Origin of the sequence: Posidoniimonas corsicana, assembly GCF_007859765.1 — a bacterium.
Taxonomy (GTDB): domain Bacteria; phylum Planctomycetota; class Planctomycetia; order Pirellulales; family Lacipirellulaceae; genus Posidoniimonas; species Posidoniimonas corsicana.
The window spans coordinates 763,482-821,152 of the sequence record NZ_SIHJ01000001.1 but is presented as its reverse complement, the minus strand read 5'-3'; the positions used below and the strand labels follow the sequence as shown (position 1 = coordinate 821,152).

Below are 57,671 nucleotides of genomic sequence, written 5' to 3'. Positions count from 1 at the left end.
AGCGAGAAGAAGGCTAGGAGCGCGCAGGCGGCGCGGGTGTTCCGCTTGAGTGGTCGGATCATGACCATGCTTTGGGGGTGAGAAGGGGCGGGCCGCCCCCCGATTCTAATCGACGCCCCGGCGCGAGGCCAAATCCAGCCTGCGTGGTGCGGGTTAGCCCGCGTGGTGGCGCCGCCGCACCTTTTGCCGTGGCCGACGGCTCTGCCGGCCGCCGGTGGCCAGGTAGCCGTAGTGGATGGCGAACCACTCGGCGTACCGTTCCCGGTCCGTGTAAGACGAGTTCCGCTCGTCCAGCAGGTGTCCGAGCTCGTGGATCAGGATGTTGTTGAGGTAGTAGTCGCGGACGGTCTCCTCCGTCCAGGTCAGGGTCCACACGCCCGGCTCGGGCTGGGCCCAACGGCCGCCGTACATCTTCGACTCATTCACCGTGTCCGGCCCCGGCGGCGAGTAGAAGGTCTCGATTAGCGACTCTTCCAGCGGGTAGAGGTAGAGCGTGGCGCCCCACTGCATGCCGTAGCAGGGAAAACTCTGCTTCTTCCGGGTAACCCGCGACAGCTGCACAAGCTCCAGGCCTTCGAGAAACCGCTCGGGGAGCTCGGCCAGGCGGTCGCGGACCTGCTGAGGGGTCACCACGTGGCGGTAGCCCTTGCCGGGGTCCTGCACCTTCACGCGGTAGGGAGAGCCGTCGCCGACCGGCTCGTGCCAGTCCTCTGGCGGGCTGAATGGCTGGGCGATGTCTTGGCTGCCAACGCACCGCCGCGACTGCGGCCGCGCGCGTTGTTTGAAGCGCGCAGCGGGGGTCGCGTTGCGTCCTCGGGCGACTGCCTTCGGTGTTTTGGCACGAGCGTTGCTGTAATGCTTCATGGTAAGTAGCTTGAGCGTTAACGAAGGTCACACTCAGACGATGCAGAGGGGCCCTCGAGGCTTCCAGCCAAAAGGAGTGACCGACAAGGTCAGCGTCGCATCGTCGTGCCGCGCTCCGGCGGCCAAAAAGGGGGGCTGACGCCGCGTTCTGGCGTCACTTCTATGGTAGGCTGTGCCCCCGTCGACAAGCAAGGCGATTGCGCAAGTGTCTATTTTGCAATGGTTTGCGTCAGGTGGACACCGGCGTCGCCGGGCCTTCGGCGCCCCTGGGGCGGGTCGCCCGCCGGGCGCCCGCAACGCCTTCCGGGTGCCGCTGCGCGAGCTGTTTCGAGCATCGCTCTACTAACATTGAGCCTTCCAATTACCTTCGCGCGGCGCGCACTAGAGCGGTTCGTTCCACTTCGTTGGGACGCGCGCTAAGGACGCGCGCAGCGCCGTCGCGAAGCGTCGTTGTGACCTTCAATCGCGCGCGATTAGATGGTTGCTTGTGATGCTTGTTGCAAAAAAGTCAAAAAAACTTTCGGCGCACCTCAGTGAGCGTTGCGCGCGCACATCCGCGCGACGAGTTGGCAATGGTCAGTGAATGGGTGGTTGTTGCGGCACGCAGCGGTGGCCGGGGCGTTACATTGAACAACCATGACCTGGATCACGCTGACCACCGATTTTGGAGAGGGCAGCCACTACGTGGCGTCGATGAAGGGGGTCATCGCCACGATCCACCCGGATGCGCAGGTGGTAGACCTGTCGCACAGCGTCCCGGCGCAGTCGGTCTGGGATGGCGCCCAGGCGCTGGCCGCCGCGGCGCCATGGTTCCCGAAGGGCACGATCCACGTGGCCGTGGTGGACCCCGGCGTCGGCACCTCGCGGCGGATTGTGTATGCGGAACTGGGGGACTGGCGGTTTGTGCTGCCCGACAACGGCCTGCTGACAAGCTTGGCCGCGTCCTACCCGCCCCATAGGATAGTGGCCATCGAGAACCCGGAGCATTGGCTACCCGACGTTAGCTCGACTTTCCACGGGCGGGACATCATGGCGCCGGTGGCGGCCAAGTTGGGCTTGGGGCTCTGCCCTGATACACTGGGGCCACCGATAGACGAGCTAGTATTGCTTCCCGAACCAAGGGCGGAACGCGTGGGGGAACGGATCCAGGGAGAAGTGGTCGAGGTCGACTCGTTCGGCAACCTGATCACGAATATCACCAGCTCCATGCTCGAATCAGCCCCGCGGGACGAGTCCGTGCAGGTGCTCTGCGACGGGCACCAAACCATAGGCCTGTTCACGGCTTACGGCGACCAGCCCGAGATGACGCTGATCGCCCTGGTGGGGTCCACCGAGCGGCTCGAGCTCGCCATTGTGAACGACAGCGCCGCCGCCATGCTCGGCGTGACGGTGGGAACGCCCGTAGAGGTAGTTTGGGGATGAGCGACCACGACGCGGCCCAGCAGCTGGCCGCCTGGGACCGGGACCACTTCTGGCACTCGTTCACCCAGATGCAGGAGTACGAACCGCTGGTGATCGCCGCCGCCGAGGGCTGCGAGCTGATCGGCGCCGACGGACGCCGCTACCTGGATGGGGCCAGCAGCATGTGGTGCAACGTGCACGGGCACGCGCACCCGGCCATCAATCAGGCGGTCGTGGAGCAGTTGCAGCGGGCCGCGCACATCACCTCGCTGGGGATGGGCTGCGACACCACGGTGCGGCTCGCCAAGCGTCTGGTCGACCTCACGCCGGCCGGCCTGGACCGGGTGCTGTTCTCCAGCGATGGTTCGTCCGCGATCGAGGTCGCGTTGAAGGCGGCCTTCCAGTACTGGCAGCAGTGCCCCCAGCCGCGGCCCGGCAAGTCCCGCTTCCTGGCGTTCGGCGCCGCCTACCACGGCGACACCATCGGCGCCGCGAGCGTCGGCGGGATCGACAAGTTCCACGCGCTGTTCAAGCCGCTGCTGTTCGACGCGGTCTACGCCCCGGGCCCCGACCGCTGCAAACTGCCGGAAGGCGTTGCGCCTGAGGCGGCCTGCGACCACTACTTGGCGGAGACCGAAAAGCTCATTGCCCAGCACGCACACGAGCTGGCCGCGGTGGTGATCGAGCCGCTGGTGCAGTGCGCCGCCGGCATGGTGATGCACCCACCCGGCTTCCTGGGCGGGCTGCGGGAGCTCTGCACCAAGCATGACGTGCTGCTCATCCTGGACGAGGTGGCGGTCGGCTTTGGCAAGACGGGTCGGATGTTCGCCTGCGAGCACGACCAGGTGACCCCGGACTTCCTCTGTCTGGGCAAGGGGCTCACGGGCGGCTACCTGCCGATGGCCGCAACCCTCACAACCAACGCGGTGTACGACGCGTTCCTGGGGGACGCCGCGAGCGGCCGGGCGCTGTACCACGGCCACACCTTCTGCGGGAACCCTGCCTCAGCCGCGGCCGCGCTGGCCTGCCTCGACCTGTTCGAGTCCGAACGCACGCTCCAGATGCTCACGGCCAAGGTTGAACGGCTCGGCGAACGGTTCTGCCGCCTGGCCGAGCACCCAAACGTCACCAACGCCCGCCAGACAGGCATCATCGCGGCGGCGGACTACACGGCGGACGCTCAGGTGGGCCGTCAGGTGGCCGCGTACGCGCTTGAGCACGGGCTCTGGATACGGCCCCAGCCTGGCATGGTGTACGTGATGCCCCCGCTCGCGATCAGCCTGGCGGAGATCGACCGCATGATGGACGTCATCGAGGAGGGCATCGCGGAGGCGACGGGAATCCCGTTCGCCACAGGGGCCGCCGTGCCGTGACCGCGCCCGCCAACGCCCGCTTTCTATTGCTGCAGGTTCGCAACGACCAAGACCCGATTGCGCCGCAGGAGGTCGGCTGTTTCGCCGAGGCGCTTGGCTGTGAGCCGTCGCGGGTGACGCCGTTCAGCGTGCTCGGCTCTTTCCCAGAGCCCTCAGAAGTTGCGCGCCACGACGTGGTGCTGATCGGCGGCAGTGGTGACTACTCGGCCGCCACAGACGGTGAATGGCTCGACCGGATACTGGAGGGGCTCCGCGAGCTCCACGCGGCCAGCAAGCCGACGTTCGCGTCGTGTTGGGGCTTTCAGGCTTTCGCTCGGGCGCTGGGCGGCCGTTGTGAGCACGACCCGGCCAACGCCGAGCTCGGCAACGTCGAGCTTCACCTGACCAGTGCCGGCCAGCAGGATCCGGTCTTCTCCGCCCTGCCCGCCTGCTTCCTGGGCCTGGCCGGTCACGAGGACCACGTCACCCAACTCCCCGCGGGCGCCGTGCTGTTGGCGTCGAGCGAGCGGGTCGCGGAACAGGCCTACACGTTCCCCGGACTGCCGATCTACGCGACGCAGTTCCACCCGGAGCTGACGCGCGAGACCATCTTGCAGCGGCTGGTGGCGTACCCCAGGTACGTCGAGCAGTTCGCCGGCATGCCGCTTGACGACCTGCGGATCGCACTCAGGGACACACCCGAAGCCAACGGGCTGCTGCGGCGGTTTGTCGGCCACGTTCTCGGCTGAGCGGCTCGCTACCCGGCCGAGGCCCTTTGCTGCGTGCGGTGGAGTCCGTTTTGCAACTGTCGCGGTAACGTCGCCGGGAGAAACGCGGGCGGATTGTCTATGCTCATGAGGGCGCCGTGGGGGTTGCTCTCTGCGGTAGGCCTGCCGTGGCTCTGCTGAACGCCGCGCACCACTCTCCTCTTGCTCTTGAGACCAAGATGATTGCTCGAACTTCGCTCGCTGTATTGACGGTTGGGTTTGGTCTGGCGTTGGCCGGTGAGTCCCGCGTTGGCGCGGAGCCAGTCACGCAGCAGCGGGTGGCGGGGCTCGAATCGTCTGAGCAGCAAGCGTGGCTGGCGTACCTGAAGCGTTCGGAGTCCCTCGCCAAGCAGGACGCCGACGCGCTGGCAGCCGAGGTCACCGCCGCAGGAATTGCGCAGGCCAAGCGTGCGCCATCGGGCGGCGACTTCAAGCTCTCGGCCAAGCTGGGCGACCCATGGTTCGCCTCTCCGGAGGCGGCCGAGCTGGTCGGCGTTGTGCTTTCCTACCAAACCCCTTCGGGGGGCTGGTCGAAGCACACCGGTTACAGCCACGGCCCGCGTGAGCCGGGGATGCAATGGACATCGCAGAACGAGCCGGGAAGCTCCGCACACTACCTGGCAACCTTCGACAATCGGTCGACAACCGAGCAGCTTAACTTTTTGGCCGGCGTCTGGCAGGCGACCGGCCGCCAAGAGTGCGCCGACGCCTTTGTCAAAGGGCTCCACTACGTGCTGGCGGCCCAGTATCCCAATGGTGGCTGGCCGCAGGTCTACCCGCTTGAGGGCGACTACCACGATTCGATCACCTTCAACGACGACGCCATGACCCACGTGCTCGAGCTGCTGCACGGCGTGGCGAGCAGCGAGCCGAGCTACGCGTTTGTCACCGAGGCCGACCGACAAGCGGCCGCCGCGGCGCTGGAGCGAGGCTTCAACTGCGTGCGGGCGATGCAGATCAACGTGGAGGGCCAGCGGACCGCCTGGTGCGCCCAGCACGACGCCCTCACCCTCCAGCCGGTCGCCGCGCGGGCGATGGAGCCCGCCACGCTGGCCAGCGTCGAGAGCGCGCGGCTGCTGAAGTTCCTGATGGGCGTCCCCGCCCCGTCGCCGGAGCTGCAGGAAGTGATCGAGGGGGGCTTGGCGTGGCTCGACCGCGTCCAGGTGACCGATGTCGTGAAGACCAAACGCGATGGCAAGACGGTCTACGTGAAAGACCCCGCGTCGACGGATGTCTATTGGGCCAGGTTCTACCGGCTCGAGAACAGCGAGCCGGTGTTCCCGGGTCGCGACGGCGTGCTCTACGCAACCTTCGAGGAGATGGCCGCCAACAACCGCTTGGGGTACGACTTCTACTCCACCATCCCGGGGAGCATCGTGAAGAACGGCCAGAAGAAGTGGCGGAAGATGCTGGCTAAGCAGGCGCCACGCTGAGGCCGCTGCGTTACGTCACGTCGGGCCGGATGATCGAGTAGCTGACCGCGTCGTGCCACCTGCCGTGCAGCAGAAGCCGCCGCCGCAGCACGCCTTCCCGCACAGACATAACTCGTTCGGCGATCCTTTGGCTTGGCTTGTTCTCCACCGACGCGACGATCTCCAGCCGCACGAGATCGGTGTGCGAGAAAGCCCAGCTGGCGAGCTGCAGCACCGCCTGCGTGGCGTGGCCACGGCCGGTCTCCGAGCTGCGGACCCAGTAGCCAAGATTGCAGCGGCGGTTGTTCTGATCGAGCTCGTTGAGGCCACAGCCTCCTAGCAGCCGGCCGTCCTCCGACTCGATGGCGAACGAGTACTCTTCGCCTCGGTCGAACCGCTCGCGCTGCTGTCGGATATAGGACTCGGCCTCGTCGAGGGTGTGACCGCGATGGCACCACGGCAGCCAGGGCCCGACCTCTGCAACGGACTCGAGCGCGGCCTCATTCAGCGGTACGGAATGCTTGGGGGCGTAGCGGCGGATGCGGACGCTGGACATGGCGGTCTAGCGGAAGGCGCCCGTACGCGAGAGTTGTTAACCCGGTGAGTCAAGATACGGGTCTTGGCTCATCGCCCGCTGCACCTTCTGGCGTTCCTTGTCGTGGTAGAGCAGGATCTTGCGGTCGCGGAAGTGTCGGCGTTCGATCTTGGCCTGGGCCCGGTAGAACAGCGACTCGTAGCCCGACAGCGGGCCAAGCTTACCGGCGCCGATCGCCTTCATCCGCTCGGCCTTCTTGGGGCCGAAGCCCTGGCGGAGGATCTCGTCGTCCAGCGACAGGAACTGGCGGTAGGCGCCCGGGTCGCCCTGGCGGCCGCAGCGGCCGACCAGCTGGCGGTCGATCCGACGGCTCTCGTGCAGCTCGGTGCAGATGACGTACAGCCCGCCCAGCTCGTGCACGCCCTCACCCAGTCGGATGTCCGTTCCGCGGCCGGCCATGTTGGTGGCGACCGTCACCTTGCCCTGCTTGCCCGCCTCGGCGACGATCTCCGCCTCGCGCGCCACGTGCCGGGCGTTGAGCACGGTCGCTTCGACGCCGCGCTCCTCGAGCAGCGCGGCGAGCGTCTCGCTCTTGTCGATCGACCGCGTGCCGATCAGCACCGGGCGGCCGGAGGCGTGCTGCTCGACGACGTCGTCCGCGATCGCCAGCCACTTCTGCTCCGCCGAGCCGAACACCAGCGTGGGCATCTGCTTGCGGATCGGCGGCCGGTTGGTCGGGATCGGCGTGACGTGCACCTCGTAGATCTTCGACAGCTCGCGGGCCGAGGTGCTGGCCGTGCCGGTCATGCCCGACAGGCGGTGGTAGCGGAGGAACAGGTCCTGGATCGTGATGCGGGCCGCCTGGTTGGTCTCGAACGTGACCTCGACGCCCTCGCGGGCCTCGATCGCCTGGTGCAGGCCCGCCCGCCACTTGCGGCCCTCGGACAAACGGCCGGTGAACTCGTCGACGATCACGATCTCGCCGTCCCGCACGATGTAGTGCCGGTCGCGGATCATCTCACGCTCGACCTTCACCGCCCGCTCGACGTACTCGTAGATCTCGGCCAGCGGCAGGCGGTCCATGGCCGGCGGCTTCTGCAGCTCGCGGACCAGCCGCCGCCCGCCCAGGTTGAGGTCGACCCGCTTCTCTTTGTCTTCCCAGTCGTAGTGCGTGTCCTCCTCGAACCGCGGGGCCACCTCGGCCGCCCAGGTGTAGGCTTCGGCGGCGATCTCCTCATCCTCGCCGGGGGCGGCGCTGATGATCAGCGGCGTGCGGGCCTCGTCGATCAGGATGCTGTCGGCCTCGTCGACCAGCATGAAGTGCAGGTCGCCCTGCACGGGCTTCTCGCTGTCCGCGCCGCGGCTGCCGAGCATCTCGCCGAACAGGTCGCGCTCGCCCTCGCTGATGCGGCGTTTCAGCAGCCGGTCGCGCAGGAAGTCGAACCCCATCTCGTTGGCGGTGCCGTAGGTGACGTCGCACGCGTACGCCTTGCGGCGTTGGTCCGGAGCCTGCTGCTGCTGGATCACGCCGATCGACATCCCCAGCGCGTTGTAGACCGGCTCCATCAGCTCGGCGTCACGGGCGGCGAGGTAGTCGTTGACCGTCGAGAGGTGAGCGCCCTTGCCGTCGAGCGCGGCCAGGTACATCGGCAGCGTGGCGGTGAGTGTCTTTCCCTCGCCGGTCTGCATCTCGATGATCGAGCCGTGGTGCGCGGCGGCGCCGCCCAGCAGCTGCACGTCGAAGTGCCGCATGTTCTTGGTGCGGCGGCCGGCCTCGCGCACCAGCGCGAAGCCCTCCACCAGCAGCCGGTCGAGGGGCTCGCCGCTGCGGGCGCGGTACCGCAGCGAGAGGCTCTCCTTGCGGAGGTCGTAGTCGCTGAGCTTCTGCAGCTCCGGCTCCCGCGCGGCGATCGCGGGCAGGCAGGCCGCCCACTTGGCGAGCCGCCTGCGCAGCGGGCCGCCGACGAAACGCTGGATCTGACGCGATGAGCCGGTAGGGACTGTCGACACGGGGCAGCGTTCGCCGGACGAGATGCTGGGCCTGGGGAGTTTCCCTCAATCCTAGGTCATGCGGGCGGGCGTGGGAACTGCTCGCCCGCGGTCGAGCCCGGGGCGGTCTGGTGGGTGTGTGCGGCTTAGAACACGCTAGGGGTGTCCGGCGTGGGCGTGCTGCGCGGCGTCGCCCCGCGGGGCTGAAAGCCATCGCCGACGGACGCCGCCGCGGGGGCTGGGGCCAAGGGGTAAGCGCCAGCGGGCGGCAGCTCGGTAACCTGGACCTGCCCGGTCGGACCGGCGGGCGCGGTTGGCGTTGTGTAGCTCGCGGGGGTCGCGTAGCCGGGCAGACGCACGCGTGGCGCACTTGGGTAGGTGGAAACGTAACTTGCCTGCGAGACCTGCGACGCCGCCGGCTGTGCCGGCATCGCTGCGGCGGCGGGCGGCGCACCCGCGGCCCACGCGAGCGCCGGTTCGGGCTCGATCGGCGAGAACTCTGGGCTGGGGATCGCTGGCTCCTGCATTGGCGTTTGGGCCGCGAACGTGGGCGGTGGTGGTGGGGTCGCCCCGGCTGCGTTGGCCGCGGGAGCGGGGGCCGCGAATCGCAGTGGCTGGTTGTCCGCCGGCAGGCCAATGGCGCCCTGCGGCGTAGACGCGAGCGACGCGTAAGCCGGCGGCGGAGCGGCCGCTGCTGCGGCGGCGTACTGCGGCGCAGGAGCCGCGGCGAAAGTGGCCGGGGGCGGCGCATCAACGGCGCCCTGGTAGTAGGGCTGGGCTGCCGCGGGCGTTGCCAACCGTGTCGCCGGCGGCGGGACGGTCGCGGCCGGCGCCGCGGCCACGAACGGGTTCGTGGCGACGCCTTGCTGGTTCTGGCAGCCGGCAACGGCCAGCGTCAGCAGACCGACGCAGCCGGCGATGTATTTCTTGGGGGGCATGTCGCGGTTCCTTTTCGCCTGGAACCCGCGTTCCGGGTGCGCGGGGGGGCTTGAGGGGGAGCTAGCGAGCGGCAGAGGTTAGGGGCGCCAGCGGGCTGTGTAAAGGTCGATGGCGGTGCGGCGCGCCCTCACGCGGTGCTAGCGTGCTGCCGGGCGGGGCGGGCTGCAATTGGGTCGATCGCTATAGCGTGCTTGCGTCGACGTAAGTAGAATCCGGCACTTGTGTTGAATCGGTCCCAAGGATGGGGCCTCAGCCACGGGCCGACTGCCGGCCCAAGTGAGGACAAGGAAGTCCGATGCCGCACCGGTGTAGCGCTGAGTACCGGCGCCTAAACCGAACTGCGAGACGGCCTTTGGCGGCCGGCATCACCCTCTGCGCACTAACGCTCGCGCTCCTCGGCGCCGTCCCGGTTGCCTCCGCTCAAGAAGAGTCCACCGCCCAGCCCACGGCCGACCCGGGCGAGGCCGTCGAGCTCCGCCTGCGGGTCTATTGGGAAGCCGGGCAGTCGGGCGTTGGCTGGAGTGGCGTCGCGTCACTCGAAGGCGGCGTGCTCTCGGCCCCGCGTCCGTGGGGAGGGAGGGCCGACTCGCCGACGATCGCCCAACAGAACGGCGACACGGTGGTGATCTCCGCCGGCAGCCCACGGCCGAGCGGCGGCTTTGATGTGACAGCGAGGGGACCGTCGGACGCGGTCCTCAAGATCGAGCTCAACTCCCCTGGCCAGCCGCCAATAACCACGGAAGTTGCGCTGCAGGACGTGGCCGCGAAACCTTTTCAGGGCACGCTGTCCGACGCGGGGGGCACGCTGCGGGTTTATCGCGCCGCCGCCGATGTGCTGCGGGTGCGAAGCGACCGACCAGGGTTCATCTTCTCGCCGGGTGAGGCGTTCTCGTTCGACGTTGAGGCGGCGATGGCCGGGTTTCCGGCGCACTCGCCAATCGACCTGCAGGCCGAGCTCTCCGCCGGCCGCGGCGGCGACGCGATCGAGTCGGTTGTGCAGCGCGCGACGGCCGACGCCAGCGGCGGCTGCGGCGGCGCCCTATCGCTGACCATGCCGCAGGTCGAGGGCGTGTACACCGTTCGGCTCAGCGCCCGCCGGCCGTCTGGGTTTATGCGTGGCTGGGGCAAGGGCGCCAGCAAGCCGCTGGCCGAGCGGACGTTTCAGGTTGTGGTCTGGGACGAGAACCGCGTGACCCGCCTGACCGCCGAAGGTCCTACCGTGGTGGAGATCGACCCGACTAATTCGCGTTGGTGGCAACGGATGCCGGAGTGGAAGTGGACCCGCCGGGTGCCGTGGCTGCCGAAGGGGCCGCTCGGCAGCGAGCCGGCGGAAGTCGCCACGACCGAGTCCGGTAGGTGGGTGCGTCTGGCGGGCGCCGACGACCCCAATCAGGTCCGCTGGCAGGCCTACCCACTCCCAATCGACCGCCCGGGCGAGCCCCACCTGCTGGAGATCGAGGCGCCGGACTCCTCACCGCAGTCGCTGGACCTCGCGTTGTTCGACCGTGACGCGATTGGCCGCGCCGCCCCACTGGGCGACTCGCTGTCCGCCGCCACCGGTGGGGGCCGTGGAAAAAGCAGCGCGGAGGTCGTCGTCATCCGCCGGCTATTCTGGCCGAAGACGGACTCGCCGATGCTGGTGGTCAGCAACTCGGGCCAGACGGACGCGATGTTTGGCAAGGTGCGCGTCCGTTCGCTCGCCCACGAGGCGGGCGTCGCGACGAGTCGGAGCGAACGACCGCTGCCCGCCTGCTTCGCCGACGGCCAGCTCACGCGGCTGCTGGGCGCGACGCAGATGCCCTCGTCCGATGGCCGTTACGTGTACGAGGACTGGAGCTGCTTCTACGACACCGCGACCCGCCTGGCCGACTACGTCGAGCACGCCGGCTTCAACGGCGCAGTGGTGACGGTCGCTACCGCTGAAGGGACGCTCTACCCGACCGCCGTGCTGGGCAATCAGGCCGGGCTCGACTGGCAGGGAGTCGCGACCGGCGTGGTGGACGTCCCCAGGAAGGACCTGATCGAGTTGCTGCTGCGGGAGTTCGATCGTCGCGGGTTGAAGCTGACGCTGGCGATGGACCTGGCGTCGGCCATGCCCGCCGTCGAGGCCGCGCGGCGGGCCGGGGACGCGTCGGTCGAGCTCCTCGACACCGCCGGCCTTAGAGCGGGCGAAGGGCCCGTGCAGTACAACCCCCTTAACGCCAGCGTGCGGCAGGAGCTGGTCCGCGCGGTCGCCGAGCTCGCCGGCAAGTGCCGGGGGCACGAGTCGTTCGCGGGCGTCGCGGTGCGTCTCAGCCCCCGCTGCCATGCGGCGCTCCCGGGCGAACTCATGGGCGCGGACGAGGCGACCGTCGACGCGTTCCTCTCGGCGCGGCAGCTCAGCTGGCCGGCCGAAACGGCCCGCACCCCCGAGTACGTCCGCCGGGCATTGGGCGGCGCCCTCAGCGGGCCGTGGCGCGAGTGGCGGGCGGCGTCGATGGCTTCGCTCTACGGCGAGATGGCGCGAGAGGTCGCGGCCGCGGAACCCTCCGCCAACCTGCACCTGCTGATCGACGGTCTGCTGGACGACGACTCCGGGCGGGACGCGCTGCGGCCCCGGCTCGAGCAGCGGATCTCGCTCGACTCGCTGCTCCTGCGGCGCGGCGTCGACCGTCAGCTGCTGGCCACGCCACCCAATCTAGTGGTCGTTTCTCCACGCTACGCCGACCTGTCGTCCCAGCTCAACTACGCCGCCCTGGCGATGCAGCAGAACACGCTGTTGTGGACCGACTCCCCACGGGCCGAGCCGCTAGAGGCCTCGGCCCTGCTCCACTCAAAGCGTCTGGCAGGCCTGCCCGGGTTCAAGGCCCGCAGCCCGTTTGGGGCCGACCGGACGTTCACCGCCACCACACTGCAGCGGATCGCGTTCGGACGCCAGGCGACGGCCGCCGCCGTGTCGCTGCTGAGCAAAGCGCCGGTGGGAGAAGTCTGGGAGGACGCCACCGCCCTCACGTTGTCGGAAGAGCGGCGGACGCTGCGCCAGCTAGCACGCCAAACCCCCGCCGAGGGCGACGCCCGCGTCGCATCCGCCAGCCAGCCGCTCGCCGGCTGGACGCTGTCCGACGACAAGGGCGTCTGCCTGCTGGCGGCGAACCCGAGCGACTGGCCTCTGTCGGCGACCTTCACGCTCGACGCGCCGGGATCGAGTTCGGTGCAGAGGGTGGCGGCCGACGCCGAATCCTCCACGCCCATCGCGCGGATCGACGCCGGCAAGCACCTGCTGCCGCTGGACCTGCCGGCCCACGGGGTGGCCGTCTACCGCTTCGACAGCCGCGACGTCGCGGTGACCGGCGTGCGGCTCGAGGAGCAGACCGACGCGCTTGAAACGCTGGGGGATGAGGTCGAGCAACTAGGCCTGCGGGACCTCAACGCCAAGTCGACGTTCGACGGCTGCGCAAATCTCTCATTCGAGGAGGTCGCCGCCGACGGGTTGCCGGCGGGCTGGTCCCGGGTAAGCGAGGACGACCAGGGCGTCGTGTCCGCCACGACCGACGGGGCGGTGGACGGGGAGTCGAGCGTGTCGATCACGGCGGGTCCGACCGTGGTGCGGCTAGCCAGCACGCCGTTCACCCCGCCCGAGACACGGCAGCTCGTGATGACCTTCTTCGTGCGGGCAAAGCGCAAGTCGGGAGACAGCAGCCTGACCATCCGCTACCTCACCGGAAGCACCGAGGACGAGCTGTTCACGACCATCAGCGCCGAGACGCTGGCCAAGGAAGATAGCTGGCGGCAGTTTGTGTTCGCCGAGGACCTGCCGCTCGGCGCCGCGACGCCGATGAGGATCGTGTTCGACGCCAAGAACGTTGAGGTGTCGATTGACAAGCTGGAGCTGCACGCGTTGTCGTTCCCGTTAGATTACGAGCTCGGCCCCGAGGCCCGCCGTCAGCGCCTGGCGCTGGTCAACGTGCTGCAGTCCGCCAAGGCGGCGCTCGCGGATGGTCGCGTGACCGATTGTCAGGACACGCTCGACGGCTACTGGGCGCAGTTCCTGCAGCGGCACACGCCGCTTGTCGAGCGGCAGGCGCCGGTCCTGGCCGAGGACGAGAAGTCCAACGAGGAAGAGGCGCCCCGCACCACACGCGGGTGGAAGGCCTACCTGCCCGGATTCCTGCGCTAGGCCGGTTGGCCTATGCTGGCGTCGTGGACACGCAGCCGCCCCCGATCGACGACGCCCAGGCAACGCTCCGTCGCCAACGCCTGGTGTGGCTGTGGGCCTTGGCGACCCCGCTGCTGATCGGCGCAACCTGGCCGCTCTGGTGCGGCCGGACCGCGTTGCCCTCCATCCCAGCGCTGTCGCTGCTGACGCCGGCGCCCATGTTCGCCGAGTACGTCCTCTTGGGCGCGGTAGCCTGGGGGACACTGTGCGTTGTCAGGGGCAAGCAGGCGGCCGGGCTCGCGTACGGGTGCGTGGGCTTGGCGGGGCTGATGCTGTTCGATCAGCTCCGCTGGCAGCCGTGGGCCTACCATCTGCTAGTGATGGGCTCGGTCCTGCTGTTGTCGCCTCCTTGGCTGGCAGTGGCGCTGTTGCGTGTGCTGGCGGTGAGCGTGTACCTCTACTCGGCCATTGCGAAGCTCGACTTCGCGTTCGCGTCGACCCTCGGCCGGCAGATGCTCGAGGCGGCGGCCGGCTTGGTTGGGCTGGAGATTGCTGGCTGGCCGCGTTGGCTGTTGCTCTCGCTGGCGCTGGCGATGCCGGTCGCCGAGGCGGTTGCGGGCCTGCTGCTTGCCTGGCGGCGGACGCGGACCGCGGGCCTTTTGCTGGCGATTTTCATGCACCTGTCGGCATTCGTCGCGCTCGGCCCGCTCGGACTGAACCATCGTCCCGGCGTGCTGCTGTGGAATCTGGTGTTCCCGGCGCACCTGTGGTTGTTGTTCGGCCCGATCAAGTCAGCGGCCGGTGAGAGCCTGCCGGCTGAGCCGAGCACCGCGGTGGCGCCGAGGTGGTCTGCCAAGGTGGCGATTGCCATCGTCGGGTTCGCCGTGATGGGACCGCTGACTCGGCCGCTGGGCGTGTGGGATCGCTGGCCGTCGTGGGGGCTGTACGCCCCGGGCGGCGAACGGACCGAGGTGTTGGTGCGGGCCAGCGTGCTAGAGCGGCTCCCCGACACGCTGCGTGCCGACGAGGTCGATGAGTCTTCGGGCGATGCCGGCTGGCGTCGGTTGCGGCTGGATGAGTGGTCGCTCGATCAATCGTTGGCGCCTCTCTACCCGCAACGCCGCACCACGCTGGCGATCGTCCGCGAGCTCGACCGGGCCGCGCTGCTCGGCGGCGCGCTCCGGGTGGAGCTGTTGTCCGCCGCGGACCGCTTCTCGGGCGAACGCAGCAGCGAGAGCCTCCACGGCATCGCCGAGGTCGAGGAGTACGCCCGTCGATACTGGCTAAACACCAGGACGCGGACTTTGCCGTCGCCCGCTAGACGCTGAGCGCGGCCTCGCTCGCCAGCGGGTTCGGCTCTTCGACCTCCGGGTGAACGCCCGGCAGGTCGTCCGAGTACCACTTGTCGAGGATCTCCATCCACGCACCCGGCTGTTTGACGCGGCAGAAGTCGGCGCGGACCTCGGCGTGCAGCGGGTGGAGCTTGGAGTACTTGATGGCGAACTTGCGCATGTCGGGCACGCACCGCTCGGCGCCGTACAGCTCCTCGGCCAGTCGGTAGTGCTCGGCGATCACGTCGCGCTGCTCGTGCAGCGAGGGTGGGTCTGGCAGCGGCTGGCCCGCCGCCAACGCGCGCGCCTGCTGGAAGATCCACGGGTTGCCGATCGCCCCGCGGGCGACCGTCACGCCGTCGACGCCGGTGTACTCCATCATGTCTAGGCAAGATTGAGCGGTGAACAGGTCGCCGCTGCCCAGCACCACCCGGTCGCCGGCGTGCTGCTTCAGCTCGCGGAGGAATTCCCACCGGGAGGGGCCGTCGTACCGCTGCATGACGGTCCGACCGTGCACGGTGGTCGCCGCGACGCCAATCTCGTAGGCGCGGTCGAAGATGTGGAAGAAGTTGTCACGGCTCTCGGGCGTGTCGTCGATCCCCCGCCGCATCTTGACGGTCACGGGGATGTGGTCGGGCACGGTGTCGCGGACCGTCTGGATGATCTCCAAAGCCACGTCCGGCTGGCTGAGGTGGTAGCCGCCGCGGCAGCGGCCCAGCACCTTCTTTACCGGGCAGCCGAAGTTGATATCGATCACGTCGAACCCGGCCTCGACCATCCGCTCAGCCGCGGGGCCGAATATGGCGGGGTCGGCGCCCATAAGTTGGCCACCGACCGGGTGCTCTTCCTCGGCGATGTGCAGGAAGTGACGCGTCTTGCGGCGTGGCTTGAGCTCGGCCACGAACTTGTCGAGCATCACCTCGCACAGGGTGTACGGGGCGCCGTGGCGGCGGGCGATGCGCCGCATAGGGCCATCGCTGTAGCCGCTGAGGGCGGCTTGAACCACAGGGAAGTCGAGCGCGATCGGACCGATGTTGAGGGGCGGGAGCTGCATCTGACCCATTCTGACGACAGGCGCCGCGGGGCGTCAACACGACACCGCTCAGCGTGCTCTCTCAGCAAGACTCGGCGAGGACGGCCCGGATCTCTTCCTGCACACCCGGATCGGCCTCCTGGTCGGCAAGCGACCGCACCAGCTCCAGCGACCGCACGCACCCGTACTGCCCTAGCGCCCACACGCTGGCGCCGCGCACCAGCGGCTCCTCGTCCCGCAGGCCGGTCGCCAGAATGTCGATGCCGCCCGAAGGCCTTGTATTGCCCAGCACCACCGCGGCGCTCCGCAGCAGCCCCCGGCGGTGGGCCCGCCACAACGGGGTCTTGCGGAAGCGGCGGCGGAACGCGGCGTCGTCGAGCTCGAACAGCGGCGCCAGGTCCATTGGGTTGGAGTCGGGGCGGGGCGTGAAGCTGGGCAGCGGCGATTCGGGCGAGCGCCGGTTCCAGGGGCAGACGTCTTGGCACACGTCGCAGCCGAAGAGCCAGTCGCCCATGCCGGGACGGAGCTCGGCCGGCGCCTGGTCTCGGAGCTCAATGGTCAGGTAGCTGATGCAGCGCGACGCGTCCAATACGCCCGGCCGCGGGAAGGCGTCGGTAGGGCACGCGTCCAGGCACGCCGTGCACGTGCCGCAGTGCGATGACGAGGTCGGCAAGTCGTACTCAAGCTCAACATCCGTCAGCAGCGCCGAGAGGAAGAACCAGCTCCCCTGCGGCTTGTTGAGCAGCAGCGTGTTCTTGCCGATCCAGCCAAGCCCCGCCATCTGAGCGAAGTCCCGCTCCAGCAGCGGCGCCGTGTCCACCACGCAGCGGGTCTGGGCTTCTGGGTGCTCGGCCCGCATCGCGTCGGCCAGCTGGTGCAGGCGGGCGCGGATCAGGTCGTGGTAGTCGGCGTCGCCCCACGCGTAGCGGGACACCCTGCCCTGCCCCGGCCCGGGCGGGCGGGGCTCTTCGGTGCGGTAGGCCATCGCGAGCATCATCACGCTGCGGCAGCCGTCCAGCACATGGGTGGGGTGCTCGTACGCGTGCCGGCGGTCCGCCAGGTAGTCCATCTGCCCCGCGTACCCCGCCTGGAGCCAGTCGTCCAGGTGGTCCACACCGGGCGGGCGCACCGCGGGGCACACGCCCGACAGGCCGAAACCAAGCTCCCCCGCCAGCCGCTTCAGCCGGGCGGTTAGCCGGCCGCGGGGCGGATCGCTACAACCGGCATTATCGGACGGATCGGGCAATTTCTTGCAGGCGCGGGCCGGCCTGATTAGCGTGGGGATAGGGCGATAAACCTCCCCACCACCATAGCAACCCCGCCCCTGCTCTACACCGCCGAGGATACCGACATGGCCCGCCATCTACTGCTGACTTGTGCTCTCGCCGCGGGCCTGCTGGGCTCGGCCTCGACCGCCACGGCCTGCGACGGCTGCGGGATGGGCTACGGCTGGGGCCTGGGTTTCCTGTACAACTCGCTCGAGAACAAGGTGCCGTACTTCGCCGCGCACCCGCCGGTGTACTACAGCGCCCCGGTGCCGCGGGCCTACGGGTGGAGCCCGTTCGCCTACCCGCCCAACGTCCGGACCCCGGAGTTCGTTGAGTCGGTCCAGCCGCTGACCATCAACAACCCGCACTTCCAGAGCGAGCCGACCAAGGCCGCTCCGCAGGCCGACCAGACCGCCAAGGCAACCACGCCCGAGCCGCTGGTGATCATCAACCCGTACGTCGAGCAGTCCCGCGTTATGCAGGCTTCTCACTCGCTGTAGCGAGTACGGCGGCCAGACGCTCCTCCAGCAGCTCCACCTGGTGCGGCTGGCGGACGGCGACGTCGTTGATTTCCCAGCCGTCGTCGGGCTTGGAGTACAGCTCCGGCTCTCCCTCGCCGGGGGAGTAGAGCTTCCAGTGCTCGTCCTGCACCGCGTGCCCGGCTGTCGAACGCAGTACGGCGAGTTCGCGCGGCGGGCGCCCATCGCCCAATAGCAGGCGTGGCACATCGGCGCTGGTGAGCAGTTCGCGCAGCCGCTGATGGCTGCGGGAGTCGGCGCGGCGGACGAGCAGCGGCAGTTGGCGGCCCTCGTTGTACGGCCGGAGATCGGCGCCGAGGGCGCCGTGCTCGCCGAGCGCTAGCCCTCGCGTCCCCAAGACCGCCAGGGTGAACGGCCTGCCCTTAAGCAGGCTATCGAGGGCGGCGACCGTCATCCCCAGGCACTGGTCGAGCGCCGCCACTTGGGCCGCGTACCGCAGCGTTGCGAGGAAGCGGGCGTCGTCGGGATTGTCTAACTGGGCTAAGTCCCCGCTCGGCGGCGTTACGCTTGGCTCGGGGTGCGGGTCGTCCTCGTCGATGAGTGCCTCAACGGCCTCCAGCGGCGCGTCCCACGGCCCGCTAGCAAATCTCAGATGCCCCCAGGCCAGCAGGGGCTGATTGCTGTCTAGCCGCGTCTCGATCGCGTCGAGCAGCGCCGAAAGCGTGACCGCGAGGCCGGTCTCGTCTGCGCTGTCGGCAGGCAATTGTGGATCTTGCGAAGGAACGAGGACCGCCTCGTCGAACGACTTTGCTGCGGCGTGCTCGGTGAGGTCAGCGTCGTCGGTCACCAGCAGCGTGCGGCCTGAGAACCTGTCGGCGCCGAGCAAGAGCGGCGTGCCAGAATCGCCGGGCGATGCGCCCCACAGGTCCCGCCACAGCTCGTCGGGAGTCCAGTGCTCCCCTAGCAGTTGCGAGTAGACCGTCGCTTCGGCGGCGAGTTGGTCGAGCGCCGGCGTCGCGTACCAGGTGTTGCCGTACGCGCCCAACGCGGACGCGCGGAGGCCGTCGACCGAGATGACAATCAGACTGGCGTCGCTCATGCGGGCGAGTATACCAGCCGGCGGGAACACGCGGCAGCGGGCGGACTCGCTAGCAGAGGCCGCGCCACTCGCGGAGCACCAGCGGCGGGAACAGCAGCGCGTCGACCGCGTACCGCTTGGCCAGCCGGCCCGGTTCGCTCATTAGGCGGTGCGTCCACTCGAGCCCGGCACGACGCATCCAGACCGGCGAGCGGCGTTTCTCGCCCGCCAGAAAGTCGATGGTCGCGCCAACACAGAGCGCGACCCGCGCGCCTAGCTGCGGCCGGAAGCGGTGCGCCCACAGCTCCTGCTTGGGCGCGCCCAGGCCGATCAGCAGCACGTCGGGCGACGCATTGGCGACCGCCTCGAGCGCCAGGTTGTTCTGGTACTGGTCGACCTGAAAGCCCATCGGCGGGCAGTACGTGCCGCACACGTTGACGCCGCGCCACTTGGCGTGGATGTTCTCGGCCGCCCGGTCCGCCACGCCCGGTCCCGCGCCCAGCAAAAACACCCGCAGCGGCGTGCGGGCGTCGTCGGCGAGGTCGAACAGCCTCGGCGCCAGATCACTGCCGGCGACCCGCCCGGGCAGGCCCCGCCGCAGCATCCGCGACACCGCCACCAGCGGCGCCCCGTCGGCCAGCACCATCGCGGCGTCCGCGTACGCGGCCCGCAGGTCGGCTCGGCGCTGGAACATCACCGCGTGGTCGACGTTGGGCGTGACCACGAAGCGGCAGCCTTCCTCGGAGTCGTTGCGGGACCACGCCAGCACCTGCTGGGCGGCCTGGTCGAGGGTCACGGCGTCGATCTGCATCCCGAACAAACGGGCGCGCTGGCTCTGGCTGGATTCAGTCATGGTGGGCGCGTGTGATTGAGCAGTAGTGAAGAGAGTGTGTCGCCGAGCAGCATGCTGCCCGCGTACGGTTAGCCAAGCCCAGCGGCGCCCGAGAAGGCTGGGTCCTGACCAGCGGCAGGCGTCTCGCGGTGCGCGGCGCCGACCGTACTCAAGCCTAGCCTACGTTCGAAGCCGAGAGCGGCTCCGGCGACCAGAAAAACCAGCCACTGGTCGCTGTGCACCAGCGATAAATCGTGAAACACCGCCGACGGCAGGTAGCACGCGAGGGTCGCCAGGCAGAGCACCCCCAGCCGCCGCCCGGCGTCGGTGGTTTCGTCGCTGTTGGCCAGACGCCAGGCTGCCCGGGCCAGCCCGTACAGCACGCCCAAGTAGGCGGCCAGGCCGATCATGCCGGTCTCGGTGAGCAGGCTCAGCAGGGTGTTGTGGTGGTGGAGGTCGCGTAGCGACTCCAGCTCGAAGCTCTGCGACCGGTCCGACAGGTACGGCAGCTTCTGGTCGTAGAACCGCCCGAAGCCGACCCCCTTGAGCGGATGGTCCTGGAACATCTTCCAGGAGACGTACGCAAAGGCCGTCCGCTGCTGGACCGAGTGCTGCGACATGTGCCCCGAGTCCTCGCGCTTGAGCGCCACGAGGCTGGTCGCCGCCAGCGGGCCTGCCACAACTCCCAGCACCAGCAACCCGCTAAGCACCGGGCCGCGTAGGCGCTTGGGGAGCTGCACGGCGAGCACCGCCACCCCGCTGGCGATCAGGCCGAGCCACACCGAGCGGGTGTAGGTGAGCAGCACGCCCAGCACCATCAGCGGCATCAGCACCAGCAGCACCGCTTGAAGGGCGCGGGGCGCCTTGGGCAGCAGCAGCCACGCGGACCACAGGCAGACCGTGAGGTAGATGCCCAGGCTCACCGAGTTGAGCGCCGGTCCGCGGGCGCGACCGAAGTGCAGGCCCAGGTTCGGGTCCGCGATGTACCGGGGGAAGACCAGCGACCACAGGCCGGCGGTCTCCGCCAAAGCGGTCAGCGCCAGGTAGCCGCCCAGGGCCGCCAGCCCGGCCATGAACAGGTAGGTGGTGCGTGAGCTCTCCCGTGCCGCGCGTCCGGTGAACAGCAGGATGGCCGGCGCCCAGAAGCTGAACAGCAGACGCCACATGGGCGAGGTCGGCAGCTGAGCATCGTCTGCAGGGCGGGACGTCAGCGCGCTGAAAGTCAGCCAGGCCAGCACCGCGGCCAGGGCCCACTCGACGCCGCCGATCCGCCGCTGGTCGAGCTCGCCCCGCCACATCCGCCAGCCGAGCAGGCAGGCGAGGCCGCCCAGCAGCAGCCGGTCGAGCGTCAGCGGCAGCGGGCCGACGTGGGCGTTCCAGAAGCTGTGCCCCAGCACGTACCCCACGGCCACCGTCGCCAAGGCGGTGATGGTGAGCGACGCCCGCCGGGCAAAGAGCAGGCCCCACAGCACGGCGGCGACGGCGGCAAACAGTAGGACGACAGGCATTGCGACGGTTGCAGGGGCTGCGGCGGTGGAACAGGGGGCAATCCAAGCCTAGCTTGCGACGAAGATCGAGCCGCCGGTCAGGGCCGCGTCCTGTGTGACGGTCGCCACAACGGGCGTGGCGCCCGCCGGCCGGGCCGCGGCGCAGGGGCGGGTGGCGGCGGCCTGCGGGGCGGGCGCGGGGCTCGGTCCCGTCGGACCCACGGCGCCCGGCGAAGCGGGCGTCGGACGCGGCCCGTGGAAGAAGAACACGGCGCCCAGGCCGCCGATCAGCCCGAACAGCCCGCCGGCCGCGGCAATGCTGGTCCGTCCCGGGCCGGTCGGGTACAGGCCCGCCTCGGCGTTGTCGATCCGGGCGAGCACGCTGGCGCTGGTCGAGCCGGCCCGGTGGGCGATGGCGTCCGACAGTTGCTTGCGGCCCTCCTCGACCACCCGCGACTGGTTGTCAACGTTGGCCAGCAGCTGCGAGTACTCCGCCCGCTTGTTCGCCAGTTGCGACTGCGAGGCGTGCAGATCGGAGAGTTTTTCCTGGAGCGAAGCCGTACGCGACGCGTTCACGGCCAGTTCCATCTCGACGCCGCGGATCGCCTGTGGCGCCTGGCGGTTGATCTGCTCACGGAGGTTGGATTCGGTTTCCATCGCGGCCTTCACGATGGGGTGCTCGGCCGAGCGGGAGCCGAGCAGCTCGGCGGTCCGGATCTGGGCGTCGACCAGGCCCTCCTTCAGCCGCAGCAGCGTCGGCTGGCCGACCAGCAGGCTGCTGGGCGTGGCCTCGAGCCGGCCAGGGCTCTGGTTGGCGGTCTGCAGGGTCAGCAGTAGCTGCTCATTCTTGCGGCGGCTGGACTCGAGAACGCGGAGCTCCTGCTCGATCGCGGCCGCCTGCTGGTCCATGCTGCTCTGGCTGCCATTGGGCGAGATCAGGTTGCGGAGCTCACTCAGCTGCGAACCCAGGCCCGACTCGTAGCTGCCCAGTCGATTGACCTCGGCAGCGAGCGATTCCTCGGCCAGCTTCACGCTCCGCTGCAGCTCGGTGACCATCGACTCGGCCCGCTCTTCCCGCAGGCCCTGCAGGCGGTTCTCGAGCTGGTTGGCTAGGGCGGCCACCAGCCGCTCCGCCCGACGCGGGTCGTGGTCCTCAACCGAGATGTAGAACACCTCGGTGTTGCCGAACTCGGCGCCGCCGGGCGGGGTGATGCTCAGACGCTTGCGGAACTTGTCCACGTCTTCCCGCGACGGCCACTCGTTCGAGGCCCAGCTGCTGGCGGGGCCAACCTCGTCTAGCACGGCGGTCACCACGCTGTTGCTGCGGGCGAGCTCCAGCATCGTTTCCTGGACGGTCTTCATCTCGGACAGGTCCGTGAACTTGCCGAGGCGCTGATTGGCGTAGCCGGCCGCCTCGCTGCGGACGATCAGGCCCTGCCGCGCCGACCAGGTGCGGGGCGTCATGGCCGAGCAGAACGCCGCCAGGCAGAACCCGGCCACCGCCGGGGCGATCCACAGGTACCGGTGCTTGCGGAGCAGGTCGAACACGGCGGCGGGCGTCAGCGAGGAGGGCGAAGGGTTGTTCATCAAGGCTATCTCGTCGATGGGCGGGCGGGTCGCGATGAGCTTCGGCAGTCACCAACGCAAAGGGGGCGCCAGCCTGCCGACCCCGCTGAAACCCGGGGCAAACCGGCCGCCGCAGCACGGCGTTGCGTAGCCGCCACACCGGCGGCGTGTCGCCGCGCGGCATCATGTTCCCCAAACGCAACACGCCCGCGGGATCTCGCCGTGCGATTTGCTTCTGGTCGTTTGCAGGCCAGAGTTGTGGGTTGAGAAGCGTCCCCGCGCCGCCGCCCTTATCTCCTCCGCTGTGCCAACCAATGACTGTCCGCCTGCTGACTAGCGTTGATGAACTCCAATCGATCGCGCCCGACTGGGAGCGGCTCGCCGCCGGCATGCCGATGCGGGGCCCGGACTGGCTGCTTGGTTGGTTGCGGCACTACGAGGCGACCGCCGGCGAGGCGTTCGTCCCGACCGTTTGGGACGGCGAGTCACTTGTTGGGCTGGCGCCGTGGCGGATCGAGAACTCCGTCCGTGCGGGCCGCGTGGTCCGCTGGCTCGGCGACGGTGAGGTCTGCACCGACCACCTGAGCGTGCTGTGCGGCGAAGCCGATACGCCTGCGGTCGCTAGCGAACTGGCCGACTGGCTCATCGACGAGTCAGACGCTTGGGACCTGATCGACCTGGACCACTGCGACCAATCTGACGCGGTTCTCGGTGCGCTGTTTGACGAGCTCAAACACCGCGAAGCGGCCGTCAGCGCCGACCAGGACGACGCCTGCTGGACCATCCAGCTGCCCGCCGACTGGGAGGAGTACCTCGCCCGCCAGTCGAAGAGCCACCGCAAGCAGCTCCGCCGCGCGGAGCGGCGGGTGCTCGATTCCGATGAGTGCGCCTGGCGCCCCGTAGAGAACGCCGCCGACCTTGAGCAGGCGTGGCCGATCCTAGTCGACCTGCACCAGCGGCGGCGGATCAGCCTGGGCGAGCCCGGCTGCTTCGCGTCGGCCCGATTCAGCGCGTTCCACGAGGAGCTGGCCCGCACGCTGCTGGCGAAAGACCGGCTGCGTATTTCCTGGCTGGAGTTGCAGGGCGCGCCGGCCGCGGTTGAGTACCACTTCGCCGGCCCGGACACGATCTACGCCTACCAGGGCGGCGTCGACCCCGACCGCCTGGACGACGAGCCGGGCCGCCTGTCCACCATCGCCACGCTCAAGCACGCCATGGAGCAAGGCCGCGCGACCTTCGACTTCCTCCGCGGCGACGAGGCCTACAAGGCCCACTGGCGGGCCGAGCCACAGCCCACCCTCCGCCGCCGCGCCGCGGCGCCCCGCGCTTCGGCCAGGCTGCGGGCGCAGGCCAACCGGGCCGCGGACTCGTTCCGGGGCCTGCTGAAGAGCGGGCTCCAGGGCGCCCGAAAGTAAGTCCACCACCATCACGAAGGTTCAGCACGTTGCCGTACTGGAAAGAACTGCTGCTCGGTTGCTACTACATGGCGTCGTTGCCGGCCCGCCGCCGCGCGGCCGTTGACCGGGCTGCGCACCAGCTCGAGCCGATCAGGGTCTTGTTTTACCACCGTGTCGCCGACAGCTCGCCGAACGACTGGACCATGTCGTGCGGCGACTTCGAGCAGCAGGTCGAGTGGGTCGCCGAGCACTACGACGTGATCTCGCTTGCCGAGGCCCAGCGCCGCATCGCCGCGGGTCAGAACAAGTGGCCGTCGGTCTGCCTCACGTTCGACGACGGCTACGCCGACAACTGCGACTTCGCCCTGCCGCTCCTGCTGCGGAAGAAGCTGCCGTTCACCTACTTCGTGTCGACCGACCACGTGCTCAACGGCCAGCCGTTCGGCCACGACGTCCAGAACGGCGTGGCATTGCGGCCCAACTCGCTGGCGGAGATCCGCTCGCTGGCCGACGCGGGCGTCGAGATCGGCGCCCACACCCGGAGCCACGCCGACCTGGGGCGGATCCACGACCCGGGCCTGCTGCACAACGAGATCGCGGGCTCCAAGGCGGACCTCGAGGACAAGCTCGGCCGATCGATCGACTACTTCGCGTTCCCGTTCGGCCTGCACGCCAACATGAGCCCGCACGCGTTCCGCATCGCCCGCCAGGCCGGCTTCCGCGGCGTCTGCTCCGCGTACGGCGCGTACAACTGGCCGGGGGACGACGCGTTCCACATCCGCCGGATCCACTCCGACCCGGAGCTGATCCGGCTGAAGAACTGGCTGACGATCGACCCGCGCAAGCTCGAGGTCGACGACTTCGACCCGGGCGACTACCAGGCGGGCGCCGCGCCGGCGACGACGGGGGCCCCCAATTAGCACATCCACGGACAAACCGAAACGCGGCCCGCTGCGGCCGGACACGCTCTCCTCCAGCATCCTGATCCTGCTGACCGTCGCGGTGGTGCAGCGGTCGGTCGGCTTTGGACGCGGAATCTTGTTCTGCCGCTGGCTCGACGCCGAGTCGCTGGGGCACTGGGAGATGGCCTACGGGTTCCTGCTGCTCGCCGCGCCGCTGGCCGTGCTGGGGCTGCCGGGGTCGTTCGGGCGGTACCTGACGCGGTACCGTGAGGACGGCATGCTGTGGATGTTCCTCCGCCGCACCGCTGCTTGGACGTTCGGACTCGCGGCGGTCGCCGTGGCGACGCTGCTGGCGTTCCGCGGGCAGTTCGCCGGGCTGGTGTTCGGCGAGCCCAACCAGACGCTGATGATGACGGCCGTCGCGGCATGCCTGGCCGTGGTGATCCTGATGCACTTCCTGGAGGCAGTGTTCGCCGGCCTGCGGTTGTTCCGCGTGGTCTCGGTGATGTACTTCTGCCAGAGCATGCTGTTCGCGGCGGGCGCGTTGTCGCTGATCCGTTTCTGGCGGGCGGACGCGCTGAGCGTGATCGTGGCCTACGGGGCGGGGTGCCTGGCGACCTCGCTCGGCGTGCTGGCCTGGTCCGCGTTCCGAGCCGAGGCGGCGCCCGACGCCGCGCCCGGCCTGTCGCATCGGCAGTTTTGGCCGCCGTTGATGCGGTTTGCGGTGTGGGTCTGGGTGACCAACCTGCTCAGCAACCTGTTCGCCGTGATTGACCGCTACATGATCGTGCACTGCGGCGCCTTCACGGCCGACGAGGCGCTTGCGCAGGTTGGCAACTACCACGCCAGCGCGCTGGTGCCGATGCTGCTGGTGTCGATCGCCAACCTGCTGGTCGGCGCCATGACGCCGCACCTCAGCCACGACTGGGAGGCCGGCCGCCGCGGCGCGGTCTCCGACCAGCTGAACCTCACGCTCAAGCTTGCCCCGCTGGTCATGCTGGCCGCCGGCGCCGTGGTGCTGGCCTGCAACCCGCTGCTGTTCGGCTGGGTGCTGGAGGGCCGCTACGCCTACGGCCGCGCCGTCGCGCCGTGGACGCTGGCCACCTGCGTCTGGTTCGGCATGCTGCTGGTGTCGCAGACGTACGTCTGGTGCGCGGAGAAGTCACGCCGCGCCGCCTGGCCGCTGGCCACCGGCCTGCTTGCCAACATCGGCCTGAACCTGGTGCTGCTGCCGCGGATGGGCCTGCTGGGCGCGGTCGTGGCGACCGCGGTCGCCACGCTCATCGCCTTCGCTATCCAGCTGTGGGTCAACCACCGCGTCGGCATGCGGGTGTCGCCCGGCCTGTTCATTTGCGGTCTTAGCCCGCTCGCGCTGGCCGGCGGGCTGACCACCACCCTCCCGCTGCTGCTGGCGGCGGGCGTTGGCGTGCTGTTCACCGACCTGCTGGTCGACGCGCAGGAGAAGCGGCTGCTGACCTCGGTGGCGCGCGGCTACCTGGCGCGGGCGCCGTTTAACCGCCTTCATCGCAACCCCTCGGTGGCGTCATGATTGAGAACGACCGTCCACTCCGCGTGATGTTTCTGCAAACCAGCATGCCGGTCGGCGGCGCCGAGGTGCTGCTGGTCAACCTTGTCCGCGGCCTCGACCGGCGGCGGTTTGCACCGGAGATCGTCTGCCTCAAGGAACCCGGCCCGCTGGGCGAAGAGATCGCCCGCGAGCTGCCGGTGCACTCTGGGCTGCTGAAGTCCAAGTACGACGCCGCCGTGCTCTTCCGGCTGTCTGACCTGATGCGGTCCCGCCAGGCGGATGCGGTGGTGACCGTGGGCGCCGGCGACAAGATGTTCTGGGGCCGGCTGGCCGCCCGGCTGGCCGGCGTGCCGGTGGTGGCCAGCGCGCTGCACAGCACCGGCTGGCCCGACGGCGTCGGCCGGCTGAACCGGATGCTCACCCCGCTGACCGACGCGTTCATCGCCTGCGCCAAGCCCCACGGCGTGCACCTGGTTGAGGGCGAGCGCTTCCCCGCCGAGAAGGTCCACGTCATCCCCAACGGCGTCGATACCGACCGCTTCGCCCCCGTGCCCGACCCGGTCGCCGCCAGGGCGGCCGTCGGCGTTGGGCCGACGGCGCCGGTGGTCGGCATCCTGGCCGCGCTGCGGCCGGAGAAGAACCACGAGATGTTCCTCGAGGCCGCCCGCCGGGTGCGCGGCGAGATCTCCGACGCCCGCTTCCTGATCATCGGCGACGGCCCCCGCCGCGGCGAGCTGGAGTCGCTCCGCGCGCGGCTCGACCTGAACGACGCGGTTACATTCCTCGGTTCGCGGGCCGACATCCCGGAGGTGCTCGGCGCGATCGACGTGCTCGCCCTGACCTCGCACAACGAGGCCAACCCGGTGTCGATCCTCGAGGCGATGAGCTGCGGCAAGCCCGTCGTGGCGACCGACGTCGGCTCCGTCGGCGAGACCGTCATCCCCGGCCAAACCGGCGCCCTCTGCCCCGCCGGCGACGCCGCCGCGTTCGCCGCGGCCGTGCTGGAACTGCTGGACAACCCGCTGCACGCCAAGCAGCTCGGCGCCGCTGGGCGCGAGCTGGTCGTGTCGGACTGGTCGCTGCAGGCGATGGTCAGCGGGTACGAGGGGCTGCTGGAAGATCTGGTGCAGCAGAAAACGGGCCGCGAGCCGGTCCGGGTAGCCGCCCCAGAGCCCGTTCTCGAGCTGCAAAACAGCCACTCGTAGCCGGGGCTCCGAGCGGTCATAATAGGGACAGCGGGCCGGCGCGGATCGGCCCGTATTCTGTTGGCGCCGGCCCCCGCGGCGGCGCCGGTTTGGGCCCTGCCCGTCACGGCACGGCCGCTGCGACCCTCCCTGATGATCACCGAGACTGCGCTCACTTTGCTGGCACGCTTCCTCAGCGGCGTGAGCGTGCGCTGGGTCGACTGCCAGCCCGACACCTGCCAGCGGGTCTACTTCGCCAACCACACCAGCCACATCGACGTGATCCTGGTCTGGTCCGCCCTGCCCCACAAGGTCCGCCGCCTGACCCGCCCGGTCGCCGCCAAGGACTACTGGAGCAAGGGCTGGATCCGCCCCCGGCTGGCGAAGGTCTACAACGCGATGCTGATCGACCGCAAGGCGATCAAGGTGCACCAAAGCCCGGTGCAGCTGATGCTCGACCAGATGGGGCACGAGTTCTCTGTGATCCTGTTCCCCGAGGGCGGGCGGCAGTCGGGCGAGCGGGTCGGCGAGTTCAAGAGCGGGCTGTATTACCTCGCCAAGAAACGCCCCGACCTGGAGCTGGTGCCGGTCTACCTGAACAACATGAACCGCGTGCTGCCGCGCGACGAGTACCTGCCCGTGCCGCTGCTCTCCAGCTGCACCTTCGGCCCGCCGATGTGGCTGGAGGACGGCGAGGGCAAGAACGACTTCCTCGCCCGCGCCCGTGACGCCGTGATGAAGCTGAGCCGCTTTGATGTCGACGAAGAATAAGGGAGATTGCGGATTTCGGATTGGGGATTTCGGATTGCACCAGGGCGAACTTTGCTCGTAATGAATCCGCAATCCGAAATCTGCAATCCCCAATCGACTGTTGGTTGAAACCTACGAGTCAGAGTTGAACTAGCCATGGATCCCTACAACTGGGCCCTCGCCGCGACCGTGGTCACGCTGCTGGCCATCGCCACGCTGATCGGCCGCGTGCTGCAGCGGCAGCCGAACCTGGGCCTCAACCCCGCCGCGGTCGAGGCGTTCAACGGGCGGCTGCGCGCGTGGTGGATTATCTGCTGCCTGCTGCCGGTGGCGTTCCTCAGCCGGCCGCTGACCGTGTTTGTGTTCTTCGGGCTCAGCTTCTGGGCGCTCCGCGAATTCATCACGCTCACGCCGACCCGCCTCTCGGACCACCGCGCGCTGTTCTGGGTGTTCTTCCTGTTCGCGCCGCTGCAGTACGTGCTGGTCGCCTACGACAACTACAAGCTGTACAGCGTGTTCATCCCCGTGTACGCGTTCCTGTTCATCCCGCTGCGGGTGGCGATCGCCGGCGACCCGCGGCGGTTTTTGGAGCGGGTGGCGAAGATCCAGTCCGGCCTGTTGATCTGCGTGTACTGCCTGAGCTTCGCGCCGGCGCTCTTGTACCTGAAGTCGAAGGAGGGCGCGCTCGACCCGCTCGACCAGGGCGACACCGCCCGGCTGCTGTTCTTCTTCGTGACCATGGTGATCCTCTCCGAGGCGGTGCAGTTCGCGTGGAGCCGGCTGTACGGCAAGAACATCATCGCCCCGGAGATCAACAGCAGCCGCACCTGGGAGGGCTTCCTGGGCGGCGCCGCCACGACCGGCCTGCTGGGCATGCTGCTGGGCGCGTTCGCCCCCTACCACCAGCTCTGGCACGCCGGCATCACGTCGATGCTGATCTCGGTGATGGGCTTCGCCGGCGCGATGACCATGAGCGCCATCAAACGCGACCGCGGCGTCCGCGACTACGGCACCCTGATCGAAGGCCACGGCGGCGTGCTCGACCGCATCGACTCGCTCTGCTTCGCCGCGCCCGTGTTCTACCACTTCAGCCGCCGGCTGCTGGACGCGATCTAGCCACGCCCGCCTTGTGGAGAGGCCAGACGATTGCAGTTCTCAATCCGGCAATTGTTGGGGGTGATGACCGCGGTCGCGCCCGCGGCGGCGTTCGCCCAGTACGTCGGCCCGACCGCTTCGATGAGCATGGGCGTGTCGCTGGTGGTCTTCGCGCCGCTGCTGGTCTACCTGTTCGCCAAGGCGGTGCTGGAGTTTTCTGACGCGCGTGCGGCTCGGCTCACGTTTGTCGCGTCGGCGGGCGTGATGGTTGCCATCGTCGGGTTCGCGGCGGCCAGCTCAGTCCGCGGGTTGTGGGTTGGGGTGGGCGTCGCCGCGGTGTTCCTGTGGAGCGGGCAGGCGGTCTTCCTGTGCGTATGCGTGTCGGCGCACCGCTCAGGCCTCCGTTCGGCGGGGATCGAGCCGAGTGAGCCCCCCGACCGATCCGCGGCGGGTAGCGCCAGGCCGGAGTAACGCCCGCCGCGACGGCTCGTTTCTCGCGTTCTAGCGTAGGCAGAACTCGCCTGCCGGCCGCTTCGCACGCTGCGAGCTTGTCGAGACCGAGAAAATTCCCGCATTCTTTGGCGGAGGGTGGCGGGTTGAACGGCGCTTTCTTGATCAGCCTCTGGGGCCGGCCTGTGGCAGCGGTGCGGGCCCGTTTAGCCACATTCACACTTGGAAATCGACATGAAGGCTTTGCCGCGCGCATCGTTCGTTCTGCCTCTCGCCCTCCTGATTGCCTGCCCGGCTAACCACGGCGCCGCCGCGACCCGCACCTGGATCGGCGGCAACAACGACTGGAACTCGTCGGGCCTGAACTGGACCGGCCTGGACGAGCCCGACGACAACGACGACGCGGTGTTCAACACCAACAACCACGTCGAGATGGCGCAGGACAACGAGGTGCTGTCGCTCGACCTCTCCGGGAGCATCGAGCTGGACACGGAGACCTTCTACCTCGACGTCAACGGCGACATCACGCTCTCCGGCGCGGGGACCGTGCTGCGGGCGGGCGAGAGCAACGTGGCCAGCCTGCCGGCCACGTCGGTTTCGGCGTACAACCTGACCATCAACGCCAACGCCACGTACGCGAACGCAAACTTCACGTCGATCATCCACCCCACGGCGATTGGCCTGCTGAGCATTGAAGCGGGGGGCGTGCTCGCCGGGCACGGGCTGATCCGCAACGGCGACGGCGTCGCCTCGGCGGCCATCGTGTTCAGCAACGACGGCCTGATCCGGCCTGGATCGGTTGTCGACGGAATAGTGCTTGCCGGCGGGTCGCCGACGCCGCGCACGCTCACGCTCGCGGCCATCGACAGCGACGCCCGTATCGACCTGGACGGCAACGGCGGGAACGGCGGGAACGGCGCGATCGACATCACCCGCAACCAGACGCTCGACATCGACTTGGACATCATCGACCCGTTTGACGGCGTCATCAACCTGGGGCACAACGCGACTCTCGACATCGAGGACGCCTGGGCCTTCTCCGGCACGATGACGGTGGGCAACGGGTTCGTGCCCGGCAACCTGCCGTTCATCGCGGCGATCCCGGCCGATGTCGCGTACCTGCGGGGCGGGGCGATCACGATGAGCAGCGGGCTGTCGCCGACGACGATCGAGGTCGCCGACCCGGACGGCACGCTCCAGTTCGACGCGCCCTTCACCGCCACCGGCGGCACGATCGCGAACAACGGGCGGGTCATCTTCAACCAGGACGCGACGGTCGGCGCCGGCGTCGACTTTCAGATGCTCGGCGTCGACGCCGGGCTGACGGTCGGGCCCGGGGCGACGGTGGTGATCAACGACGCCAACATGGACTTCGATGGCGGCGGCGCCAGCACCAACGAGATCATTGTCGAAGCGGACGGCAGGCTGGAGCTGAACCTCGAATCGTTCGAGGGGAACGACCGGGCCGACGGGTTCCTGACCCTCAACAGCGGCGACCTGGACCTCACCGTGGCCGACGGGTCGTGGACGATGGAGCGGCGGCTGACGCTCAACAACTCCACCGGCGAGAGCCCCCGCGTGCTGGGCAGCGCGATGGTCGTCGGCGACGACGCCATCGTCTCGCAGTCAAACGACGCGGACGTGCGCGTCGAGGGGACCGGCACGTCACAGATCAACGTGCCGGTCACCTGGAACTCCGACGCCGAGCTGGACGTCGCCGCCGGGGCCACGCTCGCCGTGCTCGGGTTCTCCACGTTCAACTCCGTCAACGGCGCCGAGAACGCGCAGTTCAACGGGCCGGGCGACGTGTACTTCTCAGGCGGCCAGGTCAACGAGTCCACCACGCTCAACTTCAGCGGCGGCGTCGTGAGCCTCGACGGCGGCGGCGCCGAAGGGGTCATCCTGCTCGGGGCGCCCGACTTTACGATCGACGCCCCGCTGGTGATCAACGCGGCGGAGCTGGCCGACTACGGCCGCTCCGTGAACTTCCCCACGCCCCAGACCAGCGAGCTGACCATCAACGCCAACCTTGGCGGCCGGCTCGACGTGAACCTCGACGACCCGAACGCCTCGTGGACCGTGAACAGCAGCGGTGTGGTGCACGTCAACGGCGACGCCGGTTTCTTTGACCCGGTGATCACCGGCAGCGACCTCAACATGAACGGCCAGATGAACGTCGACGGCCTCAGCCGACTCGAGGCCCGTGTGACGATCGGCGCGACCGGCGTTATCAGCTTCAACGACGCGGCGGCGAGCATCCGCCTCTCGGGCGGCGACGCCATGAACCCCAACCGGATCGAGGGGGGCCAAGTCAACGGGCTGGGCGTGCTGGCTTCCGGTTCCACCGCGGCCCTGTACGGGTTCGGCACGATCGACGCCGACATCGACTTCAACGGGCCGAACTCGGAGCTGCGCGCCGACGACGGCACGCTCACCCTCGGCGGCGCGATCACGGACATCGGCGAGATCGGCACGGCCGACGACGACGGCGTCCTCGACGTGACCAACCCCTGGACGCTCGGCGTCGACTCGGTCGCCGAGCTGCGGGGCGGAGAGCTGACCGGCGCCACGATCACCAACGACGGGCTGATCGTTGGCCGCGGACTCGTCTCTGCCCGCATCGTCAACAACACGGTCACCGGCGTCAGCGGCGGCGGCACGCTGGTCGTTGATACGCCCGCCAACAACAACAACTGGGACGGCGCCCTCGACACCGGCACGCTCCGGGCGCTCGGCGGCGGGCGGCTCGAGTTGCACGACAACGCCGACTTCGGCTACGAGGGCCAGGTGGTCGCCAACGGCGGGACGGTGGCGACCGTCGGCTTCGCGTTCAACCTCGCGCCCGCCTCGACCCTGACCCTGGCCGACGGCGGCGTGCTGGAGTCGCTTCACGCGACCGACATTGGGGGCGCCGTGACGGTCAACGGCGCCGCGCCCTCGACCCTCGCCATCGATGGCGCGGTGATCCAGTCGACCAGCGTGGTGAACCTCAACGCCGACCTGAGGCTTGAGGGCGACACGCGGGTCGAGCCCGGCGCCGCGTTCGCCGGCGGCGGAGCGCTGATCAACGCTGCCGGCCAGACGCTTACCCTGCTTGACGGCGCCGACGTCGACGTGCTCGTGCAGAACGAGGGCCGGGTGGCGTTGGGCGCCTCGCCGGGCCAGACCTCGGGCACGGACTTCGAGCAGACCGCTGCCGGGATGCTGGAGATCGAGCTGCAGGGGACCGGGCTTAACCAGTACGACCGCATGGCGCTAACCGGCCTGGCGCAGCTCGACGGCGAGCTCGAGCTTTCGCTGATCGGTGGCTTCAACCCCGTGCTGAACGACGCGTTCACCATCCTCACCGCGACCAGCGTCGCGGGCGCCTTCGCCAGTGAGGACTTCTCGCTCGCGCCGCTGGGCGCCGGGTTGGCGTGGGATGTCGTGTACAACCCAACGAACGTGCAGGTCGTGGTCGTCGAGGCCGCCCTGCTGCCCGGCGACTACAACGAAGACGGCGTTGTCGACGCCGCCGACTACACGGTGTGGCGCGACAACGTCGGCGCCCCGGCGGGGACCCTCGCCAACGACCCGGTCGGCGGCGTGATCGGCGACGCCCAGTACAATGCCTGGCGGACCAATTACGGCGCCGTGGCGGCGATCCCCGCCGCGGCCGCAGCCGTCCCCGAACCGACGGCCGTGGTCACCGCGTCGGTGCTGGCGTTGATGGGCATCGCCCTCCGCCGGAAGGACAAGCGGTCGGCTGGCAACTAGAGCAACAGACTGAGGGAATCTTCCGCACTTGGCCAGCCGTGGGAGCCCACCGTGCATTCGATTTTGCTCTGCACGTTCGAGCGGAATCGAGGTCTAAGGGCGTCTCTCCAGGTCCGAGAAGCCAATGCTCGTCTGACCGATTTGTCGTAGAAACCGGCCACCCAGCGCGGTCCAATGGGGCTGTGTGCGTACGTCTACCTGTTGCAGGGGGGCCTGGGCGCCGCTGCGCACGTTGTGCCCCTGAGGGACCGACCTCAATTGTCCGGTCCGTGCGCTCCAAATCGGACAAAACCCCCGCTTGTCTGTTGGGAGGATATTGATGTAACCGATTGTTATTGAAGCACTTAGGGAGTTTTAGGGCCACGGTATGCCCCGAGTTTTGTCCCCTTCGCGCGTGTTTTCGGACAAAACGAATCGGACAAAACCGCTAGGCGCCATCGGATTGCGGATGACGCTGGGCATCGCAGCATCCAACCTTGTGACTGCCGCGGTCCGGCCGAATGGGGCTACGGGATGGCTGCGCTCGGGGTTCCCCCGAACTGCTCGTAGTCTTCGTACGCCTGGACCTTCGCCTCGTAGGCGTCACGCTGTTCGAAGTAGTCGGGCGACTGCCGCGAGTGGAACAGGTCGAACAGGGCGGAGTAGCACCCGCTGGACGACAGCAGCAGTGCCGCCAGCAGCGTTAGGCGTCGCACGGCGGCTACCTCCGGATGATGTCCCGCGACCGTGAGTCGTACACCGACGCTCCGCCGCCCTGGGCAGTGTGCGGGGCGCGGTTCAGCCGGTGGTACACCGAGTCGCCGCCCGGTTTGGCCGGGGTGATCGGCGTTATGGGGCCCAGATACTGCATTGGCTCTTCCCCCATAGGTGTGACGGACGCGATCGCGTTGGGGGCTGGCTCCATCGCCAGCCGCGGCCGGCCCGACTTGACCCAGTCGAGCCAGGTCACCTGCAGGTCACGCAGGCCATCGTGGCCGTAGTGGGTGCGGATGGCGCGGGGCCAGTCCTCGTCCTGCATGCCGTCGGACAGGAAGTTGAGGAACGCGGCCTTGCCGCGGCGCTCGATCAGGAACTGCGTGAGCGAGTGCCCCTGCGAGTACAGCGGCATCACGTCGGCCGGGTACTCCTTCATCGCGAACATGGCGTCGAAGGGGATGCCCTTGCCGGTCTTGAGGAACTTGATGAGGAGCCGCTCTTGAACGGCGATCTCGCTGCGGTGCTCGACGGTGGTGCACGCGCCCTCGTCGGCCCAGCGGGGCAGCGGTTGGCGGAAGTGGCTGGCGAACACGGTGTGGGTGATCTCGTGCGGCAGCACGCTGTCCAGCACGCGCTCGCGGCTGCCCTGCACGTTCATGTCCCAGCCGTACACCTCGCCGCGGTCGAACAGGAAGCTGGTCGCGCCGCCGGCGCCCAGCCGGGGCGAGACCTTGGTCTTGATGGGGCACGGCTCGGTCCAATCGGGCATCTCCTCGCCGAGCCACTCGATCGCGAGCTGCTTCCGCCAGGACTCGGCCGACTGGGCGATCTCCTGGGCCAGCTGGGGCGTCTGGGCGTACACCACGAAGTTATTGGTGCGGTAGGTCGCGGCAGCGGAGGCCGCGATCGGGGCCAGCCCGATCAGGCCAGTCAGCAGCAGGAAGAGGCCGCGCCAGGGCGCGCGCAGGGCGGTCTTGGTCCGGTGAGCATCCATGCTCGGCTCCTTGTGGGAGGATCGAATTAAGGGCCAATCTTTGGCCCCCAGCGGGGATGGCGACTCTACCAGAACCCCGGCGTTGGCAGCCATAGCGGATGCGCGGGTGCTAGCATGCCGGCCGGGTGTAGACCCCACGCCCGTGGGGCCGTTTAGCGGGAGAGGCGTGACGACAGGGGCGCCAGCAGAGGCACAGACACCGGAACGGAGCACCACGATGCGAACAGCGACGATTGTCGCCCTGGCCGCCGCTTGGCCTCTGGGGCAGCTCACCGCCAAGGCCCAGACGGTCGGCGTCCCCGCCCTGCCGGCGGACCTGGCCGACTTTGTCGCGTACGCCGAGACCGACCTGCCCGCCCACTTCCGCCCCGGCACACCGAGCGGCGCCGCGATCGCGGCGCTCGACAACACGCCGGCCGATAACCCGCTCACCAACGCCGGCGCCACACTGGGCCGCGTGCTGTTCTACGACCCGCGGCTCTCGCACAACAACTCCACGGCCTGCGCCTCGTGCCACCAGCAGGAGCACGGCTTCACCGACCCCGACCCGGTGAGCGAGGGCTTCGACGGCGAGCTGACCGACCGCAACTCGATGGGCCTGGCCAACGCGCGGTACAACGGCAGCGGCGCATTCTTCTGGGACGAGCGCTCGCCGACCCTGGAGCACCAGGTGCTGCAGCCGATCCAGAACCCGGTCGAGATGGGCATCACGGACCTGGGCGACCTGGAGGCGAAGCTGGCCGCCACCGACTTCTACCCGCAGCTTTTCGAGCAGGCGTTCGGCACGCCGGAGGTGACCAGCGAGCGGATGTCGGCGGCGATGTCGCAGTTCGTGCGGTCGATGGTTTCGTACAACGCGAAGTTCGACCAGGCGTTCCGCGAGGGCGGGCCGCCCGACTTCGGCTCCGTGCTGACCGTCAGCGAAGAACGCGGCCACCAGCTGTTCGCCGACCGCTGCGACGGCTGCCACCGCACCAACGCCCAGGTGTCGGTCGACACGCACAACATCGGGCTGGACCTGATCTCCGACGAGGAGCTGGGCACGGACGAGGGCGCCGGCGACGGCGAGTTCAAGGTCCCATCGCTGCGGAACGTAGCGGTCCGCGGCACGTACATGCACGACGGTCGCTTCGACTCGCTGGAGGACGTGATCCGCTTCTACAGCACCGGCATCCGCGACAACCCCAACCTCGACCCGCTGCTGACGCTGCCCAACGGCCGCCCGGTGCGGTTCAACTTCATCGACCAGGAGGTGGCCGACCTGATCGCGTTCCTCGGGACGCTGACCGACGACGTGCTGCTCACCTCCGAGATGTTCAGCAACCCGTTTGTCACGCTGGCGGGCGACTACAACGACGACGGCCTGGTCGACGCCGACGACTACCTGGTGTGGCGCGAGGCATTCGGCGGCACCGACAACCTGGCCGCCGACGGCAATGGGGACGGCCTCGTTGACTCGAGTGACTACAGCGTCTGGCGAGACAACCTGGGCGCCACGTGGGAGTCGCTCATGCCGTCGGACGCGGCCTTCGCGGCCGTGCCCGCGCCTAGTGGTGCAGCGCTGCTGGTAGCCGCGGCGTGGTGCTGGCGATCGCGCCGGCCGCGAAAGTTGCCGGCGGGGTAACCGGGCGTTAGCATGGCGTCTTGCGCGTCTCGAGCGTTTGACGCTCCTCCCTCCCGCCGCTTGACCCGCCATGGCCCGCACCGGTTTCCGCTTGCGACTAAGGACACTCTTGATCCTGCTGGTGGTTGGGGGCGCGCTGCTGGGTCTCGGCGGCAGGCTGCTGCAGCGCGAGCCGCAGGCGTTTATCTCGATCGTGTGGGGCGTCAGCACGATCGGGCCGTTCTTCGCCGCGATCGGCACGCTAATTTGGCTAGCGGCAAAGGAACGGAGGCGGCCGTTGGCGCTGTGGGCGATAGCGTTGGCGCTCACGCCGGTCTTCGGCGGGTTGGCAGCGTCCACTCTGCAGTCGATGGCCCGCGGGCCGGGCGGGCTGGGGATGCTGTCGACATCGCGGCTTATCAACGCCGAGCTGCCCACCCGGATCGACGAGCCTTGGGCGTGGGACGAGCTGCAGCGGCGGCTGGCAAGCGGCGACCTCACCGCCGAGCAGGTGAACGACGCCGTGCGGATACTGGTGAAGCACATGCGGGCCACCAAGCCCGGCGGCTTTGACGAGCCGCTGAACTGGCAGGGCCGGTTCCTCGACCCGGCCATCAACAGCGGCATTGTGACCGACCAGACGCTGATCGACCTGTGCGACGCGTACTACGGCGGCGCCCCGACACTGCGGCCCGTGCGGCGGATGCGGCAGCGCGACGTGGGGTTCTCGGTCGAGGTCGAGTACGGCAGCGTCTGGGCGCGGCACTCGTCGTCACTCCCGCGGCTTGTGTGGACCGTGAAGGAGGTGCGGCTGGACGGGAACCCCTTAAAGGTCCGCCGGATTTCGCACAGCGGCCACGAGTGGCGCGGGTACTGCGACGAGTCGCTGCCGGTTGGGGAGCACAAGCTGGAGGCCGTTGTGGAAGCCGCCTACGTGCCGGCCGGCAAGATGGTGGGGCTCGACTCGCGGGACATCTCGCCCGGCGGGTTGCCCGCCGGCCTCAAGCAGTGGGAGGCGACCCCCACCCAAACGCTGACCGTTCACGGTAACGAAGAGGAGTTTGTGACGCTGCTCACCAAGCCGGCGGACCTGCGGTCCGGGCACGGCGTTGGCGTGAAGCGGCTAGTGGTGCAGAAGCTGGGTGACGGGCGGAAGAAGGTGGTGCTGGTGGTCGACTCTCAGGCTACCGCAGGCCCCGCGGTTAGCTTTAACGCCGCGGTGCGCCTGGACGATCAGACCATCCAGCTGGAAGGCGGCGTGCTGCGCGTGGTCCGCGAGGGCGGATCGGTGACTACCGGGGGCAGCCAGCTCGAGGCCACCGTCCCGTCGCTGGAAAGCGACTCCCGGCAGGCCGATGTTGTGCTCACCCCGGACCCCAGCCACGTGGAACGCTTCCCCGAGGTCGACGCCATCTGGGGACAGCCAGTAACGATTCCCGGGGTGCGGGTCGAACGGCTCGACCTGAACGGGCCGGACGCCCGCTGACGCGGCCGGCTCAGAACTCGCCCGCGGTCGCTCGGCGGTCCAGCATGGCCCGCAGCGGTCCCGCATCGCCCAGCATCTGCGGCAGCACGGTCGCGACGCGGCTGCGGGCTACACGAGCGTGGGCCACGCACGGCTGCGAATCGGTGGACCAGTCCTGGTTGGGCGTCTGGTTCTGCGACGGCTTGCCGGCCGGCTTGGTGGGGGCGTCTTGTTTTTCCTCATCCTCCGGCTGTTCGAAGGACAGTTCGCCCCGCAGAACGGGCACGCTGTTGGGGGCCTCGATGCCAACCCGCACGGTCTTGCCCTTGGTGCGCAGGATGGTGATGGTGATGTCGTCGCCGATACGGATCTTCTCGTTCGCCTTGCGTGAAAGAACCAACATGAAACACTCCCTTGGTTGGTGATGAGATGGCCGCTGCCCAGCGGCGTCACAGATCGTTGGCGCCGCTCGAAACCTCAAGCGGGCGACTCGCCCGCTCCCCCTGAGCGACGTGAGCCAACTATTGCACGGGGCGTGCCAATCGCCCGAGAGTGGGCGGCGGATTGAGCTAACACGCGCCACAGCCCTGTCTTAACGGGGCGCCGATTGTGCGGGCGTGTTCACCAGATGGTGAACAATTGCAAGCCGATTGAAAGAATCGCCAACATGTGCTGGCGGTGCATGCGGCGGATTAGGCGCCGGTGCGGGTGCGGCGGGCGATCCGGTCGCGGATCTCCGCGGCCAGCTCGTACTGCTCCTCGGCGATTGCCTCGGCGAGCTGCTCGGTGAGCGGCGCCTCGAGGTCGTGCTGCTCGGTGAGGGTGTCCTTCATGTCGACCAGCTTCACGACGAGCTCGTCGTCCTCGAAGTCCTCGAGCAGGTCGTGCCGGGCGAAAACGCTGCGCATCTTGCCCAGTCCCTCGTTGAGGGCGGCCACGGCCCGTTCGGGTTGGCTGAGCTCTAGCTCGCGGAGCGCCGCGGCCTGGGTGCGGTGGAAGAGCACGAACGGACGGTACTGCTCGTGCAGGTCGGCCCACTCCTCGTCGGGCGCATGGGCGGAGCTGAAGTCCATCAACGCCAGCGTGTGGTCCGCGTCGGCGACCGCGTTCTCGAATTCGCGGAGCGCCAGCCAAGCGAGCCGGCGGTGGTAGAACTGCACGAACTCGCGGTCGATTTCGACGCAGCGTTCGTCGTCCAGCTCAAACTCTTCGCCTTCCTCAAAGGCCAGCGAGATGAGCCGGTCGTAGTAGGTCTCGGCGCCGTCAGGCTTGCGACCATCCGGCCTGCCAGATACCTCCATCTGCAGGACCCCCAGGTCGATCCTCAGCTGCAGCACGCGGCGGCCGTCAGCACCGCTGACGCACCGGGCGGTCACCTCTCCAAACTCGTAGGGCCAATCTTCTAAGAACCGATCCAGGTGCTGCGGCCGTTTTCCCATCTGGCGAGACCTCCGCGTCAACGAGGCAGGGCTTCTGCGTTAGGAGACCAGCGGGCCGGGCCTGCCGGCTCGCTGTCTCCCCTATTCTACCCCGCACCGATTGGGGCGGAGGAGTGCTTTTTCGCAGAAGAATTGGAAGTTGTTTCTGTCAATAAAGAGCTTGGCAGAACCCCCTCCAGCGCCCAAGCCGGATATCCGGCCCTCGCGTGCGGTTAGCCCTCGCCCCCCAGATCAGAGGACATTAGCTCCTGCAGCACACGGACCTCCTCGTGGTCGTGCTGGTCGACTTCGCGCAGCAACTCCCGGATCTCAAGGCAGCACTCGTCGAACTGATCCGACTGCCACTCCTCAAGACTCTCGAGCTGCGCCATCAGCGTGTGCGTCCGCGACCGGAAGTGGTCGTGGTCGGCACGCAGCCTGCGGACCTGCGGCTCGAAGTGGGGCTTGGTCTCGCACAGCTCCTCGAGGTAGTTGTCGTTCTCCTCGATCCGCATGAGCCGGTCGAGGTGGCGGCAGAACGACTGGAACGAGAACCGCACGCTCGACTTCTTGCGGGTAAGGCTCACGCTGGGGGCGTTCCAGTCGAGCGTGACCCGGAGCGCGCCCTTCACATGATCCAGCATCTGGTGCTCGATCCAGCTGACGCTGGTCGAGGATTGGGCCTGGACTACCGACATGGGTATCACTCCTTTTGCTGTTGGGAGGGCCCGCACATGCGCGCCGGATCCCGATGACCGAAACCGACGGACGCCGTCCCGGCGACCGTGTGACCCACAAGCTGGGTCGGGCTGTGAGTTTGTGTGCCTCTGCCCTGCGGAGCTCTCGCGACTTAGCGCGTGGCTATCAGGCCAGACTTACCGACGCCTTCGGGCGTCACGGAAAAACCGATGTCCTGCTGCGAAACTTCGCTCTGCGCTCCACGAGCCAGTTGGCGGCGCCCCATTCCGCCGCACTCGTGCTGCGGCAAGCCTCTGGACGTGCAGCGAGAATCACATGATGCCGAAACGTCGCAGCTCGCTGTCGCGAGGACCTAACCCGTGAGTGACGAGGGTCTTGATGAGGAGTGATAAGAAAAGGCGATCGTCACGTCCGCTAGATCCGTCGCTAGCAAGAATACATGCAATTCTTACCGGCTCCAAACAAATTCAGCCAAGATTTTGCACCGCCGGCGTGCCCGTTGTCCTAAGCCGTCTGGCGGGAATAGGTTGGGTGATTTCGGATCCTTGCGGCGGATGGCTGGGGGCCTTCGGCAGACCTCGCAGCCCGCCCAGCTTTCGCCCAGGGTGGTCGGTATCCGACCGGCTACTCATCGCCTTTAGGCTGCCGGCGGAGGCGCTTTGTTTCAGACCGATGCTGCTTTTTTTGCAGGCGCCGCTCCTTTGAGGCGCGGCTCGGCTTGGTCGGCCGCCGCTGCTTCGGTGGGGTGGCCACCGACAGCACCATTGCCCGCAGCCGTGCTAGGCATTCCGTGGTGTTGCGGGCCTGCTCGCGGTGCACACCGCTCTGCAGCACCAACTCGCCCTCGGCCGTCAGGCGTGACGCGAAGCGATCGACGAACCGCCGCCGCACGGCGGGCGGGAGCGAGGCGGACTCGCCAGGAGACCACCGCAGCGTCGCCTTGGTGTTCACCTTGTTCACGTTCTGCCCGCCGGGCCCGGAGCTGCGTGCGAAGCTGAGCTGCAGCTCACCGGAGGCGATCGTGATCTGATCGTTGACGGTCAGGTCGTTGGGCACGGAGCGGCGGGAGGTTAGGCGCGGTTTGGCGCCGCCAGCGGGGTCGGCGAATCGGCCCGAACGAGCATCTGGTCGTAGGCGGTGCGGGTGCGGGCGAGGAGGTCGTCGTACTCGAGGGCCTCCACCGAGGGCCCCAGGATCTCGGCGTCGAAGCACCCAGTGTAGCCTGCCGCGATCAGCGTGCGGATCGTGTCCGCCACCGGCAGGGCGCCCTCGCCTAGCGGGCAGCGGTCCAGGTCGATGCCGTGCGGGGTGCGCGTGTCGGCCAACTGCACCAACCCGATAAGCGGGGCGATAGCGCCAAGATCGGACAGCGCCTGTTCGGTCAAAGGAAACTGATAATTGTCGTAAGTGAGGCGGAGCCGTGGGCTGTCGTACCCGCGGACGAGTGTCGCTGCTTCCTGGATGCAGTTGATGAACGACCACTCCGCTGAGCAGGCGGGGTGCATCGGTTTGAGCGCGAGCGTTACGCCCATCGCCTCGGCAAGCGGCAGCAGCGTGTCGAGCGCCGACGCGAGCAGGCGTTCGGCGTGCCGGGTTGTGTGCCCGTTGCGCCCGCCGGCGTACAGCACGAGGTTCTCGGCGTTCGCCTCGTCGGCCAGCCGGACCGCGTCGCAGGCGTCGCGGACGCTCTCTTCGAACGACCGCCCGTCGATCCCGGTGAACCCGCCCGCCCAGTTCAGGCTGCAGACCCGCAGGCCACTCTCCTGGAGCAGCTCGAGGCCGCGTTCGACGCCGAAATCAACTAGCTTACGGCGCCAAAGGCCAATGGTCTCGAAGCCGGCCTTCCGGTAGTGGTAGAGGTCTTCGTCGAGAGACCAGCGGAACGTGCTCAGCTGGTTGCACGAGAGGCGAGGCATAGGGCGGTTTGTGTCGATTCTAGTCGCGTGATCAGGCGGATGAGCGGCCTCAGGGCGATGAGTATGCGACACTTTGGCCCCAGAGTAAACCTCGCTATTTGCCGCCTGTGTGCTAGCAAGAGGGGCGGCTGTAGAACGTCTGGTCGCGCCGTCGTTTACCATCCTAGCGGCCAGGCCGGGCTCCGCCGGTCGGCGGCGCCGGGTCGCGCTGATTGGCGCACCTACGCCGTGGGTTCGCCGCGCCAGAAATCGGCCCAGGCGACCCGCGTTGCCGGCCGCGTGAAGTAGGTTTGAGCGACCCCGCTAGCCCGATTCGGGCGCGACTTTTCCCCGGCCAGTATTGGCCACGCCAACTCCCCCGACGCCGATTTGTTGCGGCACCCACCCTGCCCCTGGAGCCCTTGTATGCGCTACGTCCTCGCGTTCTTCGTCGCCGCGATGCTGCCAACCTTGGTCCCTTGCTCGCCTGCTGCACAGGCGGCGATGCCGGAGGTGCTGTTCATCCTGGATTCCTCGGGGAGTATGGCGGAGGACGCTGGTGGCCAGAGCAAGATCGACGCGGCGAAGCGGGTAATGCGACAGATCACACCTGGCCTGCCCGAGGAGGTTTTGGTGGGGCTGGTCGCCTACGGCCACCGTCGTCCGGGCGATTGTTCGGATATTGAGGTTCTGATTCCCGCCGGCAGCAGCGACCGCCAGGGGCTGATGGACCAAGTCGAGGCGCTCCAGCCCCGCGGCAAGACGCCCATCACCTCCGCGTTCCTGACCGCGGCCGAGATGCTCAAGAGCAAGGACGCGGTGACGAGCGTCGTGCTGGTGAGCGACGGCGTGGAGACGTGCGGCGGTGACCCCTGCCGCGTAGTCGGCGAGCTGAAGGCCACCGGCTGCCGGTTCGTGCTGCACACCGTCGGGTTCGACGTCGACCCGGCCGCCGCAAAGCAACTGAGTTGCCTGGCCAAGGCCGGCGGGGGACAGTTCTTCGCCGCCGCGGACGGCGACGCGCTGCTCGCTGCGCTGCGGGAGGTCAGCCGGGGTGTCGCCGAGGAGGTCGAGAAGGCGAAGGCCCGCACGGTCGCCAGCGGGACCGGCCTTGGCAAGCTGCGTATCGCGATCCCGCCCGGCGGCGGCGAGAGCCTCGCCTACATCGAGATCGCCCGAGCGTCGGACGGGAAGATCACGAAGACCATTACCAAGCCATCGGACCAGTCGACCCACCCGCTCGTGTCGGGCGATTACCGAGTCACCGCCGGCTTCGCTGTTCCAAACTACGGCGAACCTACCCGCAGCGAGCTGGGCGTATTGACGATCTATAAGCAGCAGACCCGCGACCTGCCTCTGGGGAGCATCGCGTTCAACGTTCCGGATGAGCTGGTAAGCGGCGGCGACTGGAAGAACCGCCTGCACGTCGATCTGGTGGCAATCACCGAGTCGGGTTCGGGTCGGGCCGTGGTGCGGGTGGGGTCCGAGGGCAACGGCTACTACAACTTCAAAGACAAGCCGGTCCTCCCCGGCGTGTACGACGTCTGTTTCCAGTACGCCGGCGCCGACCAGCCCATTACCGTGTCTGAGCAAGTGGTGGTGAAGCCGGGCGAGCGCTCGGTGGTGACGCTCGACAGCGGGATCCAGCTGGTCAGGCCCGAGCAGGACGTTACGGCTTGGCGGCTCTTCCGCCGCGCCGACCAGTCGGCCGTGGCTGACGAGGACCAGGGGCAGGCGCCCGCACGGCTGCTCGCGTACGAGGCCCGCGCCGCGGCGGGCCTGGGCGGCGCGCGCAGGGTCGACAGCCTGTACTACCCCTACCTGCTGCCGCCGGGGGTCTACGACCTTGAGCTCGATGTTCAGGGCATGTCCGAGCCGCTGCCGGTAGGCGAGGCAATCGAAATCAAGCAGGGTGAGCTCACCCGATTCGACAGCGGCCTGTAGCCGCCGGCGGATCCCCGCTACCGGTGTAACAGCGTCGACCCCACCGCGTACGTGAAGTGCGCGGTGGGGTTTTTTCGTTCCCCTCCCGCAACGAGGCGTGGCGAGGCCGCGCGGGGTTTCCCCAACCGGTCGGCGTTGCCATTGGATTGCGTGATTTTGTCGGGATCGGCCCGACCCCGGCTTGACCGCCGCGGGTGCCCGAAGCAGTATGAGCGGGCCGTGCCTGCGGCCGCCCGTTGTGACCTGTTTACTGGGAAAGGACCTACCCATGTGGCTACGGAACAAGTTCGTCCAGCGGATGGGCGGTGGATTCTTTGAACAGGCCGGGCTCGACGCCTGGTCGAAGCTGCAGATCGCGTCGCTCTCGGCGCGCAAGCCGACCGGCGAGGTCAAGCTGCTCCGCAAGGTCCGCCGCGAGCGCAAGTGCCTCAACAGCGCGTGGGAGTGCTACAACGTGATGACCCTGGCGCGGGCGATGATCAAGCTGCCGGGCGCGTTCGCCGAGGTCGGTTGCTACCAGGGCACCACCGCCAAGCTGATCTGCGAGGTCAAGGGCGACAAGCCATTGCTGTTGTTCGATACCTTCGAGGGACTGCCGGAGGACTGCGACAAGGACGCGCGGGTGCACCGGGTGGGGCAGTACGCGTGCAGCGTCGAGAAGGTCAGCGGCTACCTGGCCGGCTACGAGGGCGTGTCGTACCACAAGGGCCTGTTCCCCGATTCGACCGACGGCGTGCCGGAGCAGCAGTACGCGTTTGTGCACTTCGACGTTGACCTCTACGAGGGGACGCTCGCCTGCCTGGAGTACTTCTACCCCCGCATGACGCCTGGCGGCGTGATGCTGTCGCACGACTACGGGATGCTCAAGGGCGTCGAGCAGGCGTTCCACGACTTCATGGAAGACAAGCCCGAGCCGATCATCCCGCAGGCCACGACCCAGGTGATGATCATCAAGCAGGCGCCGGTGGCGGCCGCCGGCGACCCCGCCGCCACCGACCCGGCTGCCCAGGCGGCCCCCGTGCTGCGGTAGCCCGGCGGCGCTCGGATCGTCCTGCAACGTGTGTGCCGGGTGTGCGCGTCGTGACGGCGCGTCTGAGGAAAACCCCCGCGCACTCGGCGGCGTGACCTAGGGTTGTTGGCACGCCCTGCCCCGACCCCGCCGCCGATGCTCCCCACGTCCCCCACAACCTCGGTCGCCCGCTGCGGGGCGCTGCTGGCCGGCGTGCTGGTCGTGGGCACGATCGGGTTCTACTTCATCGAGGGGGACTGGACCCTCTGGGAGTGCCTGTACTTTACGCTGGTCACGATCACCACGGTGGGCTACGGCGACTACGGCCTCAGCCACGCCGGGCAGGTGTTCGCTTCGGTGCTGCTTGTGTGCGGCATCAGCGTGTTTACCTACTCGCTCTCGACGATTGTACAGATCGCCTCCGACCCGGAAGCCGCCCGCCGACGAATCATGAAACGCCGAATCGCCGACTGCTCCGACCACATCATCGTCTGCGGCTACGGCCGCATGGGCCGCACGATCTGCGAGGAGATCACCCGCGAGGACGTGCTGTGCGTGGTGATCGAGAACCACCCGCCCAATATCCGCCGCGCCATCGACGACGGCCAGGTCGTGCTGGAGGGCGAGGCCAGCGACGACGAGCTGCTCCTCGAGGCCGGGCTCGCCCGGGCCCGCGGAGTGGTGTGCGCGGTGGACTCTGACGCGGAGAACATGTTCATCACCGTGACCGTGCGCGAGCACAACCCCGAGTGCGTGATCATCAGCCGGGCGGAAAACGAGATGGCCGCCCGCAAGCTGCAGCACGCCGGCGCGTCGCTGGTGGTGTCGCCCCACCAGATGGCGGGCCGCACGGTGGCGAGCGCCGTAATCTGCCCCAGGCTGGCCAAGTACACCAACGGCTACGAGGACGACGACCAGTCCTTCAAGCTGGGCGAGACCCACGTCCGCCCCGGCGCGCCGCTGGTGGGCCAGAGCGTTGCGCAGTTCGGCGCGACCGTCGACGGGCTGGTGTTTGTCGCGATCGAGCGGGCCGACGGGCGGACCATCCTCCGCCCCCGTGGCAGCGAGGTGTTCGCCGCGGACGATATCGTGATCTACGCCGGCGGGCTGGACGACATCGCCGCGATGAAGCACGCGGCGCTCCCCGGCGCGCTCTGCCCGGCTTAGCGCACGCCGAACCCTCGCGTCTTCTCCAGGCGGGGTTTTGTCCGATTCGTTTTGTCCAAAAACACGAGCGGAGGGGACAAAACTCAGGGCATACCTTCGGCTGTCTTTTTTCGTAAGTGCTTTTGTTTCAGGCCGTTGCGTTAACCTCCTCTGGTGGGCGCGGTCGGGGTTTTGTCCGTTTTTGTGTGCGCACTTCGGACAAGTAGTCCGAGCGATGGGCGCCTGATTTCAGCACGCAGCGGCCACGCTCCCTGTCGGCCATGAGCGCGCGCACGAGCCGACCTCTATTTGACCGCGCTGGGTGGCCGTTTTCAGCAACAATCCAGCTGAGTAAGCGGCCGCGGCGAGACGCCCTCGCCACGGAGGTCCCGTTCACGGGCGCTCGAGGCAGCGGCAGGCCGCTCTAGCTCTTGGCGGCGATGATCAGGTCCAGCTCGCTCTTGAGCCGGGGCAGGATCTCCTCGTAGCCGTACTGGCCGAGGGTCTCTTCGCCCTTCTTGAGGTTGACCGACTTGGGGCCGCACCACAGGCCAAGGTCGGCGTCGTCGGTCTCGCCCGGGCCGTTCACGCGGCAGCCCATCACGGCGATCGTGACCGCGTGGTCCTTGGCGTACTGGGTCATCTCCTTGACCTTGGCGGCCAGGTCGACGAACGCCTCGTTCTCCACGCGGCTGCAGCTGGGGCAGCTGATGATGTTGAGCGTGGACAGGCCGTAATCCACCACCGACCGGACCCGCCCCGCGGCGATGTCGGCCAGGATCTCGCGGCCGGCGGCGATCTCCTCGGGCTTGCGGTCGTTGGGCACCGTCAACGACACGCGGAGCGTGTCGCCCAGCCCGCGGCCGATGAGCTGCTCGAACGCGATGCGGGTCTTGATCACTCCGTCGGGCGGCATGCCGGCCTCGGTGACTCCCAGGTGCAGCGGCACGTCGGGCCGCCGCTCGGCGAACCGGGTGTTGACCTCGATCACCTTCTGCGGGTCGCTGTCCTTCAGCGAGACGCAGTACCGCGTGAAGCCCAGCTCGTCGAGCAGCTCGCAGTGCTCCCACGCGCTCTCCAGCATGGGGGAGATCGAGTCGGCCGCGTCGTAGCGTTCCTTCTTCGCCGGGTCGACGCTGCCGCAGTTGACCCCCACCCGCATAGCGCAGTCGTTGTCCGCGGCCACGCCCGCCAGGTACTCCACCTTCTCCTGCCACGGCTTGTCCCGCTCGTGGTGGTACAGGTGGCCGGGGTTGTAGCGGACCTTGTCGACGTGCGGCGCCACGAGCTCCGCCAGGCGGTAGTTCTCCTGCAGGTCGACCGACAGGTTGGCGGTTGTCTGGCTGCGGATCTCGGCCAGCGCCGCGGCGTCCTTCTGGCTGTCGACGGCGATCCGCACCACGTCGGCGCCCGCGTCCGCCAGGGCGTTGACCTGCGCGACCGTGGCGTCGATATCCTGGGTGTGGGTGGCCGTCATGCTCTGGACGGCGATCGGCGCGCCGCCGCCGATCGTGACCGAGCCGATCGCGACGCTGCGGGTCGGGTTGCGTTGGATGTCTGGCATAATGGCTATCTTAACCTGAGCCCTGTGTTCCGGCCCAGGCCGCGCTCTAGCGGAGCCCGTCCCACAGGGCCGAGCCGACGCGGACCAGCGTGGCGCCCTCGGCGATCGCCTCCTCGAAGTCGCCCGACATGCCCATCGACAGCTCGGACAGGGTGACCCCGTCCGGCGCGCTGGCGGCGACCCGGTCGCGGAGTTCCCTGAGCTCGGCGAAGTTGCTCTGGGCCTCGGACCGGCCGCCTTCGCGGGCGGCCATGGTCATCAGGCCGTCGATCTGCACCGCCGGAAAGTCGGGCAGCGACGCCACAACCGCCTCCAACTCGTCCGGCGCCAGTCCGTGCTTCTCGGGGTCGCCCGAGCAGTTCACCTCCAGCAGCGCCCGCGCCCGCAGGCCAAGCGTCTGGGCCGCCTGCTGCACCGCCGCCAGCAGGCGGGGGCTGTCGACCGAGTGCAGAAGCGCCGCCACGGGCAGCGTCTGCCGCACCTTGTTGCGTTGCAGGTGGCCGATCAGGTGCCACTCGACGTCGGCGCCCGCCAGTTCGGCGGCGGCCGCCTTGGCCCACAGCTGCTGGGGGCGGCTCTCGCCGAGGGCCCTGCAGCCGGCCTCGACCAGCAGCCCGGACGTGGCCGCGTCGACGTACTTCGAGACCCCGACCAGCCGGACCCCGGCCGGGTCCCGGCCCGCGCGGCCCGCCGCGTCCGCGATCCGTTGCCGGACCGCCTGAAGGTTCTCGCGGACGATGGACAAACGATCGGTCATACCACCAGTCTGACCCCGGCGTGGGCGGACCGCCACCGGGTTTGCTGCGAGAAGGCGTTCTCAGAACGCGGGAGAAGCGCGGCGGCGTGACGCGGGCTCAGTCGTCCTCGATCTCGAAGAACTCGTCGACCTCGCCGGTTGACAGGAAGCGGCCGAACAGGCACTCCGAGGCGATATTGTGGCCAATCAGCGTGCGGTTGGCGGGCTTCTCCAGCGAGCGGTAGGTGACCCATTGGTCCTTGCCCGACTGGAAGCGGTACGCCACGGCCACGTCCCGCTCGACGGCGTGCAGCGCTTCGGCCACGGTAAGCTGCCGCCACGTCCGTTGCTTGGCGAACCGGGTTGGGGCGGAGTCGAGGAACAGCGGGCAGCAGAGGTTCCGGCCGTGCTGGTTGTGCCGCAGGACAAGCTGCTCGCCGTCCTGGGCGAGCTCGCCGACCCGCGGGTCGGTGCGCCACTCGCGCAGGCCGGCCGGCGCCAGTCCGGCCCGCGGCTTGTCGCCGCTAACCAGCCAGCCGTCGCGGGTCTCGACCTCGGGGCGGAACGCCGCGTCGGCCGCCATTGGCAGCCGGGTCGTCACGTCGATCTTGCGGGGCTTGTCGCCGCCGGTGAGCACAATGTCGGCGAGGTAGGCCACGCCGTCCTCGCGGGACACCAGCACCTGTCGCTGCAGCCGCACGCCCTGCTCCAGGTCCAGCTCGATCTCCAGGTAGTCGCAGTCGTCGTCGGAGAACCAGCACTGCTCGTCCCACTCGTCGACCGGGCTGAGTAGCTGATCGTCGATGCGGACCTCGGTGACCCACTCGCCCGACAGCAGCGGCGACCCGCCGGCGGAGTACTCGAGCAGCGAACGCCGGCCGTCGTAGCTGACGGTGGCCCGCTGCGTCTTGCCCGACCAGCCGGCCGCCAGGACGGACAGGCCGGACCACTCGGAGTTGACCGACGGCTCGGGCGGGTCCGCCTTGCCGGCGATCTTGTCGTAGGCCTTCACCGCCAGCCGCCGCCCCGCGGCCGCGTTGTCCGAAACGTCGCCCGCCAGGTCGAGGGCCAAGTCCAGCATCGCCTTGCCGCCGGCCCCGCCGGCCGGCGTGAGCGCCAGCGTGCCGTCGCCGCGGGACATCCGCAGCGCCTGACGCACCAGCCACTCGTACTGGGTCTCGGCGTCGCCCGACCAGCACGGCTTACCAGACTGCTCGGCCCAGGCTCGGCACCGCGTCCAGCACGCCAGCAGCTGCGGCAGCCGGTCGAGCACCCGCGCGGTGGGCATGCCCTCACCGTCGGTCAGGGCGAGGACGCCGTCGGTCAGCACCGCGGCCGCCGGCTTGCGGAGTTTGCGGAGCGGCTGCGCTTCGGGGAGCTGGCGGCTGAGCACCAGCGGCAGCTCGCCGCCCAGGGCCTGGTGGGCGAACGCCTCGGCGGCGGTGGGCTCTTCGCCCAGGCTGGCGTCGATCGCTTGGGTGGCGATCTCGTAGAGGGCGTCGACCAGCCGCCACCACAGATCGCCTTCTACCTTCTGCGCTACGGTCGGGAGCTCGTACGCCCACCAGAGCGACTCGATCACGAACGCCGCGTCGGTCTCCCGCTGTGCGGCGGTGGAGAGCCACTGCTCGATCGCGGGGGCGACCTTCGTCCCCCCCGCCTTGGCGCCCAGGTCCGCTCGCCACTTGGGCGTGCCTGCGGTGGCGGCGCCCCAGTCCAGCGGGCTGGCAGAGCCTTTCTTGCCGCGGACTAGCTGCTTTGGCAGCGAGCGATCGGCCAGCAGCTTGCCGAGACGCTTCCAGCCGTCGGCGTGGTCGCCCTCTTTCCAAGCGGACCGCAGTCCGCCCGGCGCGCTGGGGTGCCACAGCTGGGCCGGCTTGAGCCCAGAGATTCCGCGTTGCGGCGGTGGGCCAGCCGGCGCGGCGTGCCCGTTCCGAGAGGCGGCGTCGTCCAGGTCCTTGGTGTGGGTCGTTGCGCTCATTCAAAACTTCCTTGTTCGCCAGTCGGGGTTCGCCTGCTGGGCGTCGCCTTGCGTCGCGGCGGGGTAGCGTTCGAACCCGTAGCCGGATGGACCCGCGGGCCCGCAAACCCTATTGTTCACTGTGCCGCCTGCTGGGCGGCGCAACGCGAGGCAGCGGCAGCCTCGCGACCGCACGCACTGTTAACCGGAGGTACTCGCGTGACATCTTACAGACGTCTGTTCGGCCTGGGTAGTCTTGGAGGAGTACGCAAGTTCGCCCCGATTCTCGCTTCCGCGGCGCTGCTGACCGGCGCCGCCTACGCCGCCGACACCCCCGCGGCTGACGCGACCGATTCGACCGCGATCAAGTCCGAAGCGGCTGACGCCGGCGACAAGCCCGCGAAGCCTCCCAAGAAGCTCCCACCCCCGGCCGGGGCGAAGCCGCTGCCCGGCTCCAAGACCGTTTGGGTGGACCGGCAGAAACACAAGGTCTACGTCGACGGCGCTGTGTCGCTGCGGCGCGGCGTGCTGGAGATGTTCGCCTGCCCCAAGGGCACCAAGGAGCACGAGTCGGTGGTGGCGCTCGACTCGAAGGCGTACCTCATCCACACCGCGCTGCTGGCTGTCGGCGCCAAGAGCGGCACGCCCGTTAAGTTCGTCGAAGAGTACATCGCCCCGACCGGCGACGTGATCGATGTCAGCGTCGAGTGGCTCGACCCCGCGGGCAAGAAGCACACGGTCAACGCCAAGGAGTGGGTGCGGGACGTCAAAACCGGCAAGCCGATGACCTTCGACTGGGTGTTCGCCGGCAGCGGCTTCTGGAAAGACGACCAGACCGGCCGCAACATCTACATGGCCGAGGGGGGCGACCTGATCTGCGTCGCCAACTTCAGCACGGCCATGCTGGACGTCGCGGCGGAGAGCACCCAGGCCAACGACGGCCTGATGTTCGAGGCTTTCACCGAGCACGTCCCGGCCCTGGGCACCCCGATCCGGGTGGTGCTGACCCCCAAGAAGGCGGAGAAGGCCGCTGCCGAGAAGCCGAAGGCGGACAACCCAGAGTAGCCGGCCGAAGCCAATAGTGGGAGTCAGGCGCCCGCCAGCAGGTCGGCCGAAGGGATGCTGTCCTGCGGCGCCACGCCTACCACCACGCACTTGAAGGCCGGGGTCTTGCTGCCGGGGTCGAGGTCGCGGCTCACCAGGGCGTTCGCCTCGGGGTAGTACATGGCCGCGTTGCCGGCCCGGATGGCGGGGTGCTCCACCGCCGTGACGTGCTGCATCCGCCCGGCCGGGCCGCTGACGGTCACCTTGCCGCCGGCCCGCAGGCCAAACCGCTGGATGTCGTCGGGGTGCATCAGGATCACGTTGCGTCCCTCGACGCCGCGGTAGAGGTCGTAGTCCTCGTAGACGACCGTGTTGAACTGCCCCTCGCTGCGGACGGTCATGACCCGCAGCTCGCCCTCCCCCGCGCCCTGCAGGTCGGGCAGGTCGTGCGTGTGCAGGTTGGCGCGTCCGTCCGGCGTAGCGAACCGGGGCTGGTGGAAGGTGCGGCCGTCGATCTGGAACTCCTGCTTGGAGTCGTCGATTCTCCCGATCGCATCGAACCCAGGCACGATCTTGGCGATCGCGGTGCGGATCCGCCCGGTATCCTGCATCGATTGCCAGTCCACCGCCGCCAGGCCTGACGACGAGCCTCCCGCCGCAACGCGGGCGGCGATGTCGGCAATCACCTCGACCTCCGCCCGGGGCCCTTCGAGCCGGCGCGGCCCGCCATCGCTGAGTCGGACAAAGTTGAACATCGACTCCTGGGTTGTGGCGTGTGGCTCCTCGTCGCGGGCCAGGACCGGCAGGATGATGGTTTCTTTGCCGACGCCCCAGGCGTGTCCGGTGTTGAGCGTGGTGCTGAGGTAGACCACCTGGTCCAGCCGCTCCATCGCCCGGTTGGCGAAGGCCGAGTCCGGGTTGGAGCCGTACAGGTTGCCGCCCAGGCAGAAGCCGACCTTCAGCTCGCCGCTCTCTGCGCCGAGGATGCAGTCCATGGTGTCGCGGCCCGGTTCGGTCGGCAGCCGCACGGCGTAGTGCGACTCGAGCTGGTCGAAGATCGCCTGCTTCAGCACCGGCGTGACGCCCATCGAGCCAATGCCCTGCACGTTAGAGTGGCCGCGGATCGGCAGCAGGCCCGCTCCGGGCCGGCCCACCATGCCGCGCAGCAACGCCAGATTGGCGATCGCTTGCACGCCCTGCACGCCGTGCACGTGGTGGGTGATGCCCATCGTCCAGCTGAACACGACGCGTTTGGCGGCGGCGTAGTCGGCGGCGATGGCGTCGATCTCGTTTTTCGTCACGCCCGACTTGATCGTAATCTCGTCCCAGTCGGTCGATGCGAGCGACTCCCGCAGCTCCGCCCACCCTGAGCAGTGCGTGGTCAGGAAGTCTTCGTCGTGCGTGCCGAGCTCGACAACCCGTTTCGCAACGCCCGTGAGCATCGCCAGGTCGCCGCCGATGTGGGGTTGCACGTAGCGGCTGGCGATCTCCGATCCGAACAGCAGGCTGCGGACATCGCTCGGCACGGCGAAGCGGACCATTCCGGTCTCGACCATGGGGTTCACCACCACCACTTTGCCGCCCCGCCGCCGCAGGTCCATCAGCGTCCGCATCAGCCGCGGGTGGTTCGACGCCGGGTTGCCGCCGATCACGAAGGCCAGGTCGGCGTGGTCGAGGTCCTCGAGGGTCAGCGTGGCGGTGCCGCTGCCGGTCACGCTGGTCAGCCCCACGCCGCTCGCCTGGTGGCAGTAGTAGCTGCAGTTGTTGACGTTGTTGGTGCCGTACAGCCGCGCGAACAGCTGCAGCAGGAACCCCGCTTCATTGCTGCTCCGGCCGCTGAAGTACCAGAAAGTCTCTTGGGGAGAGGTCTCGATTAGTTTCTTGGCGATCCGCCCGAGCGCTTCGTCCCAGGTGATCGGCCGGTAGCCGGGCTGGCCCGGCTCGTGCAGCATTGGCTCGGTGAGGCGGCCGCTGTGCTCCAGCTCACGGGGGCTCATCGCCCTCATCTCGCGGAGGCCGAACCGCCGCCAGAACTCGGGCTGGACGGCGCCCTGCATGTCGGCGGCCATCGCCTGCAGCGACTTCTTGCAGACCTCCGGGAAGTGCCCCGACTCGTTGACCATGCCGCCCCGCTGGCCCCCCATGCCGAGCGCGCAGGTCTTGCAGGCGTTGCGGCTACGCATCGCCCGCCAGAATTTGAGCAGCCCGCCCGCCTCACGGGCCTTGCGCCAGGTGTACCACACGGCGGGCCAACCGCCGCCCTGCTTGACTCTTCGCATCCTACGACCTGATAGAATTTCCGCCCCGGGGAGGGCCAGAAAAGGGTTCACGGCTCGTGCGCCGGTATCGGTTATCCCGGTATCCTGGTTATCATAGTCGGCTTGCCGGCGACCCCGCCACAGCGGTGGGTTGTCAGGCATCTAATGTGTAGGTTGCGAAACGCCCCGGTCCCGCACCAGGAATCCAGAATGCGTGCCATCACCCTGTGCTGCCTCGTGGGCTTGCTGCCATTTCCCACCGTGGCGGCGGACCTGTCGCAAGAAATCGCCTTACTGGGCGCCGCCTCCGGCGTAGAGGCCGCGACCCCAGAGCTGCAGCGCGCCTGGCGCCGCGTCGCGGCCGGCGACCCGTTGGAGATGACCGAGGTGCTGGGGGCGATGGGCGGCGTTTCGACCACGGCCCAGAACTGGCTCCGCACGGCGGCCGACGCGATGGCGGAGCGGGCGCTGTCGTCGGGCGATGGGTTCCCGGCCGAGCGGCTCGAGGAGTTCCTGCTGGACGACTCACAGCCGCCCCGTGGGCGCCGCGCCGCCTACGAGTGGCTCGTCAAGGCCGACCCCGGCGCCAAGGCCAAGTACCTGCCCGACTTGTTGAACGACCCCAGCATCGAGCTCCGCTACGACGCGGTCGACGCGCTGCTCCAGCAGGCGGCCGCCGACGGCGTCAGCGAGGAAGAGCAGAAACGGCTGTACGGCAAGGCGTTCGCCTCGGCCATCGATCGTGGCCAGCTCGAGAAGTGCGCCGAGCGCCTGAAGGAGCTGGGCGAAGAGGCGGACATCGTCCAGCCGATGGGGTTCATCACCAGTTGGAAACTCATCGGGCCGTTCGATAACGTCGACGGCGTCGGGTTCGACAAGGCGTACCCACCCGAGGAGCAGGTCCAGCTGGACGCCGCCATCAAGGGCAAGAAGTCGGTCGTGGCGTGGCAGTCGGCCGAGGCCGAGGGAGCGCTGGGCCAGCTCGACCTCACCGAAACGCTGGGCCCGGAGAAAGGCGCCGTGGCCTACGTTTACTGCGTCTACCAATCGGGCAAGGCGCAGGACGCCGAGGTGCGCTACGCGACGCCCAACGCCAGCAAGCTGTGGGTGAACGGTGAGCTGCTGGCCAGCAACCACGTCTACCACGCCGGCAACCCGCTCGATCAGTACCGGTCGTCGGTCAGGCTCCGCGAAGGCGAGAACACGATTCTGGTTAAGGTCTGTCAGAACGAGCAGACCGACGGCTGGGCGCAGGCTTGGGAGTTGCAGCTCCGCGTCACCGACCCGTTGGGCAAGGGCCTTCCGGCGGCCGAGTAAGTCGCCACCGCCGCAGTTACACCGGAACGGGTACACCACAGACGAGTGAAGGCGAATCACATGAAGACACTAATCTTGCTCGGGCTGACGCTGCTGTGCGGCGTCGCGAATGCAGACGAGTGGACGCGGTTCCGCGGCCAGGGCGGCGCGTCCGCCGGCACGGCAAGCGTCCCCTCCAGTTGGTCGGTTGAGACGGGCGAGAACATTGCCTGGCAGGTCGACCTGCCGGGACGCGGCGTGTCGTGCCCGATTGTTGTCGACGGCAGCGTTGTGCTCACCGCCTCCGGAGGCCTCGACGAGACCCGCCTGTACGTGCTCGCGTACGATTCCCGCACCGGTCGGCAGCAGTGGTCGCGGGAGTTCTGGGCGACCGGCCGCACCAACTGCCACGACACCTCCGCCGTGGCGGCCAACACGCCCTGCTCCGACGGCGAGCGGGTCTTCGCTCTCTACTCGTCGAACGACCTCGTCTGTGTCGATCTGCAGGGCAACCTGCAGTGGGCGCGGGCGTTGATTGAGGATCATCCGGGCGTCGGCAACGACATCGGCATGGCGAGTTCGCCAGTGGTGGCGGGCGGGGTCGTGGTGGTGCAGTGCGAGTGCCAGCAGAACTCGTTCGCCGCCGGCTTCGACGCCGCTACCGGTCAGGAGCTGTGGCAGCTCGAGCGGCCCTCGTCCGCTAACTGGGCCAGCCCGGTCACCGTGACCGTCGACTCCGGCAAGCCGTGTGTGCTGCTGCAATCGGGCAGCGACATGACGCTGCTGGACATCCGCACCGGCGAGCCGGTGTGGGACGAACCGGTCAAGTGCGCCACCATCGCTAGCGCGACCCTCGGCGGCGAGCTGCTGTATGTGCCCGCCGATGGGCTGTTAGCGATTGACCCGCAGAAGGCGGAGCTCGACGTGCTGTGGCAGGAGGGGAGCCTCAGCCCCGGTTCGCCGAGCCCGGTGGTGGGGGACGGCAAGCTGTTTGTGATCAACCGCGCCGGTGTGCTGACCTGTGCCGACGCCACGTCGGGAGATGGGATCTGGAAGAAGCGTCTGGCCGGGTCGTTCTGGGCCACGCCGGTCATCGCTGGCGACAAGCTGGTCTGCGTGAACAGCAAGGGCGAGGCGTTTGTCGTGTCTGTCGCCGACGGCGAGATCGTTGGTAAGCCAGAGTTCGGCCAAGACATCTCCGCCACGCCCGCGGTCGCCGATGGCGGCATGTTCGTCCGCAGCAACACCAAGCTGTGGAAGATCGCCACCCTGCGTCAGGCGGCGCTGCCACGCAACTAACCGTCCTCCGCTGCTAGCTGTTTCGCACGTCCTGGTGCGACCTCCCCCTATGCCCGACTCGTACGCTGTTAAGCCGGTCTCCGGTCCCCTCGACGCCCGCATCCGCCCGCCCGGCTCCAAGAGCATCACCAACCGCGCGCTGGTCTGCGCGGCCCTGGCCCAGGGGCGGTCGCACCTCACCGGCGTGCTGCACAGCGACGACACGCGGGTCATGATCGAGGGCCTCGGGAAGCTGGGGATCGCCGTCGAACCCGCGGGCGACGCGTCGTTGGCAGTCGAGGGCTGCGGCGGGGAGATCCCGGCGCTGGAGGCCGACCTGTTTATTGGCAACAGCGGCACCACGGTCCGGTTCCTCACCGCGCTGGTGACCCTGGGTCACGGGGCGTTCCGTTTGGACGGCGTGCCGCGGATGCGCGAACGGCCGATCGGCGATCTAGCCGACGCGCTCAACGCGCTGGGGGCGAAGGTCCAGTGCGAGTCGCCCGGTGGGTGCCCGCCGGTCGAGGTCCACGCCAACGGACTGCCCGGCGGCGCCGCTGCGGTGCGCGGCGATATCTCGAGCCAGTTCCTCAGCGGACTGATGATGGCGGCGCCCTGCGCCGACAGGCCCGTCGAATTGAGCGTCAACGGCGAGCTGGTATCTAAGCCGTACGTCGCAATGACGCTGGAGGTGATGCGCGCGTTCGGCGCCGATGGCGCCGCCGCGGACGACCTCAGCAGCTTCAGCATCCCCTGCAGCGGTTACCGCGCGTGCGACTACGCGATCGAGCCCGACGCGTCAGCCGCCAGTTACTTCTGGGCCGCCGCGGCCATCGCAGGCGGAACGGTCACCGTCGAGGGACTGAGCATGGACGCCCTGCAGGGCGACGTCCACGTGGTCGACTGCCTAGAGAAAATGGGCTGCCGGGTGGAGCGTCAAGCGGACGCGATTTCGGTGACCGGTGGTTCTCTTCACGGCGCCGAACTCGACATGAACGCCATCAGCGACACCGCCCAGACCATCGCCGCCGTGGCGTTGTTTGCAGAGGGCCCGACAACGATTACGGGCATTGGCCACAACCGCCACAAGGAAACCGACCGCATCGGCGACTTGGCCGTCGAACTGCGGAAGCTGG

The 57,671-nt window shown here is 68.6% G+C and carries 46 protein-coding genes (2 of these 46 cut by a window edge); 24 read left to right on the top strand and 22 right to left on the bottom strand.

Going from position 1 to position 57,671, the window contains the following annotated elements; genetic code table 11:
- Together KOR34_RS02990 and KOR34_RS02985 are read right to left on the bottom strand one after the other, a co-directional pair.
- Positions 1-62 carry the beginning of a c-type cytochrome gene (locus KOR34_RS02990; RefSeq protein ID WP_197531093.1) on the bottom strand. It extends 1,846 nt beyond the left edge of the window, so the window shows 62 of its 1,908 coding nt (coding positions 1-62); its start codon is at positions 60-62; the stop codon falls past the left edge of the window.
- A gap of 91 nt (positions 63-153) precedes the next feature.
- A complete protein-coding gene (locus KOR34_RS02985; RefSeq protein WP_146562085.1) occupies positions 154-864 on the bottom strand; it encodes a hypothetical protein in 711 nt (236 codons plus the stop codon).
- A gap of 636 nt (positions 865-1,500) precedes the next feature.
- Between KOR34_RS02985 and KOR34_RS02980 the strand changes: the two genes are divergently transcribed.
- The 4 genes from KOR34_RS02980 (at position 1,501) to pelA (ending at position 5,817) form a co-directional block, all read left to right on the top strand.
- Positions 1,501-2,286 carry an SAM hydrolase/SAM-dependent halogenase family protein gene (locus tag KOR34_RS02980; protein WP_146562084.1) on the top strand — a complete coding sequence of 262 codons (786 nt, stop codon included), beginning with the start codon at positions 1,501-1,503 and terminating at the stop codon, positions 2,284-2,286.
- A complete protein-coding gene (bioA, locus tag KOR34_RS02975) occupies positions 2,283-3,638 on the top strand; it encodes an adenosylmethionine--8-amino-7-oxononanoate transaminase (protein WP_146562083.1) in 1,356 nt (451 codons plus the stop codon). Before KOR34_RS02980 ends, bioA begins: the two co-directional genes overlap by 4 nt.
- Entirely contained in the window at positions 3,635-4,366 is a 732-nt protein-coding gene (locus KOR34_RS02970; RefSeq protein WP_146562081.1) for a type 1 glutamine amidotransferase, read from the top strand. The genes bioA and KOR34_RS02970 overlap by 4 nt, the downstream gene beginning before the upstream one ends.
- Before the next feature lie 197 nt (positions 4,367-4,563).
- Positions 4,564-5,817 carry a pectate lyase gene (gene pelA, locus KOR34_RS02965; protein WP_146562079.1) on the top strand — a complete coding sequence of 418 codons (1,254 nt, stop codon included), beginning with the start codon at positions 4,564-4,566 and terminating at the stop codon, positions 5,815-5,817.
- Between the two features lie 10 nt (positions 5,818-5,827).
- Here pelA and KOR34_RS02960 read toward each other — a convergent pair whose 3' ends face one another.
- The 3 genes from KOR34_RS02960 to KOR34_RS02950 all read right to left on the bottom strand — a co-directional run bounded on the left by KOR34_RS02960 (position 5,828) and on the right by KOR34_RS02950 (position 9,258).
- A complete protein-coding gene (locus KOR34_RS02960; RefSeq protein WP_146562078.1) occupies positions 5,828-6,352 on the bottom strand; it encodes a GNAT family N-acetyltransferase in 525 nt (174 codons plus the stop codon).
- Between the two features lie 36 nt (positions 6,353-6,388).
- Positions 6,389-8,341 (bottom strand): preprotein translocase subunit SecA, encoded by a 1,953-nt coding sequence (locus KOR34_RS02955; protein WP_146562077.1) that lies wholly within the window; start codon positions 8,339-8,341, stop codon positions 6,389-6,391.
- Between the two features lie 125 nt (positions 8,342-8,466).
- A complete protein-coding gene (locus tag KOR34_RS02950) occupies positions 8,467-9,258 on the bottom strand; it encodes a hypothetical protein (protein ID WP_146562075.1) in 792 nt (263 codons plus the stop codon).
- 353 nt (positions 9,259-9,611) lie between these two features.
- Between KOR34_RS02950 and KOR34_RS02945 the strand changes: the two genes are divergently transcribed.
- Positions 9,612-13,415: a hypothetical protein gene (locus tag KOR34_RS02945; RefSeq protein ID WP_146562073.1), complete on the top strand. Its 3,804-nt coding sequence runs from the start codon at positions 9,612-9,614 to the stop codon at positions 13,413-13,415.
- A gap of 23 nt (positions 13,416-13,438) precedes the next feature.
- Positions 13,439-14,722 carry a hypothetical protein gene (locus tag KOR34_RS02940; protein WP_146562071.1) on the top strand — a complete coding sequence of 428 codons (1,284 nt, stop codon included), beginning with the start codon at positions 13,439-13,441 and terminating at the stop codon, positions 14,720-14,722.
- Here the strand turns inward: KOR34_RS02940 and KOR34_RS02935 are convergent.
- Both KOR34_RS02935 and queG read right to left on the bottom strand, forming a co-directional pair.
- Positions 14,712-15,779 (bottom strand): tRNA dihydrouridine synthase, encoded by a 1,068-nt coding sequence (locus KOR34_RS02935; protein ID WP_228714482.1) that lies wholly within the window; start codon positions 15,777-15,779, stop codon positions 14,712-14,714. The genes KOR34_RS02940 and KOR34_RS02935 overlap by 11 nt on opposite strands.
- A 61-nt stretch (positions 15,780-15,840) precedes the next feature.
- A complete protein-coding gene (gene queG / locus KOR34_RS02930; protein WP_228714480.1) occupies positions 15,841-17,004 on the bottom strand; it encodes a tRNA epoxyqueuosine(34) reductase QueG in 1,164 nt (387 codons plus the stop codon).
- 105 nt (positions 17,005-17,109) lie between these two features.
- Here queG and KOR34_RS02925 point away from each other — a divergent pair, with 105 nt between their 5' ends.
- Positions 17,110-17,526 carry a hypothetical protein gene (locus tag KOR34_RS02925; protein ID WP_146562068.1) on the top strand — a complete coding sequence of 139 codons (417 nt, stop codon included), beginning with the start codon at positions 17,110-17,112 and terminating at the stop codon, positions 17,524-17,526.
- Here KOR34_RS02925 and KOR34_RS02920 read toward each other — a convergent pair.
- The 4 genes from KOR34_RS02920 to KOR34_RS02905 form a co-directional block, all read right to left on the bottom strand.
- Positions 17,501-18,604: a hypothetical protein gene (locus KOR34_RS02920; RefSeq protein WP_146562060.1), complete on the bottom strand. Its 1,104-nt coding sequence runs from the start codon at positions 18,602-18,604 to the stop codon at positions 17,501-17,503. The genes KOR34_RS02925 and KOR34_RS02920 overlap by 26 nt on opposite strands.
- Before the next feature lie 49 nt (positions 18,605-18,653).
- Positions 18,654-19,436 (bottom strand): WecB/TagA/CpsF family glycosyltransferase, encoded by a 783-nt coding sequence (locus KOR34_RS02915; RefSeq protein ID WP_146562059.1) that lies wholly within the window; start codon positions 19,434-19,436, stop codon positions 18,654-18,656.
- Between the two features lie 68 nt (positions 19,437-19,504).
- Positions 19,505-20,923 (bottom strand): O-antigen ligase family protein, encoded by a 1,419-nt coding sequence (locus KOR34_RS02910; protein ID WP_146562058.1) that lies wholly within the window; start codon positions 20,921-20,923, stop codon positions 19,505-19,507.
- Between the two features lie 48 nt (positions 20,924-20,971).
- The gene (locus KOR34_RS02905; RefSeq protein ID WP_146562057.1) at positions 20,972-22,489 is read right to left on the bottom strand and encodes a GumC family protein; all 1,518 of its coding nucleotides are present in this window, start codon (positions 22,487-22,489) and stop codon (positions 20,972-20,974) included.
- A 293-nt stretch (positions 22,490-22,782) separates the two neighbouring features.
- On the opposite strand from KOR34_RS02905, the gene KOR34_RS02900 reads away from it, so the two are divergent.
- From KOR34_RS02900 to KOR34_RS02865, 8 genes are all read left to right on the top strand, one after another.
- Positions 22,783-23,883, top strand: a complete 1,101-nt coding sequence (locus KOR34_RS02900; protein WP_197531092.1) for a GNAT family N-acetyltransferase — start codon at positions 22,783-22,785, stop codon at positions 23,881-23,883.
- Positions 23,884-23,912: 29 nt separating this feature from the next.
- Positions 23,913-24,785: a polysaccharide deacetylase family protein gene (locus tag KOR34_RS02895; RefSeq protein WP_146562054.1), complete on the top strand. Its 873-nt coding sequence runs from the start codon at positions 23,913-23,915 to the stop codon at positions 24,783-24,785.
- Positions 24,781-26,316, top strand: a complete 1,536-nt coding sequence (locus KOR34_RS02890; RefSeq protein ID WP_315852857.1) for a lipopolysaccharide biosynthesis protein — start codon at positions 24,781-24,783, stop codon at positions 26,314-26,316. Before KOR34_RS02895 ends, KOR34_RS02890 begins: the two co-directional genes overlap by 5 nt.
- Positions 26,313-27,500, top strand: a complete 1,188-nt coding sequence (locus KOR34_RS02885; protein ID WP_228714478.1) for a glycosyltransferase — start codon at positions 26,313-26,315, stop codon at positions 27,498-27,500. Before KOR34_RS02890 ends, KOR34_RS02885 begins: the two co-directional genes overlap by 4 nt.
- A 132-nt stretch (positions 27,501-27,632) precedes the next feature.
- Positions 27,633-28,250, top strand: a complete 618-nt coding sequence (locus KOR34_RS02880; protein WP_197531090.1) for a lysophospholipid acyltransferase family protein — start codon at positions 27,633-27,635, stop codon at positions 28,248-28,250.
- A 135-nt stretch (positions 28,251-28,385) separates the two neighbouring features.
- Positions 28,386-29,345: a phosphatidate cytidylyltransferase gene (locus KOR34_RS02875; protein WP_146562051.1), complete on the top strand. Its 960-nt coding sequence runs from the start codon at positions 28,386-28,388 to the stop codon at positions 29,343-29,345.
- A gap of 30 nt (positions 29,346-29,375) precedes the next feature.
- Entirely contained in the window at positions 29,376-29,795 is a 420-nt protein-coding gene (locus KOR34_RS02870) for a hypothetical protein (protein ID WP_146562050.1), read from the top strand.
- A 213-nt stretch (positions 29,796-30,008) separates the two neighbouring features.
- Entirely contained in the window at positions 30,009-33,530 is a 3,522-nt protein-coding gene (locus tag KOR34_RS02865) for a beta strand repeat-containing protein (protein ID WP_146562049.1), read from the top strand.
- Positions 33,531-34,036: 506 nt separating this feature from the next.
- On the opposite strand, the gene KOR34_RS02860 is transcribed toward KOR34_RS02865, so the two are convergent.
- Positions 34,037-34,225: a hypothetical protein gene (locus KOR34_RS02860; protein WP_146562047.1), complete on the bottom strand. Its 189-nt coding sequence runs from the start codon at positions 34,223-34,225 to the stop codon at positions 34,037-34,039.
- Positions 34,226-34,230: 5 nt separating this feature from the next.
- A complete protein-coding gene (locus KOR34_RS02855) occupies positions 34,231-35,220 on the bottom strand; it encodes a hypothetical protein (protein WP_146562046.1) in 990 nt (329 codons plus the stop codon).
- Positions 35,221-35,437: 217 nt separating this feature from the next.
- Here KOR34_RS02855 and KOR34_RS02850 point away from each other — a divergent pair, with 217 nt between their 5' ends.
- A complete protein-coding gene (locus KOR34_RS02850) occupies positions 35,438-36,844 on the top strand; it encodes a cytochrome c peroxidase (RefSeq protein WP_197531089.1) in 1,407 nt (468 codons plus the stop codon).
- A gap of 70 nt (positions 36,845-36,914) precedes the next feature.
- Positions 36,915-38,309, top strand: a complete 1,395-nt coding sequence (locus KOR34_RS02845; protein ID WP_146562044.1) for a hypothetical protein — start codon at positions 36,915-36,917, stop codon at positions 38,307-38,309.
- A 10-nt stretch (positions 38,310-38,319) separates the two neighbouring features.
- On the opposite strand, the gene KOR34_RS02840 is transcribed toward KOR34_RS02845, so the two are convergent.
- The 5 genes from KOR34_RS02840 to KOR34_RS02820 form a co-directional block, all read right to left on the bottom strand.
- Positions 38,320-38,691, bottom strand: coding sequence for a carbon storage regulator (locus tag KOR34_RS02840; RefSeq protein WP_146562043.1), 372 nt, complete (start codon positions 38,689-38,691; stop codon positions 38,320-38,322).
- Between the two features lie 289 nt (positions 38,692-38,980).
- Positions 38,981-39,727 carry a UvrB/UvrC motif-containing protein gene (locus KOR34_RS02835; RefSeq protein ID WP_146562041.1) on the bottom strand — a complete coding sequence of 249 codons (747 nt, stop codon included), beginning with the start codon at positions 39,725-39,727 and terminating at the stop codon, positions 38,981-38,983.
- 212 nt (positions 39,728-39,939) lie between these two features.
- Complete coding sequence (locus KOR34_RS02830; protein ID WP_146562039.1) at positions 39,940-40,404, bottom strand: hemerythrin domain-containing protein; 465 nt, start codon at positions 40,402-40,404, stop codon at positions 39,940-39,942.
- A 625-nt stretch (positions 40,405-41,029) separates the two neighbouring features.
- Positions 41,030-41,461, bottom strand: coding sequence for an alternative ribosome rescue aminoacyl-tRNA hydrolase ArfB (arfB, locus tag KOR34_RS02825; protein ID WP_197531088.1), 432 nt, complete (start codon positions 41,459-41,461; stop codon positions 41,030-41,032).
- Between the two features lie 14 nt (positions 41,462-41,475).
- On the bottom strand, positions 41,476-42,321 hold the full coding sequence (locus tag KOR34_RS02820) for a sugar phosphate isomerase/epimerase family protein (protein WP_197531087.1): 846 nt from the start codon (positions 42,319-42,321) through the stop codon (positions 41,476-41,478).
- 405 nt (positions 42,322-42,726) lie between these two features.
- Between KOR34_RS02820 and KOR34_RS02815 the strand changes: the two genes are divergently transcribed.
- The 3 genes from KOR34_RS02815 to KOR34_RS02805 all read left to right on the top strand — a co-directional run bounded on the left by KOR34_RS02815 (position 42,727) and on the right by KOR34_RS02805 (position 46,420).
- Complete coding sequence (locus tag KOR34_RS02815; RefSeq protein ID WP_146562035.1) at positions 42,727-44,244, top strand: vWA domain-containing protein; 1,518 nt, start codon at positions 42,727-42,729, stop codon at positions 44,242-44,244.
- Between the two features lie 268 nt (positions 44,245-44,512).
- Positions 44,513-45,274 (top strand): TylF/MycF/NovP-related O-methyltransferase, encoded by a 762-nt coding sequence (locus tag KOR34_RS02810; RefSeq protein ID WP_197531086.1) that lies wholly within the window; start codon positions 44,513-44,515, stop codon positions 45,272-45,274.
- Positions 45,275-45,409: 135 nt separating this feature from the next.
- Entirely contained in the window at positions 45,410-46,420 is a 1,011-nt protein-coding gene (locus KOR34_RS02805) for a potassium channel family protein (RefSeq protein ID WP_146562032.1), read from the top strand.
- A gap of 403 nt (positions 46,421-46,823) precedes the next feature.
- On the opposite strand, the gene ispG is transcribed toward KOR34_RS02805, so the two are convergent.
- The 3 genes from ispG to KOR34_RS02790 all read right to left on the bottom strand — a co-directional run bounded on the left by ispG (position 46,824) and on the right by KOR34_RS02790 (position 50,680).
- Positions 46,824-47,963 (bottom strand): (E)-4-hydroxy-3-methylbut-2-enyl-diphosphate synthase, encoded by a 1,140-nt coding sequence (ispG, locus tag KOR34_RS02800; RefSeq protein WP_146562030.1) that lies wholly within the window; start codon positions 47,961-47,963, stop codon positions 46,824-46,826.
- Between the two features lie 46 nt (positions 47,964-48,009).
- Positions 48,010-48,720 (bottom strand): YggS family pyridoxal phosphate-dependent enzyme, encoded by a 711-nt coding sequence (locus tag KOR34_RS02795; protein WP_146562029.1) that lies wholly within the window; start codon positions 48,718-48,720, stop codon positions 48,010-48,012.
- Positions 48,721-48,817: 97 nt separating this feature from the next.
- Positions 48,818-50,680 carry a hypothetical protein gene (locus tag KOR34_RS02790; protein ID WP_146562027.1) on the bottom strand — a complete coding sequence of 621 codons (1,863 nt, stop codon included), beginning with the start codon at positions 50,678-50,680 and terminating at the stop codon, positions 48,818-48,820.
- 198 nt (positions 50,681-50,878) lie between these two features.
- On the opposite strand from KOR34_RS02790, the gene KOR34_RS02785 reads away from it, so the two are divergent.
- Positions 50,879-51,724 (top strand): YdjY domain-containing protein, encoded by an 846-nt coding sequence (locus tag KOR34_RS02785; protein WP_146562025.1) that lies wholly within the window; start codon positions 50,879-50,881, stop codon positions 51,722-51,724.
- A gap of 23 nt (positions 51,725-51,747) precedes the next feature.
- Here KOR34_RS02785 and KOR34_RS02780 read toward each other — a convergent pair whose 3' ends face one another.
- Positions 51,748-53,982 carry an FdhF/YdeP family oxidoreductase gene (locus tag KOR34_RS02780; protein WP_146562024.1) on the bottom strand — a complete coding sequence of 745 codons (2,235 nt, stop codon included), beginning with the start codon at positions 53,980-53,982 and terminating at the stop codon, positions 51,748-51,750.
- Positions 53,983-54,171: 189 nt separating this feature from the next.
- Between KOR34_RS02780 and KOR34_RS02775 the strand changes: the two genes are divergently transcribed.
- The 3 genes in view from KOR34_RS02775 to aroA are tightly spaced (at most 60 nt apart) and all read left to right on the top strand, a layout consistent with a single transcriptional unit that may run on beyond the window.
- Positions 54,172-55,278, top strand: coding sequence for a hypothetical protein (locus KOR34_RS02775; protein ID WP_146562022.1), 1,107 nt, complete (start codon positions 54,172-54,174; stop codon positions 55,276-55,278).
- Between the two features lie 60 nt (positions 55,279-55,338).
- Entirely contained in the window at positions 55,339-56,556 is a 1,218-nt protein-coding gene (locus KOR34_RS02770) for an outer membrane protein assembly factor BamB family protein (protein WP_146562020.1), read from the top strand.
- A gap of 49 nt (positions 56,557-56,605) precedes the next feature.
- Positions 56,606-57,671, top strand: partial view of a 3-phosphoshikimate 1-carboxyvinyltransferase gene (aroA, locus tag KOR34_RS02765; protein ID WP_146562019.1) — the 5' portion only. The gene runs 209 nt beyond the window's last position; only the first 1,066 of its 1,275 coding nucleotides appear in the window; its start codon is at positions 56,606-56,608; the stop codon falls past the right edge of the window.

Bases quoted from the DNA above. Each gene is read 5' to 3' on its own strand.
- KOR34_RS02985 (WP_146562085.1), bottom strand. From the start codon at position 864: ATGAAGCATTACAGCAACGCTCGTGCCAAAACACCGAAGGCAGTCGCC.
- KOR34_RS02980 (WP_146562084.1), top strand. From the start codon at position 1,501: ATGACCTGGATCACGCTGACCACCGATTTTGGAGAGGGCAGCCACTAC.
- bioA (WP_146562083.1), top strand. From the start codon at position 2,283: ATGAGCGACCACGACGCGGCCCAGCAGCTGGCCGCCTGGGACCGGGAC.
- pelA (WP_146562079.1), top strand. From the start codon at position 4,564: ATGATTGCTCGAACTTCGCTCGCTGTATTGACGGTTGGGTTTGGTCTG.
- KOR34_RS02960 (WP_146562078.1), bottom strand. From the start codon at position 6,352: ATGTCCAGCGTCCGCATCCGCCGCTACGCCCCCAAGCATTCCGTACCG.
- KOR34_RS02950 (WP_146562075.1), bottom strand. From the start codon at position 9,258: ATGCCCCCCAAGAAATACATCGCCGGCTGCGTCGGTCTGCTGACGCTG.
- KOR34_RS02935 (WP_228714482.1), bottom strand. From the start codon at position 15,779: ATGCAGCTCCCGCCCCTCAACATCGGTCCGATCGCGCTCGACTTCCCT.
- KOR34_RS02925 (WP_146562068.1), top strand. From the start codon at position 17,110: ATGGCCCGCCATCTACTGCTGACTTGTGCTCTCGCCGCGGGCCTGCTG.
- KOR34_RS02920 (WP_146562060.1), bottom strand. From the start codon at position 18,604: ATGAGCGACGCCAGTCTGATTGTCATCTCGGTCGACGGCCTCCGCGCG.
- KOR34_RS02915 (WP_146562059.1), bottom strand. From the start codon at position 19,436: ATGACTGAATCCAGCCAGAGCCAGCGCGCCCGTTTGTTCGGGATGCAG.
- KOR34_RS02910 (WP_146562058.1), bottom strand. From the start codon at position 20,923: ATGCCTGTCGTCCTACTGTTTGCCGCCGTCGCCGCCGTGCTGTGGGGC.
- KOR34_RS02905 (WP_146562057.1), bottom strand. From the start codon at position 22,489: ATGAACAACCCTTCGCCCTCCTCGCTGACGCCCGCCGCCGTGTTCGAC.
- KOR34_RS02900 (WP_197531092.1), top strand. From the start codon at position 22,783: ATGACTGTCCGCCTGCTGACTAGCGTTGATGAACTCCAATCGATCGCG.
- KOR34_RS02885 (WP_228714478.1), top strand. From the start codon at position 26,313: ATGATTGAGAACGACCGTCCACTCCGCGTGATGTTTCTGCAAACCAGC.
- KOR34_RS02880 (WP_197531090.1), top strand. From the start codon at position 27,633: ATGATCACCGAGACTGCGCTCACTTTGCTGGCACGCTTCCTCAGCGGC.
- KOR34_RS02875 (WP_146562051.1), top strand. From the start codon at position 28,386: ATGGATCCCTACAACTGGGCCCTCGCCGCGACCGTGGTCACGCTGCTG.
- KOR34_RS02865 (WP_146562049.1), top strand. From the start codon at position 30,009: ATGAAGGCTTTGCCGCGCGCATCGTTCGTTCTGCCTCTCGCCCTCCTG.
- KOR34_RS02855 (WP_146562046.1), bottom strand. From the start codon at position 35,220: ATGGATGCTCACCGGACCAAGACCGCCCTGCGCGCGCCCTGGCGCGGC.
- KOR34_RS02850 (WP_197531089.1), top strand. From the start codon at position 35,438: ATGCGAACAGCGACGATTGTCGCCCTGGCCGCCGCTTGGCCTCTGGGG.
- KOR34_RS02845 (WP_146562044.1), top strand. From the start codon at position 36,915: ATGGCCCGCACCGGTTTCCGCTTGCGACTAAGGACACTCTTGATCCTG.
- KOR34_RS02840 (WP_146562043.1), bottom strand. From the start codon at position 38,691: ATGTTGGTTCTTTCACGCAAGGCGAACGAGAAGATCCGTATCGGCGAC.
- KOR34_RS02835 (WP_146562041.1), bottom strand. From the start codon at position 39,727: ATGGGAAAACGGCCGCAGCACCTGGATCGGTTCTTAGAAGATTGGCCC.
- KOR34_RS02830 (WP_146562039.1), bottom strand. From the start codon at position 40,404: ATGTCGGTAGTCCAGGCCCAATCCTCGACCAGCGTCAGCTGGATCGAG.
- KOR34_RS02820 (WP_197531087.1), bottom strand. From the start codon at position 42,321: ATGCCTCGCCTCTCGTGCAACCAGCTGAGCACGTTCCGCTGGTCTCTC.
- KOR34_RS02815 (WP_146562035.1), top strand. From the start codon at position 42,727: ATGCGCTACGTCCTCGCGTTCTTCGTCGCCGCGATGCTGCCAACCTTG.
- KOR34_RS02810 (WP_197531086.1), top strand. From the start codon at position 44,513: ATGTGGCTACGGAACAAGTTCGTCCAGCGGATGGGCGGTGGATTCTTT.
- KOR34_RS02805 (WP_146562032.1), top strand. From the start codon at position 45,410: ATGCTCCCCACGTCCCCCACAACCTCGGTCGCCCGCTGCGGGGCGCTG.
- ispG (WP_146562030.1), bottom strand. From the start codon at position 47,963: ATGCCAGACATCCAACGCAACCCGACCCGCAGCGTCGCGATCGGCTCG.
- KOR34_RS02795 (WP_146562029.1), bottom strand. From the start codon at position 48,720: ATGACCGATCGTTTGTCCATCGTCCGCGAGAACCTTCAGGCGGTCCGG.
- KOR34_RS02790 (WP_146562027.1), bottom strand. From the start codon at position 50,680: ATGAGCGCAACGACCCACACCAAGGACCTGGACGACGCCGCCTCTCGG.
- KOR34_RS02780 (WP_146562024.1), bottom strand. From the start codon at position 53,982: ATGCGAAGAGTCAAGCAGGGCGGCGGTTGGCCCGCCGTGTGGTACACC.
- KOR34_RS02775 (WP_146562022.1), top strand. From the start codon at position 54,172: ATGCGTGCCATCACCCTGTGCTGCCTCGTGGGCTTGCTGCCATTTCCC.
- KOR34_RS02770 (WP_146562020.1), top strand. From the start codon at position 55,339: ATGAAGACACTAATCTTGCTCGGGCTGACGCTGCTGTGCGGCGTCGCG.